This window comes from Halococcus sp. PRR34 (assembly GCF_028617175.1).
Classification (GTDB): Archaea; Halobacteriota; Halobacteria; order Halobacteriales; family Halococcaceae; genus Halococcus; species Halococcus salifodinae.
This window is the reverse complement of record NZ_JAQJDA010000006.1, coordinates 1-55,720: the sequence shown is the minus strand read 5'-3', so window position 1 is coordinate 55,720 and position 55,720 is coordinate 1. Positions and strand designations below refer to the sequence as shown.

General features: G+C 63.6%; 54 protein-coding genes and 1 tRNA gene. 30 read left to right on the top strand and 25 right to left on the bottom strand.

The genetic code is table 11. From position 1 onward, the window contains the following. The first annotated feature begins 30 nt into the window (after positions 1-30). From larB to PHA81_RS09345, 3 genes are all read left to right on the top strand, one after another. Complete coding sequence (gene larB / locus PHA81_RS09355) at positions 31-807, top strand: nickel pincer cofactor biosynthesis protein LarB (RefSeq protein ID WP_005040129.1); 777 nt, start codon at positions 31-33, stop codon at positions 805-807. A gap of 134 nt (positions 808-941) precedes the next feature. Next, positions 942-1,091 (top strand): hypothetical protein, encoded by a 150-nt coding sequence (locus PHA81_RS09350; protein WP_005040127.1) that lies wholly within the window; start codon positions 942-944, stop codon positions 1,089-1,091. A 23-nt stretch (positions 1,092-1,114) separates the two neighbouring features. Beyond that, positions 1,115-1,357, top strand: coding sequence for a GIY-YIG nuclease family protein (locus PHA81_RS09345; RefSeq protein WP_005040125.1), 243 nt, complete (start codon positions 1,115-1,117; stop codon positions 1,355-1,357). On the opposite strand, the gene PHA81_RS09340 is transcribed toward PHA81_RS09345, so the two are convergent. Then, entirely contained in the window at positions 1,311-2,690 is a 1,380-nt protein-coding gene (locus tag PHA81_RS09340; protein ID WP_005040123.1) for a TIGR00341 family protein, read from the bottom strand. The genes PHA81_RS09345 and PHA81_RS09340 overlap by 47 nt on opposite strands. A gap of 126 nt (positions 2,691-2,816) precedes the next feature. On the opposite strand from PHA81_RS09340, the gene PHA81_RS09335 reads away from it, so the two are divergent. Beyond that, positions 2,817-4,226 carry a phosphoglucomutase/phosphomannomutase alpha/beta/alpha domain I gene (locus tag PHA81_RS09335; protein WP_005040121.1) on the top strand — a complete coding sequence of 470 codons (1,410 nt, stop codon included), beginning with the start codon at positions 2,817-2,819 and terminating at the stop codon, positions 4,224-4,226. A 284-nt stretch (positions 4,227-4,510) separates the two neighbouring features. Here PHA81_RS09335 and PHA81_RS09330 read toward each other — a convergent pair whose 3' ends face one another. Next, the gene (locus tag PHA81_RS09330) at positions 4,511-5,278 is read right to left on the bottom strand and encodes an IclR family transcriptional regulator (RefSeq protein ID WP_005040120.1); all 768 of its coding nucleotides are present in this window, start codon (positions 5,276-5,278) and stop codon (positions 4,511-4,513) included. Here PHA81_RS09330 and PHA81_RS09325 point away from each other — a divergent pair. The 7 genes from PHA81_RS09325 to PHA81_RS09295 all read left to right on the top strand — a co-directional run bounded on the left by PHA81_RS09325 (position 5,277) and on the right by PHA81_RS09295 (position 10,853). Continuing rightward, positions 5,277-5,528, top strand: a complete 252-nt coding sequence (locus tag PHA81_RS09325; protein ID WP_273836574.1) for a hypothetical protein — start codon at positions 5,277-5,279, stop codon at positions 5,526-5,528. The genes PHA81_RS09330 and PHA81_RS09325 overlap by 2 nt on opposite strands. 200 nt (positions 5,529-5,728) lie before the next feature. Beyond that, positions 5,729-7,096 (top strand): gluconate:H+ symporter, encoded by a 1,368-nt coding sequence (locus tag PHA81_RS09320; protein WP_273836572.1) that lies wholly within the window; start codon positions 5,729-5,731, stop codon positions 7,094-7,096. Positions 7,097-7,208: 112 nt separating this feature from the next. Then, entirely contained in the window at positions 7,209-8,372 is a 1,164-nt protein-coding gene (locus PHA81_RS09315; RefSeq protein WP_005040114.1) for a mandelate racemase/muconate lactonizing enzyme family protein, read from the top strand. A 14-nt stretch (positions 8,373-8,386) separates the two neighbouring features. Continuing rightward, the gene (locus tag PHA81_RS09310; RefSeq protein WP_273836571.1) at positions 8,387-9,178 is read left to right on the top strand and encodes a creatininase family protein; all 792 of its coding nucleotides are present in this window, start codon (positions 8,387-8,389) and stop codon (positions 9,176-9,178) included. Positions 9,179-9,378: 200 nt separating this feature from the next. Further along, the gene (locus PHA81_RS09305) at positions 9,379-10,062 is read left to right on the top strand and encodes a carbonic anhydrase (RefSeq protein ID WP_005040109.1); all 684 of its coding nucleotides are present in this window, start codon (positions 9,379-9,381) and stop codon (positions 10,060-10,062) included. A gap of 95 nt (positions 10,063-10,157) precedes the next feature. Then, positions 10,158-10,502: a hypothetical protein gene (locus PHA81_RS09300; RefSeq protein WP_273836570.1), complete on the top strand. Its 345-nt coding sequence runs from the start codon at positions 10,158-10,160 to the stop codon at positions 10,500-10,502. Positions 10,503-10,505: 3 nt separating this feature from the next. Continuing rightward, on the top strand, positions 10,506-10,853 hold the full coding sequence (locus tag PHA81_RS09295; protein ID WP_273836568.1) for a helix-turn-helix domain-containing protein: 348 nt from the start codon (positions 10,506-10,508) through the stop codon (positions 10,851-10,853). 193 nt (positions 10,854-11,046) lie between these two features. Here the strand turns inward: PHA81_RS09295 and PHA81_RS09290 are convergent, their stop codons facing one another. From PHA81_RS09290 to PHA81_RS09280, 3 genes are read right to left on the bottom strand one after another with little or no spacing between them, the layout of a single operon-like run. Beyond that, positions 11,047-11,382 (bottom strand): GNAT family N-acetyltransferase, encoded by a 336-nt coding sequence (locus tag PHA81_RS09290; protein ID WP_005040102.1) that lies wholly within the window; start codon positions 11,380-11,382, stop codon positions 11,047-11,049. 41 nt (positions 11,383-11,423) lie between these two features. Beyond that, positions 11,424-11,918, bottom strand: coding sequence for a redoxin domain-containing protein (locus PHA81_RS09285; protein WP_273836567.1), 495 nt, complete (start codon positions 11,916-11,918; stop codon positions 11,424-11,426). 36 nt (positions 11,919-11,954) lie between these two features. Further along, positions 11,955-12,146 carry a ubiquitin-like small modifier protein 2 gene (locus PHA81_RS09280; protein ID WP_273836566.1) on the bottom strand — a complete coding sequence of 64 codons (192 nt, stop codon included), beginning with the start codon at positions 12,144-12,146 and terminating at the stop codon, positions 11,955-11,957. Positions 12,147-12,269: 123 nt separating this feature from the next. Here PHA81_RS09280 and PHA81_RS09275 point away from each other — a divergent pair, with 123 nt between their 5' ends. After that, complete coding sequence (locus tag PHA81_RS09275) at positions 12,270-13,247, top strand: replication factor C small subunit (protein ID WP_005040096.1); 978 nt, start codon at positions 12,270-12,272, stop codon at positions 13,245-13,247. 278 nt (positions 13,248-13,525) lie between these two features. Here the strand turns inward: PHA81_RS09275 and PHA81_RS09270 are convergent, their stop codons facing one another. Next, positions 13,526-13,837, bottom strand: coding sequence for a hypothetical protein (locus tag PHA81_RS09270; RefSeq protein ID WP_005040094.1), 312 nt, complete (start codon positions 13,835-13,837; stop codon positions 13,526-13,528). Between the two features lie 58 nt (positions 13,838-13,895). Further along, positions 13,896-14,171, bottom strand: a complete 276-nt coding sequence (locus PHA81_RS09265) for a winged helix-turn-helix domain-containing protein (RefSeq protein WP_005040092.1) — start codon at positions 14,169-14,171, stop codon at positions 13,896-13,898. A 416-nt stretch (positions 14,172-14,587) separates the two neighbouring features. Between PHA81_RS09265 and PHA81_RS09260 the strand changes: the two genes are divergently transcribed. Then, a complete protein-coding gene (locus tag PHA81_RS09260; RefSeq protein ID WP_273836564.1) occupies positions 14,588-16,210 on the top strand; it encodes a DUF4394 domain-containing protein in 1,623 nt (540 codons plus the stop codon). Between the two features lie 167 nt (positions 16,211-16,377). On the opposite strand, the gene PHA81_RS09255 is transcribed toward PHA81_RS09260, so the two are convergent. Continuing rightward, complete coding sequence (locus PHA81_RS09255; RefSeq protein WP_273836563.1) at positions 16,378-16,887, bottom strand: TspO/MBR family protein; 510 nt, start codon at positions 16,885-16,887, stop codon at positions 16,378-16,380. Positions 16,888-17,047: 160 nt separating this feature from the next. Here PHA81_RS09255 and alaS point away from each other — a divergent pair, with 160 nt between their 5' ends. Then, positions 17,048-19,825, top strand: coding sequence for an alanine--tRNA ligase (gene alaS / locus PHA81_RS09250; protein WP_273836561.1), 2,778 nt, complete (start codon positions 17,048-17,050; stop codon positions 19,823-19,825). Between the two features lie 553 nt (positions 19,826-20,378). On the opposite strand, the gene PHA81_RS09245 is transcribed toward alaS, so the two are convergent. Then, positions 20,379-21,161, bottom strand: coding sequence for a sulfite exporter TauE/SafE family protein (locus tag PHA81_RS09245; protein WP_005040084.1), 783 nt, complete (start codon positions 21,159-21,161; stop codon positions 20,379-20,381). A gap of 4 nt (positions 21,162-21,165) precedes the next feature. Then, the gene (locus PHA81_RS09240) at positions 21,166-21,516 is read right to left on the bottom strand and encodes a (4Fe-4S)-binding protein (protein WP_273836559.1); all 351 of its coding nucleotides are present in this window, start codon (positions 21,514-21,516) and stop codon (positions 21,166-21,168) included. A 367-nt stretch (positions 21,517-21,883) separates the two neighbouring features. On the opposite strand from PHA81_RS09240, the gene PHA81_RS09235 reads away from it, so the two are divergent. Then, positions 21,884-23,692, top strand: a complete 1,809-nt coding sequence (locus PHA81_RS09235) for a formate/nitrite transporter family protein (RefSeq protein WP_005040080.1) — start codon at positions 21,884-21,886, stop codon at positions 23,690-23,692. Between the two features lie 120 nt (positions 23,693-23,812). Here PHA81_RS09235 and PHA81_RS09230 read toward each other — a convergent pair whose 3' ends face one another. The 3 genes from PHA81_RS09230 to PHA81_RS09220 all read right to left on the bottom strand — a co-directional run bounded on the left by PHA81_RS09230 (position 23,813) and on the right by PHA81_RS09220 (position 25,722). Further along, a complete protein-coding gene (locus PHA81_RS09230; RefSeq protein WP_273836558.1) occupies positions 23,813-24,784 on the bottom strand; it encodes a nucleoside hydrolase in 972 nt (323 codons plus the stop codon). Between the two features lie 248 nt (positions 24,785-25,032). Then, positions 25,033-25,105, bottom strand: a tRNA-Gln gene (locus tag PHA81_RS09225). Positions 25,106-25,128: 23 nt separating this feature from the next. Beyond that, positions 25,129-25,722 carry an HNH endonuclease gene (locus tag PHA81_RS09220; RefSeq protein ID WP_273836557.1) on the bottom strand — a complete coding sequence of 198 codons (594 nt, stop codon included), beginning with the start codon at positions 25,720-25,722 and terminating at the stop codon, positions 25,129-25,131. A 162-nt stretch (positions 25,723-25,884) separates the two neighbouring features. On the opposite strand from PHA81_RS09220, the gene PHA81_RS09215 reads away from it, so the two are divergent. Together PHA81_RS09215 and PHA81_RS09210 are read left to right on the top strand one after the other, a co-directional pair. Next, complete coding sequence (locus PHA81_RS09215) at positions 25,885-26,541, top strand: IMP cyclohydrolase (protein ID WP_049909807.1); 657 nt, start codon at positions 25,885-25,887, stop codon at positions 26,539-26,541. Between the two features lie 49 nt (positions 26,542-26,590). After that, the gene (locus PHA81_RS09210) at positions 26,591-27,250 is read left to right on the top strand and encodes a metallophosphoesterase family protein (RefSeq protein WP_273836555.1); all 660 of its coding nucleotides are present in this window, start codon (positions 26,591-26,593) and stop codon (positions 27,248-27,250) included. Here PHA81_RS09210 and PHA81_RS09205 read toward each other — a convergent pair. Next, entirely contained in the window at positions 27,234-28,424 is a 1,191-nt protein-coding gene (locus tag PHA81_RS09205) for an aspartate kinase (RefSeq protein WP_005040070.1), read from the bottom strand. The genes PHA81_RS09210 and PHA81_RS09205 overlap by 17 nt on opposite strands. A gap of 167 nt (positions 28,425-28,591) precedes the next feature. Between PHA81_RS09205 and PHA81_RS09200 the strand changes: the two genes are divergently transcribed. The 3 genes from PHA81_RS09200 (at position 28,592) to PHA81_RS09190 (ending at position 30,933) form a co-directional block, all read left to right on the top strand. After that, entirely contained in the window at positions 28,592-28,975 is a 384-nt protein-coding gene (locus tag PHA81_RS09200; protein ID WP_005040067.1) for a hypothetical protein, read from the top strand. A gap of 205 nt (positions 28,976-29,180) precedes the next feature. After that, the gene (locus tag PHA81_RS09195) at positions 29,181-29,480 is read left to right on the top strand and encodes a hypothetical protein (RefSeq protein WP_273836553.1); all 300 of its coding nucleotides are present in this window, start codon (positions 29,181-29,183) and stop codon (positions 29,478-29,480) included. 184 nt (positions 29,481-29,664) lie between these two features. Further along, on the top strand, positions 29,665-30,933 hold the full coding sequence (locus PHA81_RS09190; protein WP_273836552.1) for a dicarboxylate/amino acid:cation symporter: 1,269 nt from the start codon (positions 29,665-29,667) through the stop codon (positions 30,931-30,933). A 159-nt stretch (positions 30,934-31,092) separates the two neighbouring features. On the opposite strand, the gene PHA81_RS09185 is transcribed toward PHA81_RS09190, so the two are convergent. Beyond that, positions 31,093-32,676, bottom strand: coding sequence for a DNA-directed DNA polymerase II small subunit (locus PHA81_RS09185; RefSeq protein ID WP_273836551.1), 1,584 nt, complete (start codon positions 32,674-32,676; stop codon positions 31,093-31,095). A 152-nt stretch (positions 32,677-32,828) separates the two neighbouring features. Here PHA81_RS09185 and PHA81_RS09180 point away from each other — a divergent pair, with 152 nt between their 5' ends. Continuing rightward, complete coding sequence (locus PHA81_RS09180; RefSeq protein ID WP_273836550.1) at positions 32,829-33,743, top strand: S26 family signal peptidase; 915 nt, start codon at positions 32,829-32,831, stop codon at positions 33,741-33,743. Between the two features lie 30 nt (positions 33,744-33,773). Here the strand turns inward: PHA81_RS09180 and PHA81_RS09175 are convergent, their stop codons facing one another. Continuing rightward, positions 33,774-35,552: an orc1/cdc6 family replication initiation protein gene (locus PHA81_RS09175; protein WP_273836549.1), complete on the bottom strand. Its 1,779-nt coding sequence runs from the start codon at positions 35,550-35,552 to the stop codon at positions 33,774-33,776. Positions 35,553-36,550: 998 nt separating this feature from the next. Between PHA81_RS09175 and PHA81_RS09170 the strand changes: the two genes are divergently transcribed. The 3 genes from PHA81_RS09170 (at position 36,551) to PHA81_RS09160 (ending at position 38,346) form a co-directional block, all read left to right on the top strand. Beyond that, positions 36,551-37,195 carry an Era-like GTP-binding protein gene (locus PHA81_RS09170; protein WP_005040055.1) on the top strand — a complete coding sequence of 215 codons (645 nt, stop codon included), beginning with the start codon at positions 36,551-36,553 and terminating at the stop codon, positions 37,193-37,195. Between the two features lie 122 nt (positions 37,196-37,317). Continuing rightward, entirely contained in the window at positions 37,318-37,662 is a 345-nt protein-coding gene (locus PHA81_RS09165; protein ID WP_206536825.1) for a DUF2073 domain-containing protein, read from the top strand. 27 nt (positions 37,663-37,689) lie between these two features. Then, the gene (locus tag PHA81_RS09160; RefSeq protein ID WP_005040051.1) at positions 37,690-38,346 is read left to right on the top strand and encodes a Zn-ribbon containing protein; all 657 of its coding nucleotides are present in this window, start codon (positions 37,690-37,692) and stop codon (positions 38,344-38,346) included. A 48-nt stretch (positions 38,347-38,394) separates the two neighbouring features. Here the strand turns inward: PHA81_RS09160 and PHA81_RS09155 are convergent, their stop codons facing one another. The 3 genes from PHA81_RS09155 to mdh all read right to left on the bottom strand — a co-directional run bounded on the left by PHA81_RS09155 (position 38,395) and on the right by mdh (position 40,100). Continuing rightward, positions 38,395-38,544: a 50S ribosomal protein L40e gene (locus tag PHA81_RS09155; protein ID WP_005040050.1), complete on the bottom strand. Its 150-nt coding sequence runs from the start codon at positions 38,542-38,544 to the stop codon at positions 38,395-38,397. A gap of 73 nt (positions 38,545-38,617) precedes the next feature. Continuing rightward, positions 38,618-39,109 (bottom strand): DUF367 family protein, encoded by a 492-nt coding sequence (locus PHA81_RS09150; protein WP_273836548.1) that lies wholly within the window; start codon positions 39,107-39,109, stop codon positions 38,618-38,620. Between the two features lie 79 nt (positions 39,110-39,188). Then, entirely contained in the window at positions 39,189-40,100 is a 912-nt protein-coding gene (mdh, locus tag PHA81_RS09145) for a malate dehydrogenase (RefSeq protein WP_005040044.1), read from the bottom strand. A 556-nt stretch (positions 40,101-40,656) separates the two neighbouring features. Between mdh and uvrB the strand changes: the two genes are divergently transcribed. Further along, positions 40,657-42,726 carry an excinuclease ABC subunit UvrB gene (uvrB, locus tag PHA81_RS09140; RefSeq protein WP_273836546.1) on the top strand — a complete coding sequence of 690 codons (2,070 nt, stop codon included), beginning with the start codon at positions 40,657-40,659 and terminating at the stop codon, positions 42,724-42,726. 1 nt (position 42,727) lies between these two features. Here uvrB and PHA81_RS09135 read toward each other — a convergent pair whose 3' ends face one another. The 5 genes from PHA81_RS09135 to ligA all read right to left on the bottom strand — a co-directional run bounded on the left by PHA81_RS09135 (position 42,728) and on the right by ligA (position 49,512). Continuing rightward, a complete protein-coding gene (locus PHA81_RS09135) occupies positions 42,728-43,174 on the bottom strand; it encodes a hypothetical protein (protein ID WP_005040039.1) in 447 nt (148 codons plus the stop codon). Positions 43,175-43,310: 136 nt separating this feature from the next. Beyond that, entirely contained in the window at positions 43,311-45,047 is a 1,737-nt protein-coding gene (locus PHA81_RS09130; RefSeq protein ID WP_273836545.1) for an excinuclease ABC subunit C, read from the bottom strand. 27 nt (positions 45,048-45,074) lie between these two features. Next, positions 45,075-46,268 (bottom strand): helix-turn-helix domain-containing protein, encoded by a 1,194-nt coding sequence (locus PHA81_RS09125; protein WP_005040034.1) that lies wholly within the window; start codon positions 46,266-46,268, stop codon positions 45,075-45,077. Between the two features lie 165 nt (positions 46,269-46,433). After that, on the bottom strand, positions 46,434-46,859 hold the full coding sequence (locus PHA81_RS09120) for a hypothetical protein (protein WP_005040032.1): 426 nt from the start codon (positions 46,857-46,859) through the stop codon (positions 46,434-46,436). Positions 46,860-47,352: 493 nt separating this feature from the next. Beyond that, a complete protein-coding gene (gene ligA, locus PHA81_RS09115) occupies positions 47,353-49,512 on the bottom strand; it encodes an NAD-dependent DNA ligase LigA (RefSeq protein ID WP_005040030.1) in 2,160 nt (719 codons plus the stop codon). Between the two features lie 215 nt (positions 49,513-49,727). Here ligA and PHA81_RS09110 point away from each other — a divergent pair, with 215 nt between their 5' ends. Further along, a complete protein-coding gene (locus PHA81_RS09110) occupies positions 49,728-50,480 on the top strand; it encodes a class I SAM-dependent methyltransferase (protein WP_005040028.1) in 753 nt (250 codons plus the stop codon). Positions 50,481-50,827: 347 nt separating this feature from the next. Then, positions 50,828-52,000: an alanine--glyoxylate aminotransferase family protein gene (locus tag PHA81_RS09105; RefSeq protein ID WP_005040026.1), complete on the top strand. Its 1,173-nt coding sequence runs from the start codon at positions 50,828-50,830 to the stop codon at positions 51,998-52,000. A 44-nt stretch (positions 52,001-52,044) separates the two neighbouring features. Here PHA81_RS09105 and PHA81_RS09100 read toward each other — a convergent pair whose 3' ends face one another. Next, the gene (locus PHA81_RS09100; protein WP_005040024.1) at positions 52,045-52,521 is read right to left on the bottom strand and encodes a hypothetical protein; all 477 of its coding nucleotides are present in this window, start codon (positions 52,519-52,521) and stop codon (positions 52,045-52,047) included. 158 nt (positions 52,522-52,679) lie between these two features. On the opposite strand from PHA81_RS09100, the gene PHA81_RS09095 reads away from it, so the two are divergent. From PHA81_RS09095 to PHA81_RS09085, 3 genes are all read left to right on the top strand, one after another. After that, on the top strand, positions 52,680-53,963 hold the full coding sequence (locus PHA81_RS09095; RefSeq protein ID WP_005040021.1) for an O-acetylhomoserine aminocarboxypropyltransferase/cysteine synthase family protein: 1,284 nt from the start codon (positions 52,680-52,682) through the stop codon (positions 53,961-53,963). Continuing rightward, positions 53,960-55,210, top strand: coding sequence for a homoserine O-acetyltransferase (gene metX, locus PHA81_RS09090; protein WP_005040018.1), 1,251 nt, complete (start codon positions 53,960-53,962; stop codon positions 55,208-55,210). Before PHA81_RS09095 ends, metX begins: the two co-directional genes overlap by 4 nt. A 90-nt stretch (positions 55,211-55,300) precedes the next feature. Then, positions 55,301-55,651 (top strand): hypothetical protein, encoded by a 351-nt coding sequence (locus tag PHA81_RS09085; RefSeq protein WP_273836542.1) that lies wholly within the window; start codon positions 55,301-55,303, stop codon positions 55,649-55,651. Positions 55,652-55,720 lie beyond the last annotated feature (69 nt).

Sequence of the window (55,720 nt, the reverse complement as noted above, 5' to 3'; positions counted from 1 at the left end):
GGAGTAGTAGTTCGGGCACCGACCGGTGGTATGCGCGAGACGCTCGAAGCGCTCGCAGCGGGCGAGATCTCGGTGACGGCAGCGGAATCGCGGCTTGCAGGCTACGCGACCGGCGAGGCGGGACGGTTCGACGCCGCCCGCGAGCAGCGCCGCGGCGTCCCCGAGGCGGTGCTCGGTGATGGGAAGACATCTGCCGAAGTCGCCGAACTCGTCTCCCTCGCCGTCGAGACGACCGGCCGCGGGCTCGCAACGCGAGTCGATCCGACGACCGCCGACACGGTCGTCAACCACCTCGCCGACGAACACCCCGACGCGACCACGACGTTCGACGAGCGGACGGGCGTCCTCCGGGCGCACGCGGCCGAGTACGAAGCAGCCGACCTCGATGCGATCGTCGGCGTCGTGACGGCGGGGACTGCTGACACCAGACCAGCGGGCGAAGCCGCCGCCGTGGCGCGGGAGATGGGGGCGACGATCGAGCGGGTCGACGACGTCGGCGTGGCCGGGCTCCACCGGGCGCTCGATCGGCTCGACGATATCAGACGCGCCGACGCCCTCGTGGTCGCTGCCGGCCGCGAGGGTGCGTTGCCGACGGTGTTGGCGGGGCTAGTCGACGCGCCGGTGATCGGGCTGCCGGTGGCCTCTGGCTACGGCCACGGCGGCGACGGCGAAGCCGCACTCGCCGGCCTCCTCCAGTCGTGTACAGTCCTGACTGTGGTGAACGTCGATGCAGGGTTCGTCGCGGGCGCACAGGCGGGCCTGATCGCACGGGCGATCGACGCGGCGCGCGATCGAGAGCCCCAGTAGGACGGCGAGTGGTCCGGAGCGACGGCCGATCGGAATCACCGAAAATGCACGCCCAGCGGCCGCTCGGGGAGGATATTTACCGTTCGAGAGCGTATAGTGGATCGTTGACAGCCGCCGCTGTCGACGAGTCCCCCATGCCAGAGTGTGACTACTGCGGCGCGCACGTCTCGGATCGGTTCGAGCGCGTCTTCGCCGACGAACACGGCCGGATCTTCGCGTGCCCCGGCTGTGCGGCGAACGCGGGCATCGCCGAGGCGGCCAAGGAACGAGCGAAAAACGCCTGAGGATAGCCCCCCAAGCGGATCGCGTGTCCCATCACGTCTACGTGATCGAGTGTAGCGACGGGAGTCTCTACACCGGCTATACCACCGACGTCGACCGACGGGTACGCGAACACAACGCGGGCGAGGGCGCGAAGTACACCCGCGGACGGACGCCGGTCGAACTCCGCTACGTCGAGACGTTCGCGGACAAGGGAGCGGCGCTCTCCCGGGAGCACGCGATCAAGCGCCTCTCGCGGGCGGCGAAGGAATCGCTGCTCGGCGAGTGAGCGGCGCTCGCTCGGAAGCCAGTTGTGGATTGGGTCGAAGAGCCGACGCATCGGGGTCGAACGCTCGGCGATCCCGCATGATGATCTCGACCGCCACCGACGTTCCGGTTCGATCCTCGATCGTGTTCGCGAGCGCTCGTGGGAGATCCGGGTACGACCGGTCGGCGGGTTTGCTCACGGTGACGACGACCGAGCGCTGGCCGCCGAGCACGTCCGCACCGACCACCTCGACCGAGAGGTCTTCGAGTTCGACCGCTCCGTACCGCTCCTCGGTGAGCGTGTCGTCGGCGGCGTCGTTGACCGCGCGATCGAACTGGACCTGTGCGACGAGGCCGAGCCCCGAGACGGCGAGCACGGCGATCAGAACCGCGAGCGCGATCGCCACCGGGGCGAACCGTCGGCGACCCCCGTCGTCGCCCCAGGTCCCCGGCCGGTAGCCGAGGTAGCCGAGCGCGAGAAAACCCGAGAGGTTGACCGTGACGGTGTTGACCACGAGCAGCGCAAGTGCGCCGAGCGCGACCGCAGGCAGCCCCCACGCGACCCCGATCCCGACCGCCGCGGCGGCCGGGATGAGCGCGGCCGCGATCATCACGCCGACGAGCGCCTCCGAGAGCCCGGTCGAGAGCCCGAACGCGCCAGCAGTCCCCGCACAGATCGCCACCGCGAACGCCAGGAGACCGGGCGAGGTGCGCTGGGCGACCTGGGCGACGTTCGCGACGTCGAGACCCGTCGGAACGACCCCCGTGGTTTCGAGCGCGAACCCGAGGACGATCGCGGCGACGATCGCCGCCGCCAGCCCGCCGGTCTGCGAGCGGAGTCCGAGCCCGATCAGTTTCCGGTCGTTGAGCGCCATCCCGACGCTGGTCATCATCGCCGAGCCGACCTGTGGCGCGATCACCATCGCGCCGACCACGATCGCCGCGGAGTTGAGGAGGAGGCCGGCGGCCGCGACGACCGCGCTGAACACCGTCATCGCGTAGTAGGTCACGGGGTTGCGGTGCATGTCGAGCGCCTTCGCCCGGATCTCCTCGTGAGCGACGCTGTCGTCCTCTTCGACGCCCGCAACGAAGCGATCCTCGAGTTCGGTGTAAGTGGCCGTCTTCGCGGTCTCCGCGTCGGCGATCACGGTGTAACGCCCGTCGTCGAACCCCGCGTCACGGAGTTCGCGGAGGACGTACTCGACAGCCTGCGTGGGCAAGGGAAACTCCACCAGCGTCGACGAGTCGCGCTCGCTCGCCTCCCGGGTGACGACGCGATCGATGTTCTCCTCGCGGAGCACGTCGAGGACCGTCTCGCGCTCGTCGTCGGGGACGATGAGCTTGATGAGCCGCATCGATAGGGAGAGTGTGATCCGCCGCCGAATAGTCGTTGGCAATGGCGACTGCGACCATCCCGAGCGCTCACCGCCAGCAGCCGCGTCTGACGAGGGACTTTTGTTCGCGGGGCTGACAGCCAGCATATGGATGCGATCTCGTTCGGCACCGACGGCTGGCGCGCGACTCTCGATACCTTCACCGCGCCGCGGGTACGGATGGTCGGCCAGGCGGTCGCCACCCATCTCGACGAGGCGGGCCACGACGCGCCGGTGGCAGTGAGCTACGATGCCCGCGAAAGTTCGCGAGGATTCGCCGAGGAGCTCGCGCGGGCCCTCGCAGCCAACGGTTTCGACGTCCTCCTTCCCGAGCGCGATCGTCCAACCCCGCTGCTCGCGTGGGCGATCGTCGATCGCGATCTCGCGGGCGGACTGATGGTCACCGCCTCCCACAACCCCCCCGAGTACAACGGCGTGAAGTTCATTCCCGACGACGGCGCGCCCGCGCTTCCCGACGTGACCGAGCGAATCGAGGCCAACCTCGCCGAGCCCGACCCGCTCCCCGAGGACGAGTGGGGCACAGTACAGGAAGTCGATTTCGTCGACTCACACGCAGACCACGCGCTCGACCTCGTGGCCGACCGGACGGGCGGCGACCGCGACAGCCTCCTCGACGGCGTGACGGTGGCCTACGACGCGATGTACGGCAGCGGGCGGGGCGTGACCGACGCGCTGCTCGAACGTGCGGGCGCGGACATCGATCGACTCCACTGCGAGCAGCGCGACGACTTCGGCGGGACGCCACCGGAGCCGAGCGCCGAGCACCTCGACGAGCTCGCCGAGCGCGTCCGGACGGGCGACGCCGCCCTCGGGATCGCGAACGACGGCGACGCCGACCGGCTCGCCGTGGTGACGCCAGAGCGAGGCTACCTCGACGAGAACCTGTTTTTCGCCGCGATCTACGACTACCTCCTCGAATCGGACACTGGCCCGGCCGTCCGTACGGTCTCGACCACGTTCCTGATCGACCGGATCGCCGAGGCCGGTGGGGAAGACGTGATCGAGACGCCGGTCGGGTTCAAGTGGGTCGCGGAGGCGATGGGCGAGGCCGAGGCCCTGATGGGCGGCGAGGAGTCGGGTGGGTTCTCGATCCGCGGCCACGTCCGCGAGAAGGACGGCGTGTTGCTCGCGCTGCTCGCGGCGGCCGCCGCACAGGAAACACCGCTCGACGATCGGGTAGACCGACTGTTCGACGAGCACGGCGCGATCCACCAGGCGAAGATCAGCGTCGACTGCCCCGACGACGAGAAGGCGCGCGTCCTCGACGATCTGGAGGGCGAGCTGCCAGAGCGGGTCGCGGGCGAGTCGGTCGCCGAGGTCGTCACGAAAGACGGGTTCAAGATCCTCCTGGAGAGCGGCGCGTGGCTCCTTGCCCGGCCGAGCGGAACTGAACCCGTCCTTCGGGTGTACGCTGAAGCCGATAGTGAAGAACGGGTCGACGAACTGCTCGATGCCGGCCACGACCTCGTCGCACCGCTCGTATCTGCTGTCCGTTGATCTTCACGCAGGACACAGCCAGATACGGGTGTTAGGGCACTATCTCGTGTAAAAGGAGCGGTCACCGATGTCCGTCGAGCACGACGAACGTCCCGTTGCTCGGAGACGATCGGTTCGATTTCTTCTGGACGATAGGGAGGCTGTGAGCGCTCTTTCATTCGCTGAGACCACTTCGAGGTCGTTCATCGTGGCAAGCGGCTGTCCGTCTCGGGCGTCAAGCGGCAGCGGATTCTTCTCGTCAGCGTCACTTCGCGCGTTCGGCCTGCATGTAGTTACAGTACGAGTCATTCGTAGTACTGGTTCCGAACTTCGATTTCGTTTTTCACGTACTCCAGAGAGCTGAGGAGTTCGGTAAGGTACGACGACTGAAACCGATTTCGCGGTCCTGTCAGTCCCACCGAGGCGATGACATCGTCCTCAGTGTTGAAGACCGGTACTGCAACCCCTCGCACACCTCGCAGATGTTCTTCGTCATCGACTGCGTATCCCTGCTGACGGATCCGTTCGAGTTCATCGCCGAGCGCGTCCCGGGTCGTAAACGTCCGCTCAGTACCACGAGGGAGGTCATGGCGGTCGACGATCTCGGAACGTCTTGCGGCTGGGAGATGAGCAAGGAGTGCTTTGCCAAGCGATGTCCAGTGCAGATAGCTGTGTTCGCCGATAGGGATCTTATCGCCAGCAGCCATCTCACCGGCACTACGGAAGAGCATGACCCTTTGACCCCGCTCTTCAGTTGCGGCTCCCGCGATTTCACCCGTCATCGAAGCGAGTTCGTCGACTTTCTCGTCCAATAGCTGTGCAGCCTCACAGCGCTGTCTGATAGCACCAGCATCCGCTAAGAACCGAAGCGAACGCCGATATGTCGTGTCGTTCTTCACTAGATATCCCTGCTGAAGGAGTGTGTTCAGGTGTGCGAAAACGGTACTCGTAGACATATCAAGCTCCTCGGTAATCTCCGAGACGCCCGCAGGCTCTATATCGCTGAGAACGCCTAAAATGTCGAACGAGGTTTCGACTGCGCCGATCGTCTTTTGCTTGGGATCATCTGACATGGATTCGTCTGCGTTCTATTCTGCAAAAAGAGTTCTCTTTCCTGTCGATTCTTCTTTCGATCATATCGAAAGATTCCTGCCCGCCACCAGCCACCAGCTATATGAGTTCCAGTTGTTACTTCTGTACGAAACGAGGGAGTCGTTCTCGAAGTACGCTCTCTACGGGTTTATTGGAGGGATGGAGATGGCCCCCAAAGACGATTTACCGACAGTGAACAGCCTTGTGTTGACCAACTGTATCCACAACTGAGCCATCATTTCTCCATGTCGAATGGGGAAACGGCCTCGATGGAATGAATTTTCCATCATATCCGGCACCGTCTTTCGATTGTCGAATATCTCGTTCGGATCTGCTTTTCCCCATTATCAAAACGAAAATCCCCATGATTAGACGAAATAAACCCAATATGGAAGAATAACTTTATAATTGTCCAGTATAGTTGTGAGGGCATGGCATATCCCCCTGGTCCACTGATAGCGTTCGCAGTTGGCTTAGCAACGACGGTGTTACTTCTCGTCCGGCTCAAAGTACCCGCGTTCCTTGGGCTCATCATCTCGACGTTCATCGTTGGGTTGGTAGCGCCCGAGGTTCCGCTCGGAGATGTAGCATCGGAAACCGCAACTGCGTTCGGAGATACGCTCGCGAGCGTCGGGATCCCCATTCTGATGGCTGCGGTCATTGGAAAGACGATGCTGGAAAGCGGTGCTGCAGAACGCATTATCCGTGCGTTCACGTCCCTCACGGGTGAAGAGAACGGTGAGTACGCCTTGTTCGGCAGCGGATTCGTGTTGGCAGTCCCCGTCTTCTTCGGTAACGTGTTCTACTTGCTTGCCCCGCTTGCCCGCTCGATGCGTGCTCGAGTCGGACATAGCTACTCACTGTTCATCGTCGTCATCTGTGCCGCAGCCGCGACGACACACGTCTTCGTGCCACCGACACCGGGCCCACTCGCAGTCGCGGGTGAGATCAACGCGAACCTTGGGACGACGATCCTCATCGGGTTGATGATTGGCATCCCGACAGCAGTCCTCTCGGGGCTCGTCTATGGCAAATTCATCTCGAAACGCCTCGATATTCCCCTCCGTGACACGATGGGGACAACGACCGAAGAGTTGAAAGACATCTCGGAGCAGTCGACTTCCAAACTGCCTGGTGTGCTAGAGGCCTCCCTCCCCATCGTGCTTGCTATCGTGCTAGTCGGTGCTCAGACCGTCACAAGCACGTTTCTCTCGTCCAATGCGTGGTTCGTTTCTGTTTTTTCCTTCATTGGAGACCCGAACTTCGCGCTGACTGTCGCAGCGATGGCCTCGGCCGTCACGTTCTATCGAATGAAGTCCCTCGACAGAGAAACGTGGGCCGACCAGCTGACAGAGGCGCTGAAAGAAGGAGGTAACATCGCTGCGATCGTTGCTGCTGGCGGAGCATTCGGTGGAATGCTCGCCGCGGCTGGTGTTGGCAGTTATATCTCCGACGTACTGCAGGAAGTCGGACTGGGACTCCTCGTCACTGCGTGGATCATCGCCGCTGCGGTCCGCATCGCACAGGGCTCCGCAACTGTCGCTATGTTGACTACTGCTGGGATCGTCGCTCCGCTGGTGGGACAGCTAACGGTCAATCCAGCGTACCTCGTCATGGCTATCGGTGCCGGTGGAAACATCTTCTCGTGGTACAACGATGGAGGGTTTTGGATCATCACCGAGATCGGCGGACTCAAGCAGTCAGAGGCGTTAAAGACGTGGACTGTCGTTACAACGCTGATCGCTGTATTCGGGCTGATCTTCACTCTCGGCCTCTCGACGGTGATGCCTCTCGCATGATGGACAGCTACTCGGGTTCAGGGAGAGTCCACCCCCACTGCTGTCAGCGTTCGTCACCTCTGTCCCGAACACCAAACCAAACGTCAACCGACCCAGACAAACCCAAACGATCATGAAAATCACAGACATCGAAGCGTTCGCAGTCAATGTTCCGCTCGTTCCGTTCGAAGACGGTGGCATCGGTCCGTATGTAACCAATCACAACTCGCTAACGGACATGGACCGAATCCTCGTCAGAGTCGATACTGACGAGGGTATCTCCGGCTGGGGAGAAGTTCGCGTGTTCCTCACGCCAGAAGCAACCGTCTCTATCATCGAAGAGGGGATTCGTCCGCTCGTCGTCGGTCAGTCACCGTTCGAGCTGGAAAAGCTTCGACGGCAGGTGTTCATCGAATACGCCAACGCGGACATGTTCTTCGCACCAGTCGAAGTCGCATGCTGGGATATCGTCGGCAAATCGCTCGAAAAGCCGATCTACGAACTACTCGGGGGCTGGACGGCACCCAGTCAGACCGATATGAAACATCGTGGTCACCAGGACGATTACGCAGACGCCCACGAGATCGAGGTTGCGTACTGTCTGGGGATCCTCTCGCCCGAACAGTCCCGACAGCGGGCCGCCGAGGTACTCGATCAAGGATTCTCCGTGTTGAAGACGAAAGCCGGTCGTGATTGGAAGGAAGACGTTGCCCGGATCAAGGCGATGCACGACGAAGTCGATGGTGAGCTAGAGTTCCGTCTCGATCCGAATCAGGGCTGGACCATCGACCAAGCGATCCGTGTCGGTTCGAAACTGGCCGACGCTGGCATCTATCTCCAGTACATGGAACAGCCGATTCGAGTCGATGCCCACACGTCCTTGGCTAGCTTGAAGAACCAGACGGGGCAGCCACTGGGACCGAACGAGGACACGTACATCCCGCACAATCTGCGCCGACTTATCGACGCAGGAGCCATCGATGTCGCTGTGTTGGACCTGACGCCCGCTGGTGGACTCGCGGGACTGCGCCAGCAGGCAGCCATCGCAGAAGATGCAGGTATCCCGATAGCACACCATTGCGCGTTCGACCTTGGTGTGAGAACGGCAGCCATCCTGCATGCCGTCCACGGGATTCCAGGCTTTTCGCTCCCCCCAGATTCGGTTTACTACGGCTGGGAGGACGACATCACGGTTGATCCCTTCGACAGTACCAACGGAACGCTTCGAGTGCCACAGAGTCCGGGCCTCGGTGTCGAAGTCGACCGCAGCACCATCGAGGAGTATCGTATCGCATGATCCATTCGACCCCCATGCTGGACCGAGAGGTTTCGTTCGGCGCGCAGACTGCGAGTGCTATCTCGGCTATCGGAGCTACGGACGGGTCAGTGCTCGTCGTTCCGGTCGGAAGCACCGAACAACATGGGAAGCATCTCCCAGTCATGACCGACACGCTGCTCGCAAACAGCGTGGCGATAGAAGGGACGAAACGTGTCGTCGACGAAATCCCGGTCTTGGTCGCGCCACCGGTCTGGACCGGCTACTCGCCCCACCATCTGTCGCTGGGTGGAACCCTCACTGCTGACTTCGAGACCCTTCTCGACGTGCTTCGTGATGTGGCCGACGCAGGACTTGCAAACGGCTTCGACGCACTGGTTCTGGTGAACGGTCACGGTGGTAATACGCCGCTTATCGATGCTGCAGTCTCAGAAATCGGGCACGAGCACCCCGAAGCCGAAGTTCTCGGTCTCACGTACTTCGAGCTCGTGACAGAGCTTGTCGACGAGGTGCGTGAAAGCGACAGCGGTGGAATGGCTCACGGCGGTGAGTTCGAAACGTCGGTGATGTTGCATCGCTATCCGGAGCTGGTCGATACCGACGAGATGCCCGCAGCGTACTTGGAGGAGTGCTACGATCTCGGCGACGATGATCTCGTTGCTGGTGGCCCCCTCTCTGTGTATCGGCCGTTTGAGCAGTATTCCGACAGCGGTGCGATTGGCGATCCGAGCGTGGCAGAAGAGGACACTGGAAAACGACTCTTCGACGCTACTACCGAAGCGCTTGCAGAGTTTCTCGTGGAGGTACACGAAAAGAACAGTGACTGAGTCGACAGGACGGCAGAGACACGGTGGTTCGGTAGTCGAATGATTCCTGCGTTCGAAGTGGATCGTTCATGCACGACGATAGCAAAAACGACCTCGGTAGCCCGGATTCCATCGTTGGCCATACATGACGGATGTATCTGGCTGATCGTTGTTCGTAGAGGATCGAAGGGATATAGCCGAGAGGGCGATTCTGAACGGGCATGGACCAGACGATCGTCGACCTCCTGAAACGAAACGCCGATCACGCCGAAGAGTTCAGGGACCGATTCGACGACATGCAGGATTCCCAGCGGCCGGCAGTCGTCACGGTCTGCTGTTCCGACTCTCGGGTGCTTCAGGACCACATGTGGGAAAACGACGAGCCGGGACACGTCTTCACCTGTGCCAACATCGGGAATCGAGTGTCCCAGCGGACCGACGCCGGGGCGGTCGTTTCGGGCGATGTCCTGTACCCGATCGTCCACACCGACACCGAGACCGCCATCGTGGTCGGCCACACCGGCTGTGGAGCTGTCACGGCGGCGTACGACGCCATCACCGGCGACGGGGCCAGCGAGCCAGCGGGGATCGAGCACTGCATCGGACTGCTGACACCCCATCTCGAAGCGGGCGTCGAGGCACTCCCTACGGACGTGAGTCGCACCGAGGCCATCAACCGACTCGTCGAGTACAACGTCGACCGCCAGGTCGCGGCGCTGGTCGAGATCGAGGAGGTTCCCGACAGCGTCGACGTCGTCGGCGTCGTCTACGACTTCCAGGACGTCTACTCCGAGCGTCGGGGTGAGGTTCACGTCGTCAACGTCGACGGTGAGACCGAGGTCGATGTGCTGCGTGACACTCACTCCGAGATCGCCGCGCGGATCGAGCGGCGGTGGACGTACTGAGAGGGACTGTCGTGAATCGGCACGTGAGTCCGGCGGTCGGATCGGCGAAAGCGTTTTGCGGGTGAACGAAAGATCGTGAGTGATAGGTTCGGGCCATGATCGATCTCACCCTCGATATCGAGCAGTACGACTGTCCGTACATCGCCACGACCGACGATCACGACCTGGCGTTCTCGACGCTCAACTGGGAGTTCGACCGGACGGCGGCGAAGCTCGAAACCAGGATGGTGGTCGACGGCGGCGACCGCGCGACCCTCGACCGAGGACTGGGGACGCTCCGCGAGCACGATCAGATCCACGAGTACGACCTGGTGGCCAAGCGCGACGGCGTCGCACGGATCCGCTCGACGATTCCGACGACGAACGTGATGGGGGTGATCCGCGACCACGACGGTTACGTCATGGGCCCGTTCCACATCGAGTCGGGGAGCGAGCGCTGACAGGTGGGGTTCGACGGCGAGGGGGCCGCCGGAGCCGCGCTGTCGGCACTGGAGGCCGACAACGAGTTCACCGTCGAGACGCGCGAGGAGGTCGGCCTTCCCGAGATGGGCGGCTACGTCCAGTCGGTCGGTGCAGCGATGGCGCTCGTCGATGGCTATCGCGATCTCTCCGAAACCGAGCGTGAGACCCTCGAAGCCGCCGTCGACAGTGGCTACTTCGACCGGCCACGGAGTGCCGATCTCGGGGCGCTCGCCGTGCGGACGCAACGGCGTCGGGAGGACCACACGCTGCGCCCGATCTTCCAGCTCACGCCGTCGAGGACCCGATTCGATATCGCGACATGGAATTGATCGGACGGCGGGCCCACGAGGTCGCGGGAAGGGGGATCGGCTGGATTCCCGAGGAACGCGGGTGTTCACCGATCTCACCGTCGCGGAGAAGGCCGGATCGCCGCGCTGGCCGACGAGATGGAGAGTGCTCAGACCACCACCTTCGAGACGTTCCCGGATCTCGAACGGTTCGCGGACCGGAAGGCGGACGTTCTCAATCGAGCTGGCCTCGGAACCGTCCGGGTTCGTCGGCCGGTTCGATCGCGAACCCGAGCGATGTGTAGAACGGACGAACGGGCGCGTCGAACCACGCAATGAGTGGGGCATCGTTCGCCGTGTGGTGCTCTGCGGCCGTCTCGACGAGGCGCGTCCCGATCCCCTGATCGCGCCGCGCGCGACGGACCGCGATCGTCGTGATCTCCTGATCGTCGAGAACGCACGCACCGAGCACCCGATCGTCGACGACCGCGACCAGCACTGCCTCGCGATCGATCGCCCCGCGGACCGCGTCCGCCTCGACCGCGAGCGCCGCCCCATCCAGCACGCCCATCACTGCCGGGAGTTCGTCGGAGTGGGCCGGACGAACCCTCGTCACGCCGCGAGCAGATCGTCGAGTTCGCCGAGCATCGCGTCGATCGAGGGACGATCGGACGGCGTATCGCCTTCGTGAATCGAGTGGGTGTCGAGCGCGTCGTTGCGGGTGTCGAGGATCACGGTCTGGGGCATCCGACCGACGAGGTCGTGGAGCTCACCGAGCGCGCCGAATCGGGTCGGCTGGTCGTACTGCTCGCCGACATCGGCGTCGGGGTCCGCGAGCAGCGGGAAGGGAAGCTCGAATGAATCCTGCCAATCGCGGGCACGGGCCTTCGGCTCGGGAAGGATCGAGACGACGGCGACGTTGCGCTCGGTGAACTCGTCGTAGCGCTCGGCAACGTCCTGGAGTTGGTCCTTGCAGTTGCCACAGTGATAATCGCGCTGGAAGAGGAGCACGCTTGCCTCGTAATCGGCGGCGAACGCGTCGAGCGAGAGCGGGTCTGGCCCCGCACCGACGTTCGGGAGCTCGAAATCGAGTCGCGCGATGGACATGGGAGGGATTGGAGGGCGAGCAGCAAAGCCGTTTGGTCACCCGCCCTTGATGAGCCGGAGCACTCGAACGTGGTCGGCGTCGATTGCACGGTCCTCGGGAACGGGCCGACCGTCGACCAGTACTGTTGCCTCGTGGGGCCCCAGCCCGACGGCGTCGAGCAGGTCGGCGTACGTTCCTTCGACGTCGAGTTCGTGCGTTTCGTCGCCAGCGACGTCGACCGTGATCATACCCGAGCCAGCCCGCGAGCGGTCTTGAGCGTGTCGCCGCCGCGGTCGATCGGTACCGCTTCGCCGTCCGTTCCCGCGTCGATGTCTCGGGTGGCTTAAGAGCGGGCCGGCCATCCGGTCGGTATGAGCGAGAGCGCGACCGGGGCGGCCGGCCGGGACGAGATCTGGATCGAGAAGTACCGCCCCGAGACGCTCGCGAACGTCGTCGGCCACGAGAACATCGTTGGTCGGCTCGAAAGCTACGTCGCCCAGAACGATCTGCCCCATCTCCTGTTTTCGGGGCCGGCCGGCGTCGGCAAGACCACGAGCGCGATGGCGATCGCACGGGAGGTGTACGGCGACGACTGGCGCGAGAACTTCCTCGAACTCAACGCGAGCGACGAGCGCGGGATCGACGTCGTGCGGGATCGGATCAAGGACTTCGCCCGCACCAGTTTCGGGGGGTACGACTACCGGATCATCTTCCTCGACGAGGCCGACGCACTCACGAGCGACGCCCAGTCGGCGCTCCGGCGGACGATGGAGCAGTTCGCGAACAACACCCGCTTCATCCTCTCGTGTAACTACTCCAGTCAGATCATCGATCCGATCCAGTCGCGGTGTGCGGTGTTCCGGTTCGGCCCGCTCGCCGAGGAGGCGGTGGGCGAGTACGTCAGACAGGTCGCGGAGCGAGAGGGGATCGAGGTGACCGACGACGGCGTCGACGCGCTGGTGTACGCCGCCGACGGTGACATGCGGAAGGCGTTGAACGGACTCCAGGCTGCGGCCACGACGGAGGGCGCGGTCGACGACGAGGCGGTGTACGGGATCACCGCAACCGCACGGCCCGAAGAGATCGAAGCGATGGTCGAGCGCGCGCTCGACGGCGATTTCACCGCCGCGCGGGCGAAGCTCGACGACCTCCTGACCGACGCCGGATTGGGTGGCGGCGACGTCATCGACCAGCTCCACCGCTCGGCGTGGTCGTTCGACCTCGACGACGCGGCCACGGTTCGACTGCTGGAGCGCGTCGGCGAGACCGACTACCGGATCACCCAGGGCGCGAACGAGCGCCTCCAGTTGGAAGCGCTGCTCGCGTCGCTCGCACTCGAAGCGGAGTAAGCCACTGACCCGAGTTCAGTTTGGTTCGAGGGGGCGTGGCTTACCACAGTAGTGGTATATTTCTCGGTTACACTATTTTCAGGGCCGGACGGCCCCGAGATACTGATCGAATGGGTGTAGTTTCCGGGCTGAACGTCACCAGAAACAGAGAATGGTATTTCGACGGTCACCTGTGGCTGCGTCGAGAACCACCGCCAGTTGGGGGGCAAGGATTCTTCTACGATATTGGGCCGAGAGGAGAAGTTCGCTGTTCTCTTGATCTCGATTCCACTGTCGGGCTAATCCCACGAAACCCAAGTGATGAAGACGATGCCGCCGAGCTGAAGAACCTGTGCCGACGACATCACGAATAGGGGGAGCGGATGCACGAGTTCTGAGTTCGCCACCCAACCCGATACCGCTGGGTGGAACGTATAGAAATACGTCGTGATGGTGGTCTGGAGCAGGAGGATGCCGGCGAAGACGAGGAGCCCGACCGCGTGCTTCGAGCGGAAGATGAGGTAGTTCCGCCCCCAAACGTAGATGAGACCCACCAAGAGCACTACGCTGAGTGCGGCCGAAAGGCGCAGAAGCGTCACTAATACGTCCATCTACTCACCCGAGTCCAGTTTTCTGTCGGTTTATGGGTTGTCCTAATTTCTACCATACTCACTCCACCTGCTCGATGATTTCCTCGACCATTTCCCAGTTGGTTCGTGCCCGGTCCGTCGGGAGATAGATCGCACCATGCTCGTCGCCGCTGTTTCTGAGAACGTCGTTTTCCACGAGCACGTCCAAGTGGTGTCTGACCGTCGTGTAATCGAGATTCAGGTCGTCTGCCAACTGGTTCGGGTTGCGTGGCTGGTCGTCGAGTGCCCGGAGGAGACGTGCCCTGTTCTCACCGCCGCGGGTGCCAACGAATACGTACCACAGGACGGCCTCCATTGCCAAGCTAGAATCTACCCAAGTATGGTAAGCGTACCGATCGGAACAGTCGTTCAGTAACGTGCTATGAAACACGGAGTTGTGTCCGCCGAAGCAGTACTGAGAACCGAGAACAGTCGATCACGGTGCTCCGATTCAATCATTCATCATACTACTATCCCCCAGTGATTTTTAATGTACAGCCTTGGATCTGGATTTCAACAATGTTCAGACATCGAACGTGCAATCACTTACTCGGGACCAGTCTGTTTCCGACCATTATCGTGCTAAATGAGCGAGTGTCATTATCCGGCGAATGTCATATCGGATCGTCCTCATTTGGGTCGGATTTGGGTATAGTTTCGGAGCGATATGGGGAGATGTTCGGAATAGCCATTAGATCCCCCCGCTCGATTGGATGAGCGGTGGAACCACCAATGACTTCCGAAGAAACCATCGCGGAACGCATCGAAGCGGGCGAGAGCTTCGCCGACCTCGGTGAGTTCGAGTTCGACAACACAACCCACGAACAGGACGATATCGATCGCGAGAACGAGACGACACAGGGCCTGCTTACTCGTGTTGGCAGCGCCTTGGATCGGCGATCGTTCATGAGTAACACGGCAAAAGCGGGTGTCACGGCGGTTGCCCTCGGGTCGCTCGGGACCGGTATCGCCGCCGCGGATCACGAACCGCCCGTCTATGGTCTCACGCTCGTCCCCTCCAAGCAGGACAAAAACAAGAAGGACGCGAACATGGAACACGCGGTCGCGTTGGTCGCCGTCGAGGACGGCACCGCGAACGCGCTCGTCCCGGTCGATCTCGACTCGGGTGCGATTCACACCGATAAGAGTAGCCGAATCGACGGTGTGAGCGGCGACACCCTACTCGTCGGGATCGATTACCGTCCGTCCGACGGCAAACTCTACGCGCTCGGTGAGGACGGCACCCTCTACACCGTCGGGATGCCGAGCGAGTACGGAAGCTCCGCCTCGGCCAATACTGTGGGGTCGGCGGACTACCCCGATACGGATCTCATCGACGGCATCGGGTTCGACTTCAACCCGGTCGCGGACGCGATCCGGATCGTGACGACCGACAGCGACAGTTTCGTCACGAGTGCCGACGACGGCTCGATCGTCCGCCAGGACCCCGATACGTTCTACATGGACGGCGACGACAACGCCGGCACCGCCCCACAGCTCAGTGCCTCGGGGTACACCAACAGCGTCGCGGACCCGAGCGATACGACGCTGTACGACATCGACAGCAACCTCGACGTGCTCGTCCGACAGGATGCGAGCCCGGACTCCGACACCACCAGTGGACTGACCACCATCGGCGACCTCGGTATCGACGCCAACGCCGTCAACGGCTTCGATATTTCGGGTACTGACGGAGCCGCCTACGCGCTGATCGCCGTCGACGGTGAGACGAAACTCTACCGCATCGACCTCGAAGTCGGCTCGGCGATGCCCGTCGCCAAGGAGGACGACAAAGGCGACACGAATGGCATGGGTGACATGGGCGACGTCACCGACGTCGACATCCTGAACTTCGCGCTGGCGCTCGAACACCTCGAGGCGGCCTACTACAACGAGTTCCTCGACGAGTACTCCGAGAGCGATATCGAGAATGCCGACGCCATCGGCAAGCAGTTCGCGAATCCGAAACTCCGGTACGCGACCTTCCAGGAGATCAGTTCGGTCCGAGACCACGAGGAGGCCCACGTCGAGGCGCTCACCCAGACGATCAACGATCTCGGCGGCACCCCAGTTGAGGCCGCCGAGTACGAGTTCCCGTACTCGAACCTCGAAGAGTTCGTCAAGTTCTCCGCCCGCGTCGAGGCGGTCGGCACCTCGGCGTACGCCGGTGCGGGACCGCTCATCGAAAACAACGACGTGGTCGCGGCGGCGCTGTCGATCCACTCGGTCGAGGCGCGCCACACCAGCTACTTCAGGGCGCTCATTCCCGGCAGTTCGATGCCGAACGCCTTCGACATGGCGCGGAACATGGACCAGGTGCTCGGCATCGTCCAGCCGCTGATCGTCTCAGAGTAGTCACTTGCTCTCTGCGGATTTTATAGTGGTGCTCACACCTTCCGACGAACGCTGCAGGGCGATTTTCCGCCTGACGCGGCCGTCGTTCGTCGCTCGGCGGTCCAGTGGCGAGACGAAGGAGGGTGCCAGCTAATGCTCGTCGCCCCCACAAAACGAGCCTGACGGAGTCAGTTCAGCGTCCAGATCGCGTAGTTCAGCGCCGTGGCGAAGGTGACCCACGCGAGATATGGCACCAGCAGGGCGGCAGCGCGGCGATCGACGCGCGAGAACGCGGCCATGGTGGCGACGATCACGAACCAGAGCGGGACGATCACGGCGAGTCCAAGAATCGGCGATTCGAGCCCGAAGAAGGCGGGCGACCACGAGAGATTGAGCACGAACTGAACGGTGAACAGTCCGAGCGCGATTCGAACGATACGGCGGTCGAGACCAGCGCGCCAAATCAGCCACGCGGCGACGCCCTGGAGGGCGTAGAGCAGCGTCCAGACCGGCCCAAAAACCCAACTCGGCGGGGTGAAACCCGGCTTGTCGAGGGTCGTATACCACGTCTCGATCTGCGGGGCCGTAATGAGTCCGCCCGCCGCACCGAGCACGACGCAGGCCCCGACGACGCCCGTAATCGTGACGAGTGGTCGACGTTCGGGGAGCGCGAGCCGCCCGTCGTGGGTGGTCGACATGGGTCGTCTACGCGGGCCGAGCAGTTAGTGCTACCGTCGGGCTGGGGTCCCGTCCGCGCTCGCGAAACCACATCTCGCCGAGTGGTCGGCGAGACGACGAATCGACGCTCCGTGAACGGTACGCAACTGTTTTAGGCGAACGCGGGTATGACGGGATACCATGAGTACGCTCGAAGCCGAGTACCGCCTGAAGTATTTCGAGGAAGAGGGGTTCACCAGAATGGAGTGTCCCGAGTGCGGCGATTTCTTCTGGACGCGCGATGAGGATCGCGAGACCTGCGGCGAGCCACCCTGTGCGGAGTACGCGTTCATCGGGAATCCGAGCCTCGACGAGGAACGGAGTCTGGAGGAGATGCGCGAGGCGTTTCTCTCCTTTTTCGAAGACCACGATCACGAGCGGATCGAGCCCTACCCTGTGGCCGCGAACCGGTGGCGTGACGACGTTCTCCTGACGCAGGCCTCGATCTACGACTTCCAGCCGCTGGTGACGAGCGGCGAAACCCCGCCGCCGGCGAACCCGCTGACGATCAGCCAGCCCTGCATCCGGATGCAGGACATCGACAACGTCGGCAAAACAGGGAGACACACGATGGCGTTCGAGATGATGGCCCACCACGCGTTCAACGCGCGCGAGGACCTCGACGATCCCGACCAGTACGCCTACGAGGGCGAGGTTTACTGGAAGGATCAGACAGTCAGATACTGCGACGAGTTCTTCGAGTCGATGGGCGTGGACATCGAGGAGATCACCTACATCGAGGATCCGTGGGTCGGCGGCGGCAACGCCGGACCCGCGATCGAGGTCATCTATCGTGGCGTCGAACTCGCCACGCTCGTCTTCATGTCGATGGAGCAAGATCCCGACGGCGAGTACGAGCTGAAGGACGGCAACACCTACTCGCCGATGGACACCTACATCGTCGACACCGGCTACGGCCTCGAACGCTGGACGTGGGTCTCCCAGGGCACCCCCACCGTGTACGAGGCGATCTACCCCGACATGATCGAGTTCCTGAAGGAAAACGCCGGGATCGATCACACCGACGATCAGGAGGAGATCGTCACGCGGGCGGCGACGCTCGCAGGGCACATGGACATCGACGAGGCCGAAGACGCCGAACGCGCCCGCGGAACGATCGCCGAGCAGATCGGGGTCGACGTGGACGAGCTCCGCGAGCTGCTCGAACCGCTCGAAGCCATCTACGCCATCGCGGATCACTGCCGGACCTTAGCCTATATGCTCGGCGACGAGATCGTACCTTCCAACGTCGGCACAGGCTATCTCGCACGGATGGTGCTCCGACGAACCAAGCGACTGACCGATACTGTCGGGGTCGACGCACCGCTCGACGAGCTGGTCGACATGCAGGCCGAGCGGTTGGGCTATGAGAACCGCGACACGATCCGGGACATCGTCCGGACCGAGGTCGAGAAGTACCGCGAGACGCTCGAACGCGGCGGGCGACGGGTTCGCCAGCTCGCCGAGGAGTACGCCGAGCGCGACGAGTCGATCCCCACTGAAGAGCTGATCGAGCTGTACGATTCGCATGGAATCCAGCCCGACATGGTCGCCGAGATCGCCCGCGAGAAGGGTGCCGCAGTATCGGTGCCCGACGACTTCTACAGCCTCGTGGCCGCACGTCACGGGGAGGAAGGCGTGGACGAGGCCATCGAAGCGGGAGTCGACGAGCGGATCGCCGACCTCCCCGAGACCGAACAGCTCTACTACGACGATCAGGAGCGCACGGAGTTCGAGGCGATGGTGCTCGACACCTTCGAACGCGACGACGGCTACGACGTGGTGCTCGATCGGACCCTCTTCTACCCGGAGGGTGGCGGTCAGCCCGCCGACACCGGGTCACTGTCGACCGACGATGTGACGGTGGAAGTCGAGGACGTCCAGCGTGAGGGCGACGTGATCGTCCACCATGCCGACGCGAACCCCGGCACCGGCGAGTTCGTCCGCGGCCGCATCGATGGCGGGCGACGGCGACAGTTGATGCGCAACCACACCGCGACCCACATCGTGATCCACGCCGCGCGCCAGATACTCGGCGAGCACATCCGTCAGGCCGGCGCGCAGAAGGGTGTCGAGCGCTCGCGGATCGATGTCCGCCATTACGACCGGATCGACCGCGAGCAGGCGAAGGCGATCGAACACCGTGCCAACGCGCTCGTCCGCGAGAACGTCTCGGTCACAGCGGAGTGGCCCGACCGCCACGACGCCGAGGACGAGCACGGGTTCGACCTCTACCAGGGCGGGATCCCGCCGGGCGAGCGCATCCGGTTGATCCACGTCGCCGACGACGTCCAAGCCTGCGGGGGGACCCACGTCGCTCGGACGGGCGACATCGGCACGATCAAGCTTCTGAATACTGAACGGGTTCAGGACGGCGTCGAGCGGCTCGCGTTCGCGGCGGGCGAAGCGGCGATCGAAGCGACTCAGGACACCGAGGACGCACTCTCGGGAGCAGCCGAGGCCTTCGACGTCACGCCGAGTGAGGTGCCCGAGACCGCCGACCGCTTCTTCACGGAGTGGAAGGAGCGCGGCAAGCGCATCGAGGACCTCGAAGCCCAGCTCGCGGAGGCGCGCGCAGCTGGCGGTGTCGGCGAAGAGGTCGACCTCGGGGACGCGACGGCCGTGATTCAACGAATGGACGCCTCGCCCGACGAACTCCAGGCGACCGCGACCGCGATCGTCGAGGGCGGCGATGTCGCCGTCGTCGGGAGTGCGGCCGACGGCGCACAGTTCGTCGTCGCCGTTCCGGACGGGGTCGGGATCGATGCTGGCGACGTCGTCGGCGAGCTGGCTGCACGGGTCGGCGGCGGCGGTGGCGGCCCGCCGGATTTCGCCCAGGGCGGCGGGCCACAGGCCGAGGAGTTGGACGCGACGCTCGAGGCGGCTCCCGACGTGCTTCGCCAGGTGCTGAACGCCTGAGCGGTTGAAATCGAGTTTCTCTGTGATCGAGCACGCGTCCAGTGGTGACACCGTCTCGGCCGCTCGTCGATCTCAGTATCGCTCTTCCAGGGGCGCTGCTCAGCGATATCGGGGCCGGAGGAAGGCCACAGATCGGCCGATAAATCGTTTATCGCGATAGAAAATCTCTGCGACGGCCGTCCTGAGGTTCGGCACTCGTATTTCTGGGGAACACCCAGCCGAACAGGTCAGATGATCGAATACACTGAATCGGTCGGTGTGGCCGCTCCATTCGGCAGATCGTTCTACTGTTATGGGCCGAGGACGCTCTGTTCACCGGTATGTCGAAGTCAGAATGGGGAATCGGCGGCGAAACGGCCGTGAAAGTCGCCGCGTAACGCGCTTTTCGTTCTCACTGTGCTGTTCGTGGCTCGCGCATACGAGACGGTTCAATCCGAACGTCAGAGCAGGCTTCGTGCGGGCTGGCCGAGGGATTGCTACGAGCGATCACCGTCGTATTCCGGAAAAATTCAGCAGAACCGCCACACATCCGTTGCTCGCTCGAAGTTCACCCTCAGACGCCGATACCGGTAGCGATGAGTCGGATTCCGATGACGACCAGCAACACCAACACGAATCCGTCGACGTATCGCTCCGGCAGCAGGTGGCGGATCCGTTGGCCGCTCGCCACGCCAACGAGGCCGACGAGTGCCACACCGACCGACAGCCACACGAGCGCTCCCGAGCCGTAGAGGTCGAGCAGCCATGCCGCGCCGACGCGAATCGACGAAATCCCGAGGAAGATCAGGGCGAGCACACCCACGAAGATCGATCGCCTGAGGTCGAGGCTATCGAGATAGGCAACCATCGAGACGCCGACGTTACTCGCCCCGAAGATCAGTCCGCTACCGAAGCCGATTCCGATCTGGGCGTTCGGGTACTGTTCGAAGGCGTTCGATGTGACGTATCCCTTGCCCGGAATCGGGACCGCGTCCTGCGTGAACACGACGTAGCCCACCGTGAACACGCCGAGCGCAAGCGTGAGCAGCGCGGTCGGAATCCACTGGAGGATGGCCATCCCGACGACGGTTCCAACGGCGGCCGCCACGATGAACGGCGTAAATCGACGCCCGCAGGTCCGCAACTGTTCGCGGCTGAGCTCACGCACGAGAGGGATGTTCGAAACGAACACGGGGATGATCATGAGAACGACGGCCTGCTGTGGTTCGAGGACGGCTGCCGATCCGACCGTTCCGATGAGCGCATAGCCGAACCCGGTCACGCCGGTAACGGCGCCGGCGAAGAACACGACGATCGCGATGAGAACGAGGACGTCCGTCGAAAAGCCGAGCACCATGTCGCTACAGCGTTCCTGCTCGGTCGTTCACCGATCGATCACGGAGAGAAACAGCAGAACGCTCGTGAATCATCGGCTGTAGTGTGATGTCACTGATTGGACCGTGTTTCGGTCGAAAACCCGGACGCTGCGTGTGTTCCGTCACAGAACGGTTGGTCTGTGAACCGCCACAGCGACACGGAACGGTGTCGGTGTCCCGAACCGTCGAGTCGGCGTCCGCGGCGATCCACGGCGACTCGTCGGGGGCGAACACCGCGAGTAACCCACGGACGCACTCTCCAGCGAGAATCCATTGCTGCACGTCGTAGCTGCCCTCGGTTGCCTCGCCGGAGTACTGGTGGCTGGCTTCGTTCATCGTGGATTCGCCTCGATTGGTAACTTTACTCATGGTGTCGAGATGTCTTAACACTACGGACGGTTTGCCCGCCATACCGCTGCAAACAGCGCCCTATCGCTGCAAGTAGCGCCACATCGCGCGTTTGTCCGTGTGAAGGACAACGGAAACCGAACGCAATGGGGGTCGAGTCTCGCCTTTCGTCGTCCGAGAGAGAGCCCATCGAACGGGCTACTGACGACGGGTCGTCCGCTTCGTGTCTACCGAAGCCGAAAATCACACCAACGGAAGGATACGCAGCGCAGTGCGGCCGCAGTGAGAGCAGTGTTCCACGAGAACACGTCCTCGAACACCAAACGCTTAGTTCCACTGTGAACATCGTCCGGCAATGGCCGACACAGACGACCCTGATCCGGAGGCAGTTCGAGATGCCATCGAACGGTCCAGAAGCGGTGCCCCGGCCGCCGGGGCGGTCGTTCGCGATCGGTTTTCCACGGACGAAGTCTTCCAGCGAATCATCGCCGAAGCCGACGAGGAGGTCACTTCCGGCAGGCGTGAACTCTTCTTCAGCGCGCTCGCCGCCGGCTTCGCCATCACCATCACGTTCTTGCTCTATTCGTCGATGACGGCGTCCACCGACAATGACCCGGTGTTGAGCGCTCTACTGTATCCTCTCGGATTCGTCTACATCATCATCGGCGGCTACCAACTCTACACCGAGAACACGCTTCCTCCTGTTGCGTTAACCCTCGAGCGGCTGGCCAGTGTTCCGACACTGCTGCGCCACTGGCTCATCGTCCTCGCCGGCAACTTCACCGGGGGTGCGCTCGGTGCGGCCGCACTCACGTGGGGCGGCGTGTTCTCGCCCGAAGCGGCGCAGGCGGCCTTCGACCACGCCCAGCACGGCATCGAGACGCCAGTGTGGGCGCTGTTTTTCAAAGCCGTCTTCGCCGGGTTGATCGTCGCCGGCGTCGTCTGGATCGTGTACGCCTCGCGCGATACGATCTCACGGCTCGTGGTCGTGTACATGGCCTTTCTCGCGATCCCGTTGGGCGACCTCTTTCACGTGGTCGTCTCGTTCACCGAGATGCTGTATCTGGTGTTTGCGGGTGATCTCGGTCTCGTCGTCGGAATGACACAGTTCGTCATTCCAGTGCTGCTCGGCAACACCCTCGGCGGCATCGTGTTGGTGACCGTCGTCAACTACTTCCAGACGACCGAACACCGCCTCGAATCCGCCCGGTTCGAGGGCGCGGGCCGCCAGCTCTCGATACGGGAGTGGGCGCTCGGCGGTTTCGCCGGTCGTTCGTACGTCCCGATCCTCGATACCGCGGAAGGGACCGTGCCCGATGACGCCTCCTACCGTGTACTGGTCCCGATCGGCAACCCGCGCACCGAGTCCGGAACCGTCGAGCTCGCGTGCAGCCTCGCCAGCGAGCGCGCGCCCGCAACCGTTCACGCCGTTCACATCGTCCAGACGCCACAGGCGTCGATGAGCTACGATCGCGACCAGCACGAACGCATCGTCGCCGACTCCGACGAACGAATGGAATACGTGCGCGAGACCGCGGAGTCGTACGACGTCCCCTGTGAGACCTCGACGATCGTCTCCCACCGCTCGTACGAGGAGATCTTCGACACCGCGGCGCGCGACCACGCGAACCTCGTGGTGATGGGCTGGGGGACCGACCGGCCGTGGGGAGCCGCTCGCACGGAGCGCCCGCTCGACGAACTGACCGGCCAGCTCTCCAGTGATGTCCTCGTTCTCAAGGATCGGGGCCACGACGCCTCACGGGTTCTCCTGCCGACCGCGGGCGGGCCGCCGTCCGATCTGAGCGCCGAGGTCGCGCGAGCGCTCCGCTCGGCCGTCGGTTCGGAGATCACGCTGCTCCACGTCGTCGACGGTCCTGACGAGCGCGAGGCGGGCGAGGAGTTCCTGGAGGACTGGGCCGCCGACCACGACCTCACCGACGCCGTGCTCACGGTCGATGATTCCGGCGACGTCGAGGGGGCAATCGGCCGTGCGGCCGTGGACCACTCGCTCGTACTCATAGGGGCGACCGAGGAAGGGCTGCTCTCGCGGCTCGTGACCGACTCGTTGTACTTCGACGTCATCGACGAGGTCGACTGCTCGGTGTTGCTCACCGAGCGGCCGGGCGGGCGAACCGTTCTCGAACGGCTGCTCGGGCGGACGTGACTGGTGTCCCAAACGCCGTCGAAATCGGTCCGAAAGTCACTATTTGCTGCTGGATCGGTGGCTACGTCCGCGCTGGGTACGAGCGGAGGTAACGAACGTCGGACACCGCAGTCGCTGGAGTCAGTCGAGTGCGGACTCCGGCGATCGCCCGCGGAGCATGGCTCGGAACATCGCTTCGAAGCGAGCGTTGTCGAAGGACTCCACGACGGTCGTCCGCGGTTCGCCGTCCGTCACGTCGTTCTCGTCGACCACCGAGTACCCGCGCGTGAGGCCGTCGCGATCGTCGACCTCGACGTGATACCTGCCGGCCTCCACAACGAGCGACGGCTCGATGACGGCTGCCATCATCCCGGAGTCGGGCTGTGTAGTCGTGTCCTCGCCGAACGATTCCCGGTTGAACGCTCGTACCGACGTCGCTACTTCGCCGAAGAACTCACCGAGGTCGGTGTCGATCCCCGCCGTGAACTCGTCGAGTGTGTCGCCGTCGAAGGCGGTGTCCCGAACGGTGACACCCCAGTCGAACAGCGTCATATCCAGTTCGTCGACGACCATCTTTGCGGCGTGAGGATCCACCCAGAAGTTGTACTCGGCAGCCGGCGTGACGTTCCCACAACAGTTCGCGTTACCACCCATCACCCAGACATCGTCGAGGAGATCACCGAGCTTGGGTTCCTTCTGGAGCGCCAAGGCGACGTTCGTCAGCGGCGCAATACAGACGAGCGTCAGTTCCCCGGGATTCGCGCGGGCCTGTTCGACGATGAAGTCGGGACCATACTGGTCACCCGATGGAATCCCGGTGTCCGGGAAGCGCTCGCCGCCGAGACCGCCTTCGCCGTGAATGTAGTCCGCGTAGTCGTGGGTGGCGAGCAGGGGTTCGGTGGCCCCCTCGTAGACGGTAACGTCGTCAGCGACTCCCGCGAGATCGAGCGTGTATTTGGCGTTCTCGACTTGATGTTCGAATTCGACGTTTCCCGCACAGATGGTGATACCCTCGACATCGAGGCGTTCGGAGGCAGCGGCGAGCAACAACGCTTGCGTGTCGTCACCAGCAGTGTCGGTGTCGACGATGACGCGACGCGTCTGTTCGGTCATGCGTCCACTACCGACGAACTCGGCAAATAGATGACGACGAGTGGTTCTCAGATCACCCGAGAATAGCGATCTCTTGTGCCTGCCGATATTTTTCAATTCTCCCGTCGCTCTGGACACCGATAGCTGGAGTTTTGATACGGACTTTCCGTGGATCGATAAACAAAAGAGATCATCCGGAGCCAGCAGGGCCCACCACGTGGTAGATCGTGGAACCGATGCTATCCGGTTGGATCATGCGAAAAGTGTGATAGTCCTGGGAGGATTCGAACCTCCGTCGTGAGCCCCAGAAGCTCACATGATTGGCCACTACACCACAGGACTGCAATCACCCGTTGGAATCGTCTCTACTTATCCCTGTTGGAAGCGTCTCGTGCTGAAACCGGATCGGGGATCGTGTAGTGCCGTTTGCGGTGGCAGTTCGCACAGAGTATCTCGCACTTTTCGATCTCCGCCAAGAGTCGTTCCTTCGAGTAGCCGTACGATATCATGCTGCTGATCGTCATTTCCTTTCGTTCCGTGTCGGTGTGATGGAAGTCGAGACACGCGGGATCGTCCTCGACGCAGCGGACACACCCGCCGTCTGCTCGTTTGTACTCGTGGGCCCACGCACGGAGTTCGGCTCGTCTGTCGAGCGTCCGCTCCGTGTTCCAGTCGACGTTCCGATAGTGCCATCGTTGATCGACGGAGAGACTCTCCCACGTGACGTTCTTCGGCAGCGTCACGTCGTCGGGTTTCGGTCCGGCTCGTGATCCCGTGGAAACGTACGTTTCGAGCCCGGCTGCTGCTTTCGCCGTGTTCCATCCGTTCATGACCCGGATGATCGTTGCCGAAGCGGGCGTCAGTCCGAGCTCCTCGTACGCCGCTTTCGTCGGCGACTCACCGAGTCGTTCGGCCGCACGCTGCAGTGCGTCGAGGCATTCGTTCTCGGTCGTTCGCATGGATCGTCTGCTTCGTGATCGGCAATGAACGTGCGGCCATATCGAGAACAGCGAGAACTGGACTCACCGGAGCGCCCGGTTCGCAAGGCCCGCCCGGTCTCGGCCGAGTCATCGATCCTCATGGACCGATGTGTACTTCCGGGCGAGGCGTGGAGGGCGGGTATGTACGTCGGACGGTTCGTCGTCGTCGGTCCCGACATCGGCGCGTATCGGGTCTCCTCGCGGTCGTTCCCCGACCGGAAGATCGTCGACCGCGACGGCAGCCTCACCGTGGTTCCGACCGCCGCGGCCGACGAGACCGACAACCCCTACGTCTCGTACAACTGCGTGCGCTCGACCGACCGCGGAGCCGTGCTCGGCAACGGCTCGCACGTCGATCCGATCGCCGAGAAACTCGCCCGGGGCTACCCACCGCGCGACGCGCTCTGTCTCGCCTTGCTCGCGCTCGACTTCGAGAAAGACGACTACGACACCCCACGGATCGCCGGGATCGTCGGTGGGTCGGCGGACGGACGGGCATCCAGCGGGGCGGTCGACGGCGGGAGCTACATCGGGATCGTCCGCCGAGACGGGATCACCGTCGAAGAAGTCACCGAGCCGACGCTGGTGGCGACCTACGAGAAGGATCGGCCGGAGGCGGTGGCGTTCGATGCTGCGGATGCCGGCGGAACCGAGGACGATGCGGAGGCTGCGACGGCGCGCGCCACAGCGGCGGCGCGAGCGGTCTACGAGTGCGAGTTCGAACACCGGGTCTGTGCGGCCGGCGTCGCACGCGCTGAAGCGGGGTTCGCGACCGCCATCGAGAACGGCGACGGGTGATCGGTACCGAGAGCCGCGTTTGAAGTCGCTGGGGGTCAACGGTCGCAGTATGCAGGTCGGTGTCGTCTCCGATATCCACGCGAACCGGGTGGCGCTCGACGCGGTGTTCGAGGACATGCCGCCGGTCGATGGGCTGGTCTGTGCGGGCGACGTGGTCGGGTACAACCCGTGGCCCGGCGACTGCGTCGATCGGGTGCGCGAGCGCGAGATCCCCACCGTGATGGGCAACCACGACCGCGCGGTGGCGAGCGGAACCGCGTTCGCGTTCAACGGAATGGCCCGCGCGGGCGTCGAATACGCGCGCGAAGCGCTCATCGACGACCAGCAGGACTGGCTCGACTCGCTGCCCGACGAGCGCACCGTGTTCGATGGCCAGGTGAAGATCGTCCACGGCCATCCCGACGATCCCGACCGCTACACGTATCCCGATCTGTTCGGGGCTGAGCTACTCGACGACGAGGACGTGCTCGTGCTGGGCCATACACACGTCCAACACCACGAAACCTACGACGCGGGGATCGTCATGAACCCGGGCAGCGTCGGCCAGCCCCGCGACGGCGATCCGCGGGCGGCCTACGCGATTCTCGATCTCGACGAACTGACTGTGGAGGAACGCCGGGTCGGGTACGAAATCGAGCGCGTCGAGCGCGCGGTGACGGAAGCAGGGTTGCCCGAGGAGATCGGGACGCGGCTCAGGAAGGGACGCTGAACGTCTCCTGGATGGCCGACAGCGTGTCCTCGCGGTCGTCCCAGTCGACGAACACCGCGACCGAGGTCGCGCTCGTGATCACGTCGTTGGCCGTGATGTGTCGATCGGCGAGCGACGCGGTCATCTCGTGGACGATGCCGGTATGGGTCGGGAGGTCGCCACCGGTGACGCGGATCGCCGCACTCTCCTCGCCGACGGTCACGCTCGACAGCGCGCCCTCCTCGATCACGGTCTCGTGGAGGACAGTCTCGGCCGTGGCGGCGTCGTCGGTGTAGACGTAGAAGGTGATCGAATCGAGCCCGCTCGCCACCGCGTCGATGTTGATGTCGGCCTCGGCGAGCGCGCCCGAGAGCTGGGTCATGATCCCCTGCCGATTGCGGATCGCGCGGCCCGCGACCGTGAGACACGCGAGCGGCGTCTCCTGGAGGTCGATCAGGGTCTCGAAAGTGCCCTCGATGTTCGTCCCGCCCTGGAGGAGATCGCCGTGCTGGTAGTGGACCACCCGGACACCCAGTTCGGCGTCCTTGTAGTTGAGCGCGCTCGGCGCGATCACCTCCGCGCCGCGGAAGGAGAGGTTTCTGAGTTCGTCGACGCTGATCTTCCCGACGTTTCTCGCCCCCTCGACGACACGGGGATCGCCGGTCATCACGCCCTCCACATCAGTAACGATCACGACCTCGTCGGCGTCCATGTAGTTGCCGAGCATCACCGCGGAGGTGTCACTCCCGCCGCGGCCGAGGGTGGTGACCGAGCCCGCGCGGTCTTCCGCGAGGAAGCCAGCGATGACCGGAACGACGCCGCCCAGTTGGTCCGCGAGAGCCTGGGCGCGACGGGTGGTCTCCTCGACGTCGACCTCGCCGCGCGAGTCGGTGACCACCGGCCAGTCGTCGCTGCCTGGTTCGAGGAACACCGCGTCGACCCCGCGGGCGGCGAGGGCGGCCTTCACCATCCGGGCGGAGGTGCGCTCGCCCATGCTCACGATCTCGGCCCTGTCGGCCTCGTCGGCGTCGAACTGGATCTCCCGGAGGAGGAAATCCGTCGTAGAGCCCATCGCGCTGACCACGACCGCGATCTCGTGGCCGGCTTCGACCGCGGCGGCCACCGAGTCGGCCGCACGGTTCACCCGATCGCCGCTGCCGAGGCTCGTCCCCCCGAACTTGGCTACGACGCGCATCGACATCCCTCGTGGCAGTCAGTCGGCTTCGTGCGAGATTGGCACATGATCGGCGGGTAGTTCTGGCTGGGGATAACTGCTTCCATCCCACGCGTTGGCGCGGGCGGGAGTCCGGAATCGACCAACACGGGCGAGTGAGGTTTACGTCTCCCAGCCCAGGGCGGAGTATGGAGGTGCGCGAGGCCGTCGAGGCCGACGCCGGACGCCTGGCCACGCTGGCGGATGCGCCGGCCGATACGATGCGGAACCTCGTCCACGACCGGACGGTTCGGGTCGCCGACGAAGGCAGCGAGATCGTCGGGTTCGTCAGTTTCGACGCCCGCCGCGACACCGTTCACGTGACCCAGCTCGACGGCACCACCGAAGTGGCGGCACGACTGCTCGACGAGCCGGCGCGGTTTGCACGTGTCGAAGGGATGGCCGCCGAGCTCCTGGTCGAGGAGTCGCGGGACGAACTCCAGCGCGCCGCGGCGGCCGCTGGCTTCGAGCGCGCCGGCTCCGGACCACGGTTCGAGGGCGCGCCGACCGTCCGATTTCGACTCGAACCGTAGTTCGCCGGGCTCGATATCACGAGGGCGAGGCGGACGGCAGTCGGATCGACAAAAGGAACGACGGTCGGATCAACCAAGCGAACGACGGCCGGATCAACCAAGTGCCCGTGAGCGCTACGGGTCGGCACTGAAGCGACTCATCATGAACGAAGGACGACCCATCACGAACGAAGGCGAATTTCCAGGTCATTGGGGATGGATCGGTTTGGAACAGAGCGACCTACAGACGCCGGAGGAGATGGTGTGGAGCGACGAAGAAGTGTTGGAGCCAACTCAGCAACTGGACGGGTTCGAGAACCCCCAAGGAACACAGATCATCCAGAAAAAGCGCCGCCATCGGTCGGCCAGCGGCTCGGTGTTGGACCAGCACTGGATCGACATCGTCGACGCTGCCACCGCCGATCGGGAACTACTGTTCACTACGGCCGAGATCGATCCCCGAGAGTTGAACAGGCTCACTCGGGAGTACATGACGCTCGTCGACGGGCTTCGTCGGAGCGACTGAAAGGGTTTCTCAGAATGTCTCCCATATCCTGAATTTGTTGCAAGAAATCACGTATGCATTTCAGAGTCATGGGAGTTGTCGTGCAACACACTCGATCGAAGTATTTTTGTTATATTTAGGAGTATGATTCGGGGTGACGAACCATCTGCAGCGAGCGTGGCGACGATATCGGTCGATACCGATCGTGTATCGCATCGCCGTTGTGTTCGTCCTCGGTTCGATCGTCGGACTTGCGGTCGGGCCACCGGCCCAGCGCCTCCAGCCGCTCGGTGACCTGTTCGTTCGACTTCTCGAAATGATAATCATTCCGATTATCATTTTCACACTGCTGATGGCAGCCCGAGAGCTGTCCCCAGCGAATCTCGGAAAGATCGGCGGACAGGTCGTGCTCCTCTATTTCGCCACGACAGCTATCGCCATCGCTCTCGGATTGGGCGTGAGCAACCTCATCGAACCCGGGTCGAGCGTGACGCTCACGAGCGGTAGCGTGAACACACAGCAAGCGCCGCCGCTCGGCGAACAGCTGTTCAGTATCGTCCCGTCGAATCCGATCTCCGCGATGGCGGAGGGGAACATCCTCGCCATCATCTTCTTTACCTTGGTGTTCGGTCTCGGGATGACGATGGTGAGAGCGGAGGCCGAACCGGATTCCTCCGTTCGGAACGGCATCGACACGCTGTTCGAGACGGCCGAAGCGGGCGCGGAAGTGATGTTCAAGGTCGTCTGGGGCATCATGGAGTACGGTGTGATCGGCGTGTTCGCCTTGATGGCGTCGCTGTTCGGCGAAATCGGACTGGAGGCCCTCAGAGCGTACGCTCTGCTGGCGTTCAGCCTCGCCCTCGCCATCGGCCTCCAGATATCGATCGTCTACCTCCTCGTCATCATCCGCGGGTTGGTCGGTGCGTCGCCGCTCGCATTTCTCCGCGGTATCAAGGAAGCAATGGTGACGGCGCTCAGCATCCGTTCATCCAGCGGAACACTCCCCGTCTCGATGTCCAACGCCGACGAGAACCTCCGTGTCGACGACGGTGTGTACAGCTTTTCGTTGCCGCTCGGTGCCACCATCAACATGGACGGAACGGCGATGTATCTCGGTATCGTCGCCGTCTTCGCGGCGAACATCGCCGGCGTGTCGCTGACGCTCGGCCAGCAGTTTTCGATTCTGGCCACCGCCCTCCTCGCCAGTATCGGCACTGCGGGCGTTCCGAGCGCGAGCCTCGTGATGATGACCGCCGTGTTGACGCAGGTCGGCCTCCCGCTCGAAGTCATTGCGATGATCGCAGGGATCGATCCCCTGCTCGACCGTCTCCGCACGATGAACAACGTCGTCGGGGATCTGGCAGTGAGCACGGTCGTCGGAAAATGGAACGATGCTCTCGACCTCACGTCCGGCGTCTGGGTCGATGACCCCGGCGAGGGCGGTAGCGTTCCGAGCGAAACGCCGACCGACTGATACGGAATCGTTACTCTGACGCAGAATCGTCACTCAGACACGGAACCGTCACTCGGCTCGTCCGTCGAACACAGCACGCAGAAGAGGCCATCGTCGCCGCATCTGTCGCACTGAAAGCTGGGAACGGGACTGCGGTGGCGTCTCGGTACTGGCCACGGCTCAGAACTTCTGGATCGTCAGGTCGAGCGTATCGAGATCGAGGATCGGCGCGTAGCCCACGTCGGGGTCGATGTTGACGCTTTTCTGGAAGCTGGTCTGTTCCTGCCAGCAGCCCGAGTTGATCGCGAGCACGTTGTGGTACTTGCCGTAGCCGAGTTTGTGGACGTGGCCGGTGTGGAAGACGTCGGGGATCTCCTCGATCACGAGGTAGTCGCGTTCTTCGGGGGCAAGCCGGGTGTGACCGCCGTACTGGGGGGCGATGTGGCGCTTTTTCAGGAGTTGGTACATCGCCTTGTGGGGTTCGTCGTAGTTGGCCTTCTCCTCGGGGAGTTCGGCGATCACTTCGTCGAGGCTGACGCCGTGGTACATCAGGATCGTGACGCCTTCGATCGTGACCGTCGAGGGATTGCCCGAAAAGCGCGCGTCGTGGACACTCATGATCTCCCGGAGCTCCTCGTCGAAGCCTGGCTGGGGCTCGGCGAGCCGGACGGCGTCGTGGTTGCCCGGGGTGAGGAGGATCTCCATGTCACCGGGCACCTCCTTCAGCCGTTCGGAGAAGGCCTCGTACTGCTCGTAGATGTCAACGATGTCGAGCTCCTCGTCCTGGTTCGGGTAGACGCCGACGCCCTCGACCATGTCGCCCGCGACGAGGAGGTACTCGACCGCCGCCGCGTCCTCGGTGTGGAGCCAGTCGGCGAACGCCGACCACGCGTCGGCCGCGAACTCCTGGCTGCCGACGTGGACGTCCGAAATGAGGGCCGCACGGACGTGGCGGTCGGCGGTCGAGGGGCGATAGGTCCGGGGAACGTCGGGGAAGTGGAGTTCGTCGACGAACAGGATGCCGCCGTCGCCCGCGAGTGTGCCCTCGACTGCGACGAGCTCGTCGAGCAGGAGTTCGTCGACGACGCTCGCGATCTCGCGGTCTTTGAGAACGAGACAGGGAAACGTTCCGGTGGTGTCTTCGAGCTCGACTAGCCAGTGGCCGTTCGCGGTCGAGCGGATGTCGGCGATCATCCCCACGATCGCGGCGTCGCTCCCGCCGGCCATCGCGTCGACCGCCTCGGTCGGCCGGTGGTTGACCCGCGAGCGCAGGAGACCCGAGAGGCGCTCGTACCGATCCCGGAAGGTCGCGACGAAGTCGGCGTACTCGCCTGTTCCGGTGCTCCGACCGGTGATGTCTCCCTGCACGTCGAGCGAGCGCAGTTCCGGGTCGGCCGAGCGCTCGATCGTTTCCTTTTCTTCCTCTACTGCCCCACCAGTCGACCCCTTCGTTTCGACTGGAGAGTCGGTCGTTCCGTCAGTTCCATGTGAGAGAGTTCCACTCGAAACAGAGGGGTTGGCAGTCGACGTATCGGGTGTATTATCCGGATCAGCGGGAGGATCCGAGGATTCGAGGGCTGCGACAGCGGTCTCGACGTCCTCGGCCGAGAGGGTGAGCGTGTCGTCCGAGACGGTCTCGGTCGCCCGCTCGATCGCGCGGTCGGGATCGTCCGCGCGCGCAAGGAGCGTCACGGCCTCGCGCTCGGCGTTGTAGCCCCGGCTGGCGAGTTCGCTCACGACCCGGACCGGCGTCGGACGCGGCACGGGGAAGGGTTTCGCCGGACGGAGCAAAAGCGTAGCGGACGGAAACGGTCGTCGGCGAAACCGCCGTGGACGGTTCGCGACCGGACGGGATGGTCCATGATGGATGAGTATGGAAGACAAAGTTGAAGCGACCGCCGGGAATACAGAGGGCAATGGGTTCCGGCGACGGCTCCGATTCGTGGTCAGATCAAGACGGTTGGGAGACCGCCGCCGACGACGGTGAAACAGAACGCGGAGCGGACGGTAAACGCGATCACGGAGGCGAACGAAGACACGGAGGGAATGGTGAGGAAGGGGACGGGAGTGGAGACGAAGGAGAGGTGATCGCGCGTGCGCGGTGGCTCGCGACGACCGACCACGAGGCGGTGGCGTTCGTCCGGGAGGTGGCGTCGAGCCTCGCGATCGTGGCGGCCATCGGTCTCCTCCTGTTCGCCGTCAGCGGGCTGTGGCCGCCGATGGTCGCGATCGAGAGCGAGAGCATGTCGCCGAACCTCAAAACCGGCGATCTCGTGTTCGTGATGGAAGAGCACCGCTTCGCCGGCGGGGCGGCACAGGCCGGGACGGGCGTGGTCGGCTACCGTGCCGGGGAGCAGGCGGGCTACAAGGAGTTCCACAAGTACGGCGACGTCATCGTGTACGAGCCGGACGGCAACGGGCGCGAGACGCCGATCATCCATCGCGCTCGCTTCTGGGTGAACGACGGCGAGAACTGGTACGATAAGGCGAACCAGGAGTATCTCGGCGGTGCAGGAAGCTGTGAGGCGTTGACCAACTGTCCGGCACCACACGATGGCTTCATCACGAAGGGCGACAACAACGGACAGTACGATCAGGTGGGTGGTGGGTTCATGGGACCGATCAGCGCGCCGGTCAAGCCGTCGTGGATCACCGGCACTGCGGAGTTCCGCATCCCGTGGCTCGGCGAGATCCGACTGCTGTTCGGGATGGTGAGCACGGGCGCGAGTGCGCTCGCAGAAACGGCAACGACAGCAACGACGGCAGCGGCGGCCGGTTTCCCGATCGTCGGTGCGCTCGCTGGCGTCGGAATATTCCAGGCTGCGCGATGATCGTTTGATCGGGACTGCCGCGTAGGCGAACTAGCTGTCGAAGCGCGCCTGGACGAACGGCTGGACGTCCTCGATGTCGCCGAGTCGTGAGTCGCTGGTGAGAACGGCTTCCGTTTCGTCGATCGGCACTGAGAGGTTCATCTCTTTGGTGCGACCGTATCGACCCTTCGAGACGACCACCGCGTTGACGATCCCGAGCATGTCGAGTTCGGAGATGAGGTCGGTGACGCGGCGCTGAGTGAGGACGTCGGCGTCGATCTCGTCGCAGAGTCGGCGGTAGATGTTGTACACCTCGCCGGTGTTGATGTTCTGTGCGCCGTTGCGTTCGAGGAGGATCACCGCGAACAGGACGACTTTCGACTGTGTGGGGAGCGTGCGGACGACTTCGACGACACGATCGATCTCGATTTTCTCCTGGGCCTGCCTGACGTGATCCTCGCCGACGCGCTCGGTCTGGCCCCGTTCTGCGAGTTCGCCCGCCGTTCGGAGGAGGTCGAGCGCGCGCCGGGCATCGCCGTGTTCCTGGGCGGCGAACGCCGCACAGAGCGGGATGACGTCCTCAGTGAGGGAGTCGGGTTCGAAGGCGATGTCCGCGCGCGCAGCGAGGATGTCTCGAAGCTGTGTCGCGTCGTAGGGCGGGAAGACGATCTCCTCCTCGCCGAGACTCGATTTGACGCGAGGATCGAGAAACTCGGTGAACTTGAGATCGTTCGAGATCCCCATGATCGACACCCGTGAGTTGTCGAGTTCGGAGTTCATCCGCGAGAGATTGTAGAGGGTGTCGTCGCCGGATTTCTCGACGAGCTTGTCGATCTCGTCGAGCATGATGACCACGACCCGTTCGTGGTAATCGACCGCGTCGAAGAAGGTCGAGTAGACGCGATCGGTCGGCCAGCCCGTCATCGGGACGGGTTCGAACGCGTCGAGATCGGCTTCGAGTTCCTCGATTCGGTTCTCGACCGCGGCGATCGAGTCGAAGTCAGCTTCGTCGGCGAAATGAGCGCTTTCGTCGCCGTCGGCGTTCGCTGCATCCTCGATTTCCCCGGTTTCCCCGGTTTCCTCGACGTTCCCGGCAGTGTCAGTGCTCTCGACAGCGTCAGTACCTTCGGGGATGTCGGTACTCTCAGTGGTGTCGGTACTCTCGTCGGTGGTGTCATCGAGGGTTGCCTGGCCGCCGGTCGCGCGCTCTTTCAGCCCACGGAGGCTGGCGAGGCGTGATTCGATGTAGCGCTCGTTGGCTTCGATGAACGTGTTCGCGAGCTGGGCGAGCACGCGGTACTGGGTGTCAGTGACCTCACAGTTGATGTACTCGACCTCGCAGGGCACGTCGTACTTCTGGGAGGTGGTTTCGAGCTCGTTGCTCACGAACTTCGCGCTCGCGGTCTTCCCGGTCCCAGTCTTGCCGTAGATCAGGATGTTCGAGGGAGTCTCCCCACGGAGCGCGCCGACGAGGATGGTCGCCATATCGTTGATCTGATCCTGGCGATGGGGGAGCTGATCGGGCGTGTACGAAGGCCGAAGCACGTCCTTGTTCTCGAAGATAGGCTCGCCGCTGAGGAGGTCGTCGAACAGCCCCCCTTGAGGAGTGTCGGACTCCGAGGGATCGACCGCCGCGGACTCGTCTGCGTTCGCTGTCCGGGTCGAATCAGTCGAGTTCGATGGATCAGCCGAATCGGCTAGATCGGACGGGTCACCGTCGAGATCGTCGATCGAGAGCTCATCGAGATCGATCCCGGTATCGGCGGACGGAGCGCTATCTTCGGCGTCCCCCTCGTCGCGATCGTTCGGCGTGGTGTCGTTTCCTCCCATGTTCGGCCTCGGCTCACCCCCTTCTTTCGGATGGAGGAAACGTCACGCGCCGCCGGAGAGTGACGTTTTCCACCGATAGAAGCCGTTTCGACCGGCCTGAGCAGCCAAAGCACTGCCAGCCCGCACGTGAGTGGTCCAGCGGAACCAGAGGTGGGGAGTACATTAGTCTTTTTGGTTGCTGGAGTTCGGCCGGTCAAAGAGATCAACGTTCCACAAGATGTGCTGTTGCACGAAACGATAGTGGCCGATAGTAGAGATGTTTCTATCGTACCAACCGATTCGTGTTGGATCCACGAACAACGTCGAGAGCGTTTCCGTCACCTGAGGCTGTACGGTTCACCCCACGACTCTATCCCTTTTCACCAAACGGTTGGTCGATTCGTGCGACTTGGTAGATGATCGAGTTGGCCAACACCCCCACCCCTTCGTTTCAGGTGGAGCGCGAGAATAAGGGGTGGAGGGACCCAGCACCCACCTAGAAAGAGGTGGATTTAATACATACGAATACGAATCACACCCGAGGGGTTGAGAGAGATGAAGTTCGTTACAACGACTAGAACACTAGACGTCTAGGCTGTCAGTTCTTCGAACACTCTACCGGTTTCACCCGTCTACCTCTATATAGACACCTGCAGAACTACCTCTTCGATCCTATCGTTCGTTCGTTGTCCGTATCTCCTCAGCGGTGGATCTCATTTCACATCCGGTCCTTTGCCTCTTTCCACCCGAAACCAAGGGGTGGGGGTCGCCCACTTCCAAGACCGATAGAAACCCACTCCGAAAACAAAACCTGTTTTGTCACGACGATCTAGTCAGTAGTTTGACTGCTTAACCGCACGTGGGTTGTAGCAGCACGCTCTGTCCGATCGTCGTGAACGACGAGTCCCTCGATCTCTCGTCGAATAGCAAGTCTGATACGCGTCTGACGTGGTTTTAAGTGTATGCGCCGATGCTGTCCGTTCACGATTCGTCCGGCTCGCGAGGGGTGAGATATCAGGATGGGACTGCTTACGGGACTCAGAAACAGCATTGCACGGATGACATCGAGCCTCTTTGCGGGGGGTGAGCAGCAGCGCCGAATCGGGATCTACGGACCACCGAACGCCGGCAAGACGACGCTCGCGAACCGGATCGCGCGCGACTGGACCGGCGACGCGGTCGGCCCGGAGAGTCACATTCCCCACGAAACCAGGCGCGCCCGCCGGAAGGAGGACATCGAGATCGAGCGCAACGGGAAGTCCGTCTCGATCGATATCGTGGACACTCCCGGGGTAGCGACGAAGGTCGACTACACCGAGTTCCTCGAACACGATATGGAGGAGGACGACGCCGTTCGCCGGTCGCGCGAGGCGACCGAAGGCGTCGCGGAGGCGATGCACTGGCTCCGCGAGGACGTCGACGGCGTGATCTACGTACTCGACGCGGCCGAAGATCCCTTCACCCAAGTTAACACGATGCTGGTGGGGATCATCGAGAGCCAGGATCTTCCTGTACTGATCTTCGCCAACAAGATCGACCTCGACGAGGCGAGCGTCCAGCGCATCAACAACGCTTTCCCCCAGCACGAGACGGTGCCGCTCTCGGCGCTCGAAGGTGACAACATGGACGAGGTGTACGACAAGATCGCGGAGTACTTCGGCTGATGTCCGAAGCACACGACGATCCCGGCACTGACGGCGACGGTGGGGGCAACGATGCCGACACCGACGTCGACGCCGAAAACGATGGCGGCAACACTGGGGACGGGAGCGGCGTCCAGATCGACATGATCAGCGGCGAACGGATGGACGGACTGACGAGCATGGAGAAGATCCGGCTGATCCTCGATGGCGTCCACGAGGGAAACATCGTTATTCTGGAGGAGGGCCTCGATCCCGACGAGGAGTCGAAGCTCATCGAAGTGACGATGACCGAGATCAGTCCCGACGAGTTCACCGGTATCGAGATCGAGACGTATCCAGGCACGGAACAGCAGCAAACCGGTGGGTTCTTCGATCGGCTGTTCGGTCGGGAATCACGCACCAAGCTCACCGTCATCGGACCGGCCAACCGACTCGAAACGCTCCACAAAGACGAAACCCTGATCAGCACGCTCGTCACCCGCCGATGAGAGCATGATCGCACCCCTTCGTTTCTAATGCCCCACCAGTGTACGGAGTGCGGTCACGTCTTTCCCGACGGCTCGAAGGAGATGCTGTCCGGCTGTCCGGACTGTGGCGGGAACAAGTTTCAGTTTCGGCCCGCGAGCGATGCACGCGACACCCGGAGCGATTCGGATCCGTCGACTGAGTCGGATCATTCCAGTGAATCGGACTCCTCCACCGAACCCGGAACAACAGCCAGCGACACGTCAGCAACGCTATCTTCGTCTCCAGATTCATCCGGTTCCGAACCGTCTCCAACTGAGCCCGAGTCATCCGCAACCGACACGGAGTCGTCCCCGCCCGAGGACACGGCTCCATCGGCGTCCACGACCGAAACCAGCGACGGAACCGACGCTGGACCAGCCACCGACTCCTCGTCGGATCACGACGATTCTCCACCTGAAACGATGGGGGATGACGAAGTTCGTTCCGAGCAGACTGATCCGACCGAGTCCGACGACTCGGAGATGGCGTCGCTCCGGCGAGAGCTCAACGATCAGTTCGAGAGCATCAAGATCCTCGAACCGGGCCAGTACGAGCTCAACCTGATGGAGCTCTACAACCGCGAGGAGCGCATCATTGCCCTACAGGAGGACGGCCAGTACGTCATCGACGTGCCCGATACGTGGCTGGGTGACGACGACTCCTGAAGAAACGACGAACTCACCGTAACACCGGAATCGTCGCGAAACCCGATTTCAGGCGCTCCGGCGCTCGCGTGCCTTCCGTCGGAGGTTGCCGTAGCCGCATTTTCGACAGTTCTTGGCTCGGGTAGCGTTGCGCGCGTTACACCGCATGCAGATCTGCTTCGCGAGAATGCGTTCTTCCGCCTGCTCGAATCGTGCCATGGACGAGGCTGGCACGCGGCGGGTTTAACGGTTGTGAGTCACGCTCATTCCACAGCGAGAGTGTGGGCCGCGTTCACTCCGCCGCGAGGTACTCCTCTTGAACCGCGACGACCCCACTCGAATCCTCACAGTCGGCGTACCGCCGGAGCGGTTCGTCGTTGAGTTCGAGGAAGGTGTGCCCCCATCGGAACTTCGCGAGCAGCCGCTCGGCGTGCTCGCGATCGCCGAGGATACAGCATGCGCCCGCGAGCGCCTCGACCGTCGTGAGCTGAAACGCTGTGCCGTAGTTCACGGGGTTCGCCGCGACGAGAAAGGGGAGCGCACGATGCTTCCCCCGGATCGTAAACTGCTCCTCGCGGGCGGTCTCCCACGAGCAATCGAGCGCGATCACCCGCTCCGTGCGATCGGCGGGCGAGAGCGCGCGCTCGGCGTGAGGGTTCAACACCACGCCGGGCGGCGTCGCGCGCGCCGATCGGTGGAGTTCGGCGAGATCGAAGCGCGCGAGCTTCCGGGCGGTGCATTTGTCGGGATCGTCGTCGCCCTCGTACCGAACGTGTACCTCCACGGGAAACGGTAGGCGACGGACGATCAAAAGCGGCCCGCGTTCGGAAGAACGAAAGTACGGATCTGGTTGACTGCCTCGGTTAGCTGATCGTCTCGTACTGGTCGGCGAGCTTGTCGGCCGCCTGACCGAGCTGTTCGCGCTCGTACTCCGAGAGGTCCCAGTCGACGACCTCGGCTCCGTCGCTCGTGAGCTTCAGCGGGACCCCCAGCCCTACGTCGTCGTGACCGTACTCGCCGTCGAGCACGAGCGAGCCCGGAATCACAGCGCCAGTATCCCGAAGAATCGATTCGACCACGTGGCCCACGCCGGTCGCCGGCCCCCACTGGGTCGCGCCCTTGCGCTCGATGACGTTCATCGCGCTCTCCTGGAGACTCTCCAAGATGTCCGTGCGCTCGTCGTCCGAAAAGTCGGGATCACGGCCGTCGACGCGCACCTTCGAGAACACGGGCACCTGGGCGTCGCCGTGCTCGCCGATGATCGACGCCTCGACGTTGCCGACCTGGGTGTCGAAGCGCTCTCCGAGCACGTACCGAAAGCGCGCGGAGTCGAGCCGCCCACCGAATCCGATCACGTGCTCTCTGGGCCGATCGCCGGTCTCGTAGAGGTGGCGATTCAGGAGGTCCACGGGGTTCGAGGTCGTGACCGAAACGAACTCGTCGTTGTGCTCGGCCAGCGACGAGCCGATGTCCTCCATGATCGGCGCGTTGTCCTCACCGAGATCGAGCCGGGTCTGGCCCGGTTGGCGTGGGATTCCCGCGGTGATGACCACCACGTCAGATCCCGCAGTATCCTCGTACGTTCCCTGCCGGACGGTGGTGTTCGTGTCGTAGGCCACGCCGTGATTGACGTCGGCCGCCTGGCCGATCGTGGTGTCCTCCTGATCCGGGATATCGACGAACACGAGTTCGTCGGCAATGCCACGCAGCGCGATGTTGTACCCTGCGGCCGCACCGACCGTTCCCGCCGCGCCGACCACGCTGACTTTCACCATAACACCGTGCATCACCCGCGGCACGGGTTAAAACGCTTCGACCCACCTTTTTACTTCGTCCCCGTTCGCGCGTGGTTCGAGAGAGCAAAGCTCTCTCGTCATCACGAAAGACGCTAAGCGTCTTTCGAACGACTTCGCGCGCTCAGGGTCCTCGCAAAAATCTGGACCAAAAACACCCGCTCACTCGCTGTCTTCTCACGGGCCGAGGGCCCGCTCGAACGGTCAGCGGCGCGTAGCGCCGCTCGACGCTCGCTCGCGGTAGAACTGCTGGCGCTCTCCGCGACCACAACCGCACAGCACCGCCGAAGCCCTCGACCGCTCGTTTCACTCGCGGCCTCGCCCTTCATCCACCAGGACCGCCACCGCCTGCCACCGTCCCACCCCACACCGCTCCGCCCCGCCTCCGCGACCGCCGGCCGGCGGCCGCGGAGCACGCCACCCGTCACGATTCCACCGACAGCGGCTGCACTGGACACGTCGATAGTCGACGACACCGAACGAGGGGCCATTCGCCCCGAGCGAGCGCGTCAAGTGGCTTCGGCCCCTCCATCGTTCAATGAGTGACACCCAGTCCGGTCCGCTCCAGCCCGACCGTCCCGGGGAGGACCGCCCGTTTCGGGTGGACGCGCCGTTCGATCCCGCGGGCGACCAGCCCGACGCCATCGCACAGCTCGCCGAGGGGTTCGAGAACGGGATGGACGAACAGACCTTGCTCGGGGTCACGGGCTCCGGGAAAACGAACACCGTCTCGTGGACGATCGAGGAGATCCAGAAACCCACCCTCGTGATCGCCCACAACAAAACCCTCGCGGCCCAGCTCTACGAGGAGTTTCGGAACCTCTTCCCCGACAACGCCGTCGAGTATTTCGTCTCTTATTACGACTACTACCAGCCCGAAGCGTACGTCGAGCAGACCGACAAGTACATCGAGAAGGACGCCTCGATCAACGACGAGATCGACCGACTCCGCCACTCCGCGACCCGATCCCTCCTGACTCGCGACGACGTGATCGTGGTCGCCTCCGTCTCCGCCATCTACGGCCTCGGTGACCCCGCGAACTACGAGGAGATGAGCCTCCGCCTCGAAGTGGGCCAGACGATCGATCGCGACGAACTCCTCGGCCGACTCGTCGATCTGAACTACGAGCGCAACGACGTCGACTTCACGCAGGGCACCTTCCGAGTACGGGGCGACACCGTCGAGATCTTCCCGATGTACGGCCGGTACGCCGTCCGGGTGGAGTTTTGGGGCGACGAGATCGATCGCCTCACCAAGCTCGACCCCCTCGAAGGCGACGTCAAAGGCGAAGAGCCAGCCTCGCTCGTCCACCCTGCCGAACACTACTCGATCCCCGAGGACCGCCTCGAAAACGCCATCGGCGAGATCGAGGACCTGCTGGACGAACGCGTCTCCTACTTCGAGCGCCAGGGCGACCTCGTGGCGGCCCAGCGCATCGAGGAGCGCACCACCTTCGACCTCGAAATGCTCGAAGAGACCGGCTACTGCTCCGGGATCGAGAATTATTCCGTCCATCTCTCCGACCGCGAGCCCGGCGACGCGCCCTCGACACTCCTCGATTACTTCCCCGAGGACTTCCTCACCGTACTCGACGAGTCCCACCAGACCGTGCCCCAGATCCGGGGCCAGTTCGCGGGCGACAAATCCAGAAAGGACTCCTTAGTCGGCAACGGCTTCCGCCTCCCGACGGCCTACGACAATCGCCCGTTGCGCTATCCCGAGTTCGAAGAACGCACGGGCCAGACCCTCTATGTGAGCGCGACGCCCAGCGAGTACGAGCGCGAACACTCGGACCAGATCGTCGAACAGATCGTCCGCCCCACCCATCTCGTCGACCCCAGCGTCGAGATATCGCCGGTCGACGGCCAGATCGACGACCTCCTCGACCGGATCGACGACCGCGTCGAGCGCGACGAACGCATCCTTGTCACCACGCTCACCAAGCGGATGGCCGAGGACCTCACCGAGTACCTCGAAGAGTCGGGCGTCGCGGTCGAGTACATGCACGACGAGACCGACACCCTCGAACGCCACGAGCTCGTTCGCGGCCTCCGGCTCGGGGAGTTCGACGTGCTCGTGGGGATCAACCTCCTCCGGGAGGGCCTCGACATCCCTGAAGTATCCTTAGTGGCGATCCTCGACGCCGACCAGGAGGGGTTCCTCCGCTCGGAGACCACTCTCGTCCAGACGATGGGGCGGGCCGCCAGAAACGTCGCCGGCGAGGTCGTGCTCTACGCCGACGACGTGACCGATTCGATGCAGTCCGCCATCGACGAAACCCAGCGCCGCCGAGAGATCCAACAGGAGTACAACGACGAGCACGGCTTCGAGCCCCGCACCATCGAGAAGGAGGTCGGTGAGACCAACCTGCCGGGATCGAAGACTGACACTGGCGGGACGGCGGACCTCGAACCCGACGACGCCGACGCGGCTGCGGAACTGATCGAGGACCTCGAAGACCGGATGAACGAGGCGGCCGAGAACCTCGAATTCGAGCTCGCGGCCGACATCCGCGACCGAGTACGGGAAATCCGCACCGAGTTCGATCTCGCGACCGAGGACGGCGTCCCACCCGAAGAGGGCGTGCCGCCGGAACCGGAACTTTAATTCACGCGTTTTCTCCGGCCGTGCCGGCAGCGCCCTCGCGCTCGCTTCCGTTCGGCGGTTCCGTTTCACCCACCAGCTTGCCTGTAGCGGCCTGGTCGCGCGCCATCGCGATTCCGAAGAACAGCCCCGTCCAGCCGACGCCGAGCACGAGCAACTCAAGCGCGAGTCGCAGCCCGCCCGAGACGGGAAGGGACGCACTCACCCCAACGAACGCAGCGATCATCACGAATGCAGTTGCTGCTCCGTTCCAGCGAACTGCCTGCCAATCGTCGCCGTAAATCAGTCCGGGCATGGTGGATCCATACTCGACCAAGAGCCGCGTCCCAACGGTGTAGACGAGTGCGAGCGTGAAAGCGAGAGTCAGATCGCTGACGAGCCACGCGAACGTCCCGCCCCCGACGCCGATCCCGACGACGGCCGCGAGAACCCACGCACGGAACCGATTCATGTCGGCTGTTGTACTGTTCGAGTGATAACTGTTCGGTGTCGGTAGCTATCGCCGGTTTGCACTGATCACAGTCCTCGTGTGCTACTCTCGGCCTGCAGTCGTCTTTCGTCCGCCAGCGCCGGACTCTCTGTCGCCCTCATAGTCGCGCGCGGAGCGTCGTCGCGGTTTTCTCGCCGACGCCGGTGACCGCCTGCAGCTCCTCGGCGGAGGCCGCACGCACCCCGTCGACGCTGCCGAAGCGCCGGAGCAGCCGCCGCCTGGTCTGCGGGCCGATTCCGGGAACGTCGTCGAGCACGGTCGAGACCTCGTCGCGGACGGTTTGATGATACTGAACCGCGAACCGGTGGGCCTCGTCGCGCACCCGCTGGAGCAGGTGGCGTTCGGGCGCGTCGTCGGGCCACTCGAACGAGCCATCCGGAGTGACGACGCGCTCTTCGGCCTTCGCCAGCCCGATCGCCGGCACGTCCCAGCCCACGTCGGAGAGCGCGTCGCGTGCGGCGTTCAACTGCCCCTCGCCGCCGTCGATGAGCAGGAGGTCCGGGTCCGGGCGTTCGTCACGGCCCTCCACCGCTCGGCGGGCGCGCCACGCGACGAGCGCGCACATGTTGGCGTAGTCGTCGTTTGCGTCGTCGAGTTTCTTCCGGCGGTAGTCGGCCTTCTCGGGATCGCCGTCGAGAAAGGTGACGTCGCTCCCCACCGCAGCCCGGCCCTGTGCGTGGCTCACGTCGAACCCCTCGATCCGGTTCGCACTGTCGAGCCCGAGCGCGTCGGCGAGTGCGGCGGTGCCGTCCGCCCGCCCCCGTCCGCGACGGGCGTTCTTGAGCGCGAGTTCCACGAGGGTCGCTTCGCGTCCCGCACCCGGAACCCGCACCGCGACCGCCTCACTGTCGAGCCACGCGTCGAGTTCGTCGTCGTCGAACCGTTCGGGCAGCAGGAGCGCGTCGGGCAGCGACCGCTCGGCGTAGTACTGGACGATGAAGGCCGCGAGCACGCCACCGATCTCGCCGGTGTCGTCGTCGGGCACCGAGAGCGTGTGGCGGTCGCGCTCGACGAGCTGGCCGTCCTCGCTGTGGAGGCGGGCGACGGTCGCACGATCACCCTCGATCACCGCGCCGAGCACGTCGACCCACTGCTCGTCGGCCGCCGCCGCCACCGCCGCACCACCACCGTCGTGAAACGATTCGACGACATCGAGCTTGTCACGACAGTTCGCGGCCCGCTCGAAGTTCTGCTCCTCCGTGGCGCGGTCCATCTCTCGGCGGAGTGGATCGGCGAGGACGCCCGTACTTCCCTCCAAGAACCCTTCGACCGATTCGACGTCTCCGATGTACTCTCCCCTACTGATCTCGCCGGTGCACGGCGCGGTGCAGAGGCCGATGTCGTGGTCGAGACACGGTCGATCCCGTCCCGCGAATTTATGCTCCGAACAGCCACGGACTCCGTAGGTCTCCCGGAGCGCCTTCACGACCGTCTCGACCCGGCCGCGTTCGGTATAGGGACCGAACGCCGTCGCGCCGGGTTCGGGATCGCGGGTGATCTCGATCCGGGGGAACTCGTGGTCGGTGAGCTGCACGAGAGGGTAGGACTTGTCGTCCTTCAGCCGGACGTTGTACCGCGGCTGGTGGCGTTTGATCAGGTTCGCCTCCAGAAGGAGCGCCTGTGTCTCGGTGTCGGTCACCGCCGGCTCGATCTCGACGCTCCGCTCGACCATCCGTTCGATCCGGCGCGAACGCGGGTCGGCGTACGATCGCACCCGAGCACGGAGATCGACCGCCTTCCCCACGTAGAGCGTCGCGTCGTCGTCACGGAACTGGTAGACTCCCGGCTCGCGCGGAAGGTCGTTTGCACGCTCGCGAACGCTCGCCCCGTCCATCGCGTGAACGAAGGGTCGTGACGCGCTTCAGTCTGACGCGTTCTCCTCTGGGGGTTCCTCGTGTGGCGACCGCGCGGCTTCCGGCCCGTGGCCGTCGAGGCTGACGATGTTCTCGCGACCGATCGAGAGCTTCTCGACGGTGCCCTCGTCGTTCATCGAGGAGAGCAGCCGGCTGACCTTCGCCTTCGACCAGTCGGTCTCCTCGACGATCCGTGTCTGCTTCATCCGTCCGCCATGCTCTCGGAGGAGTCCCTGCACCCGATCCTCGTCGGTCAGCGGCTCCGGCGCTGGCTCGGGTGTCGGCTCCGGTTCCGGTTCGTCGGGAGCCACGCCGTCTCCACCGTCCGGGTCCGATGGACCTCCGTTTTCGACGGCCGCCCTCCCGTCACGGTCGCGCCACCACCGCCGAAAGCGCGTCCCGCCGACGACGATCAGCCCGCCGACGAGGACGACGAGCCCCACGAGCCAGATCGGCGTCAGCCCGCTCGTCGGGTTGGTACGAAGGAGATTCAGCTCGGTGCCATCCGAGAGCCAGTCGCCGTCGGTGTCGGTGGCCGAGGGGTCACTGCCGACTTCCAGCTCCTCGCCGTCACGGACGCCATCACCGTCGGTGTCGGGGTTCTGGGGGTTCGTGCCGTACCGGTTCACCTCCGGACCGTCGTTCAGGCCGTCGCTGTCCATGTCGGGGTTCGAGAGGTTGTACCCCTGCTCGACCTCCTGCTGGTTCGACAGCCCGTCCGCGTCGACGTCACCCGTCCGGGTGATGACCGTCACCGGGACCGTCTTCCGATCGAGCAGCGTCGTGTTGTACTGATTCGAGAGGCCCTGGAGTTCGACCACCAGTCCCTGCTCGCCGGTGACGTTCGACGGCCACGTGACGTTGGTAAACTCGCTCGTGCCGTTGGTTTCCGGCGAGAGCGGCTTGCGGTCGCAGTCGACGAGCTCCTGGGGTGGTGCGTCCGCGCGCTCGTAACCGAGACAGACGCGATAGTTCGTGAATTCGGGCGAGTCCTGGAAGGTCGCGCTTACGTCGATGGGGTCGTCCTGCCAGACGTAGTTCGAGTCGTTGCCGGCGGCCGAACCGGTGACGACGCCGCTGCCGGTCACGCTCACGTCACCGATCCCGCCAGCGGACGCCGACTGTCCGCCGACCGGAAGGCCGGTGCCGACGAGCACCACCAGGCAGAGCACACCCACCATCACGCGTGCGCGATCGCTCATCCCTCGTCCGTTGTCGTCACGCGGTCGGTATTACTCTTTGCGTCCGCGATGCGCTCCTCCCACCGGAGCGCGAAGCGAGACGCTGGCGAGTCGTGCTTAATAAAAATTCGCGCGCCACGGCGGCGCGTGTGGGAGTATCCGAGTGGGTGGACGGACGTCGGCCGATTAGGCTTCGGTCGTCGTCATGTTGCCGGACATGTTGCCCGACATGTTGCCGTCCATCTCGGTCGTCATGTTGCCGGACATGTTACCGTCCATCTCGGTCGTCATGTTGCCGGACATGTTACCGTCCATCTCCGTCTCGTTACCCATCATCTCGGTGGTTTCCTCCATTTCGGTCCCCTCCATCTCGGTGGTTTCCTCCATGTCAGTCTCCTCCATCTCGGTCTCCTCTTCCATCGCGGTGGTTTCCTCTTCCATCGCCGCGGTGGTCTCTTCGCCTGCTTCCGTCGCGTTGCTTCCGTTCGTGCCGTTCTCGCCACCGCTGCCGCCCATACAGCCGGCGAACAGCAGCATTGCGGCGACGAGTCCGACCGCCAGAACGCGCTTCGACGGGAGCCGTGTCCCGAGCGCGTCGAGTTTGCTTGTCATGGTTTCGGCACTCGATACGGAGACACGGGGAGAGCATAAATCACCCCAGCCGTTGCGCACTGTTCCGTATCGTTACGGGTCGTTGGCTATTTTCGACCATGAAAAATACGAAAATACACTCCGCAGCGCTTCCTTTCACGCCGACTCGTCCGAGTGTCCGGTGATCCCCTGCGCTGACGACGTCCTTCACACTGGTTCGAGTATCGCGTCACGGTTTGTGTGACGCCCCGTTCGTCGTCGCCGGCGAAACGCCCACACGAATCCGAACACCGCGATTCCCCGCTGTCTGTGCCGCTACGACTTCGTTCCATCGACGTTGCTGTCGTCTACCGATCCACCGGGCGATCGGCGATCGTTCGTCCGCTGTCACCGGTCCCAGGCCCCGTCCAGCCGACTGTTTCAGCGGTGAAACGGTACGTAATACGATAGTAATGGCGTGTTACAGGGCTGAAACCGAGCGAACTCGTCCGAATTTCCCGAACAACGGGCAGTGTCAGCGTTCGACACCCTGCTCGGCGAGAAGCGTCTCGAACTCGGCTTCGGTGAGTTCGGGGACGTCCTCGGCGGCGGCGTCGTCGCGCTTTCGCTGGCCGGGGTCGTCGCCGATCACGAGATAATCCGTATTGGACGAGACGCTACCCGTACTCCGCGCGCCGTGGCGTTCGACGCGCTCGGTTGCCTCCTCCCGGGTCATGGTCGAGAGTCCCCCCGTAAACACGAACGTCAGCCCGTCGAGTTCGTCGCTCGTGTCGGCTTCGATCGGCTGTGGTTCGACACCACGCCTGCGCAGCCCGTCGATGGTCTCCCGGTTCCGTTCGTTATCGAGGAACGCCCGGATCTCGCTTGCGACCCGCGGCCCGACGTCGGGGACTTCGCGGAGGGCGTCCTCGTCCGCACTCAACAGAGCATCGAGATCGCCGAACTCGCGCGCGAGGTTCGACGCCGTCGTCGATCCTACTTCCGGCACTCCGAGCGCGGTAATGAAGTCGGAGAGCGGGGGGTCGGTCGAGGCGTCGAGTTCGTCACGGAGGTTTGCAGCACTCGTCTCACCCCAGCCGTCGAGCTGGCCGAGATCGGCCACCCGTAGGTCGTAGAGGTCCGGGAGCGACGCGACTAGCCCGGCGTCGATGAGCTGTTCGACGCGCTCTGCGCCGAGCCCCTCGATGTCGAGGCCTTCGCGGCTGGCGTAGTGCTCGACCGCGCGCTGGAGCTGGGCGGGACAGGAGACACCCCCCGTGCAGAACGCGAGCGGTCCGTCGCGCTCGATCGCGCTGTCACAGATCGGACAGCGATCCGGAAACGCGAAGGTCCCTTCGCCGCCGTCCTCGACGACCTCCGAGACGTAGGGGATGACGTCGCCCGCGCGCTTGAGGCGCACCTCGTCGCCGACGTTCACGCCGAGCTCCTCGATCTCACCCGGGTTGTGGAGGGTCGCGCGCGAGACTTCCACTCCGCCGACTTCGACGGGTTCGAGCAGTGCGACCGGCGTTGCCCGTCCCGTGCGACCGATCTGCACCGTAATGTCGGCGACTCGTGTGACCTCGGTCCGAGCGGGAAACTTGTAGGCGTAGGCCCATCGTGGCGCGCGCGATGTCGTTCCGAGGCGCTCACAGGCTGCGAGGTCGTTGACCGAGAACACGGCCCCGTCGATCTCGTAGTCGAGCCCCTCACGATCCTCCCCCAGCCGGTCGCGGTACTCGATGGCATCTTCGATCCCGTCGACGACCGCGACTCGTTCGGTGACGCGGAGCCCCCACTCGGGGAGTTTCGCGTACTGTTCTTCGTGGGTGTCGAACGCGTAGCTCGCATCGAGAACCCCGAAAAAGAAACACGCGAGCGGGCGTTCGGCCGTGATCTTCGGGTCGAGCTGGCGGAGCGTCCCGGCGGCGGCGTTTCGGGGGTTCGCGAAGGGGTCGTCGCCGCGTTCGACCCGCTCGCGGTTGTGGGCGGTGAAGGCCTCGCGCGGCATATAGATCTCGCCGCGCACGGCCAGATAGTCGGGAAAATCTCCCCGAAGGCGCTGTGGCACCGACCCGATCGTGCGGACGTTCGCGGTCACGTCGTCGCCCTCGTACCCATCGCCCCGCGTCGCGGCGCGCTCGTACACGCCGTTTTCGTACACGATTTCGATCGAGAGCCCGTCGAACTTCGGTTCGCAGACGTACTCGACCGTGATGTCGGCGGGATCGTTCTCCCCGTCGCTTTCGTCGCCCTCGCTGTCGAAATCAGCGAGCGAGCGCTGGCCCCCGCCGCTACTGGCGAGTTCACGTCGAACCCGCTCGTCGAACTCCCGGACGTCGTCGGGGTCACCGCTGGAGTCGATCGAGAGCATCGGCGCGACGTGGTCCACAGTATGGAGTTCGTCGAGCGGCTCGCCACCGACCCGTCGTGTGGGACTGTTCTCGGTCGGGAGGTCGAAGGCGTCTTCGAGGGCCTCCAACCGGGAAAACAGCGCGTCGTAGGTCCGATCGCCGATCACGGGATCGCTCTCGACGTAGTAGCGGTGGTCGTGATACCGGAGCGCGGCGCGGAGCTGTCCGGCCTGCTCGCGCGCCGTCTCTTCGTTCAACTCCTCGACCGGTGCAAACTCCGCGTCGGGATCCTCGATGTAGGGGTTGTCGGCGTCCGCAGCCGTGGCGTCCGGGGCTGCCATTGGTTCGGCTACCCCCGCACTCCGCTTATGCTGTTCGTCTCGCTGTGACCTCGTTACGTGAAAACCGGCGCTGACCGTTGGATCGCACAGTTGGCGATCTGTGGTCGCGGTTCATACTTATCCTTCCAGCCCTCCGGCTCCGCAAGGACTGTACGAGAACCTGAAATTATTGCCAAATGGGAAACCATATGCGACGATGGCTCTCGAACGATTCTATGGCCGGTGTAGATCCTGATGAGGAACAGGCACGAGCATGGTGGAACGCTTGGTCAGAGTCGTTCCAGAGCGAAGGCGGTCACTCGATTGCAATAGCGTTTGGTCCGGGTGCCTCAGAGGAAGACGACTTGGGGCTGCTCGGAAACGTATCGGGTACTGACACAGTTGAACTTGGGTGTGGTGGTGCTCAGTTCGGTATTGCTCTTGCTCAGCAGGGAGCGAATGTTACGGGTGTAGACATCTCTGAAGAACAACTCAGCTATGCTCAGGGACTCGCCGAGGAGCACGATGTTGACGTCAACTTCATCCACAATAGTGTAACAGACTTATCGGACATCTCTGGTGGGACGTTTGACCTTGCAGTCTCAGCTTTCGCATTTCAATGGGTTGAGGATCTGGGAGCCTGCTTCTCTGAAGCAGCACGAGTCCTAAGAGACGGAGGAACGCTGGTTTTTAGCGTGGATCATCCGTACTACAAGATCATTGACCCAGAATCCCATGAGTTCAAGAAGAGTTACTTTGATGACTCTCCTCGTCGAGCATACAGCGACTCATTCGACGCTGAAATGGTGGTTTACTCGCGGGGGGTTGGAGAAACGGTTCAATTACTGAATGACGCTGGGTTCAGTGTCGAAGCAATCCGAGAACCGGGGTACGAGAATCCCGAGGAATATGAAGCAGAGTATGGAAGTTTCAAGCCAGAACTCATGGCCAAGGTTCCACCGACAATCGTCTATTCCGCTCGAATATGACTCACCACTGTGACCTCATTTGGTGTGTGATAGAACTGTCTGGGTTCGGAAACAACCCCGACACCCAACCCTGTCAGTAGGCACTTGGTTTCTGACAGGGTGTCAGCAACGTCGGTTCCCTTTGTAACCGAGGAGGCGTCAGCAAGAGGGCTCATCGCGGGTCAATAATCAGGTGGGTTTCGTCGGTGTTGATATGCGATCGGTCGTCGTCGGTTTTCTGGGCTGGTCCCCAGATATTCGTCGTCCGGCTGCGAAATTTTCCGATGCACAGGTCCCGAAACGGAACGGTGATGGCAAGATAGCGTGATACCGGCGAGGTTTATGTGAGCCGAGACGGACACTCGGGTATGACCGACGACGAGTTCCTGCTGCTCAATCCCGGGCCAGTGCCCGTGACCGATGCAGTCCGCGAGGCGATGGACGCGCCGATGGTCTCACACCGCTCGGCCGACTTCGAGGCGGTGTACGAGCGCGCACAGGACGGCCTCGATTACGTCTTCGAACACTCGACGCCACAGGAACAGTCGACCAGTGCCGGCGGGACCAGTCTCGTGCTCAACGGAACGGCGACGATGGGGATGGAGGCCGCCGTCGCCAATCTCGCTGGCGAGGACTGCGAGGTCGTCGCGCTCGTCAACGGCAAGTTCGGCCGACGTTTCGCACGGATCGCCGAGCGGTACGCGTCAGTCACGCGAGTCGAGGTCGAGTGGGGCGACTCGCTCGATCCCGATTCGGTCGCCGAGGCCGTCACCGACGACACCGACCTCGTGACGATGGTCCATAACGAGACCAGCACCGGCATCCTGAACCCCGTTCCCGAGGTGGGCGAGATCGCCGCCGCCCACGACGCCCGGTTCGTCGTCGACGGCGTGACCTCGATCGGGGGCGACGTCTTCCGGATCGACGACTGGAACGTCGACATGGCCATCACCGACTCCCAGAAAGCACTCGCCGCACCGCCCGGCGTCAGCGCGATGTACGTGACCGATCGCGTCGTCGAGCATATCGACGGCGAGCGCGCCCCCTTCTACGCCGATCTCGACTGGCATCTCCGGAAGGCCGAGAGCCATCAGACTCCCTTCACGAGCGCCGTCCCGCTCTTTCGGGCGCTCGCGGTGGCGGTCGAGGAAATCGAGTCAGAGGGGATGGAGGCCCGTATCGAACGCCATCGCCAGCAGGCAGCCGCCTTCCGATCGGGATTCGCCGCGATGGGCCTGGAGGGGTTCCCTACGCTCGACGACGCAAGCACTCACTCGAACACCGTGACAGCGATCTCGCTGCCCGCAGCGGTTCGCGATCACCCCGAAGAGTTCTTCGCTGCGGTCGACGAGCGCAACGTCTCGATCAGCGGCGGCCAGGCTCACCTCGGTGGCGACATCTTCCGAGTGAGCAATATGGGCCATCTCACGGACGAACAGGTGCTTCGCGGGGTTCGAACTGTGGGCGAGGCGTTCACCGATGTCGGCGTCGATGTCGATCTCGAAGCGGGGCTCGACGACGCCCGCACACAGCTCGACTGACTGCCGGCTGCCGATCGGTCGATGAGCGGCCCGACGATCGTCGATTACTCCTCGGAGTGCTCCTCGACCTCGATCTCGGTCCAGTCGGCGTCCGCCGACGGCCCTGCGTTGGCTCCATCGAGACCAGCGTCCTCGACCATCGCACCGATCTCGTCGGCGAGCCCGGCGACGTTGCCGGTGGCAATCAGTCCTCGAACCCGTTCGACGGCTGCGTCGGCGTCGCCGTGTTCGACCAGCGCTACCGCGGCCGCCTCACCCGCTCGGCCGCCGACTTCGGTGCCGGCGGTCTCGGTCATGATCCGGCCGAGCAGTCCGGAGTTGTTCACGCCCTTTGCGGCCGCACGACCGATGAGTTTACCGAGCGTTCGACCGAGCCGCTCGTACTCGACGGCGTCGTCGAGCGCTGCTCCCTCGGCGAGTGCGTCGATATCGAGCGCCTCCATGATGTCTTCGAGCACGTCGCTCGCGAAATACGCCGCGAGACCACGCTCGATCGCTTCCTCGGGTGTGTCGTCGGACATGCTGATCGTCCTTTTTCCAGGGCTCCTGCCGAATAGGGTTGTGGTTGGCAGGAGCAAGGCCGCCGCGAACAGCCGACCGACGACTCGACGGATCGGGGACCGGCGACACTTGCCGTAACTCGTGGTTATAGATACCCGTAGATATATGCACCACATACATGACCGACGACGAGCAGCGAGGCTTCGGGACACGATGTGTCCATGCTGGGCAAGCGTCGGATCCGGCGACGGGATCGCGCGCGCCGCCGCTGTACCAGACCACCTCCTACACCTTCGACGACGCCGACCGCGCCGCCGATCTCTATGCGCTCGAAGCGGAGGGCGACGTCTACTCCCGGATCTCGAATCCCACGGTCGCCACGCTCGAACGCCGCCTCGCCGACCTCGAAGGCGGCGTGGGCGCGCTCTGCACCGCGTCGGGGATGGCCGCGCTCGACGCCGCGACCTTCCTGCTCTGCGAGGCGGGCGACAACGTCGTGAGCGCCGCCTCGATCTACGGCGGCACCCACGCCTACCTCAGCCACACCGCTGCGCGCCGTGGGATCGAGGCCCGGTTCGTCGACACGCTCGATCCCGCGGCGTACGACGAGGCGATCGACGAAAACACCGCCTACGTCCACTGCGAGACCATCGGCAACCCCTCGCTAGTGACGCCCGACCTCGAAGCTGTCGCCGCCGTCGCCCACGACAACGACGTTCCCTTCTTCGTCGACAACACCTTCGCCACGCCTGCACTCTGCCGCCCCCTCGAACACGGCGCGGACCTCGTCTGGGAGTCGACCACGAAGTGGCTCCACGGCTCCGGCACGACGATCGGCGGCGCGCTGATCGACGGCGGGTCGTTCCCGTGGGGCGAGCACTCCGAGAAGTACCCCGAAATCGCTGGCGACAACCCCGCATTCCACGGCCTGAACTTCGCCGAGGAGTTCGGCGACCGCGCGTTCACCGCGGCCGCCCGCCAGCGTGCGATCCGGAGCCTCGGCGACCAGCAGTCACCGTTCGATGCGTGGGTCACGCTTCAGGGGCTCGAAACCCTCGATCTCCGGATGGAACGCCACTCTGCGAACGCCCACGGAGTCGCCGAGTTTCTCACAAGCCACGACGAGGTCTCGTGGGTCGCCTACCCCGGCCTCGACGATCACGAGACTCACGACACCGCCAGCGAATACTTGGAGGGAGGATTCGGCGGCATGATCGCGTTCGGACTGGAGGGCGGGTACGAGGCCGGCAAGCGCCTCTGTGAGGACACCGACCTCGCGAGCTTCCTTGCGAACGTCGGCGACGCGAAGACGCTGGTGATCCATCCCGCGAGCACCACCCACGCCCAGCTCTCGGCCGAACAGCAGCGCGCCTCGGGCGTGACGCCCGATCTCGTCCGGCTCTCGGTGGGTATCGAGGACGAGGCGGACATCGTGGCGGATCTCGACGGGGCGATACCATGACTCAAGCGACGCGCGACACCCGGTCGATCGGCGCGTTCGAGTTCGAGTGCGGCGAGTCGCTTTCGGACCTCGAACTCGCCTACGAGACCTACGGCGAGTTCACCGGCGACAACGCGGTGCTCGTCTGTCACGCGCTCACCGGCAGCGCCCACGTCGCCAGCGGCCCGCGCGGGGAGAAATCGAGCCCCCGATCGGGGCCCGATGGCCAGCACGGGGACGCGGCGGGCCAGGCCCGCGCGTGGTGGGACGCGATCGTCGGACCTGGAAAAGCGATCGACACGACTGAGTACTTCGCCGTCTGCGTGAACGTCCCCGGTTCGTGTTACGGCTCGACGGGACCGGCCTCGACCGACCCCGAAACCGGCGAGCCCTACGGAACCGACTTCCCGCCGGTCACCGTGACCGACTGGACCCGCGCCCAGCGCCGGCTGCTCGACGAACTCGGCGTTTCCCGGCTCCACGCCGTCGTCGGCGGCTCCGTGGGTGGGATGAACGTCCTCGAATGGGTGAAACGCTACCCCGAGCGCGTCGAGCGCGCGATCCCGGTGGCGACTGCCGCGCGGCTCGATTCCCAGTGCGTCGCCATCGACGGGATCGCCCGGCGGGCGATCACCACCGATCCGAACTGGGCGGGCGGCGACTACTACGGCGGCCCCGAGCCCGACGACGGCCTCGCAATCGCGCGCCAACTCGGCCACGTGATGTACCTCTCGAAGGAGTCGATGGAAGCGAAGTTCGGCCGGCGCGCCGCGGGCCGGGACGCCGCCCGCGACGCCTTCCCTGCCGATCCGGCCGCTGGCTTCTTCCCCTACCGCGACGTCGAGTCGTACCTCGATTACAACGCCGACACGTTCGTCGATCGCTTCGACGCCAACAGCTACCTGTATCTCACACGCGCGATGGACGAGTACGACCTCGCGGCGGGCCACGCGTCCGACGCCGACGCACTCGCGGGCTTCGACGGCGAAGTACTCTGTCTCTCCTTTACCGGTGACTGGCATTTCACCACGGACCAGGCCGCAGCCCTCGCCGACGCGTTCCGGACTACGGGCGTCGAGACCGCCCACCACGTGATCGACTCCGACCACGGCCACGACGCCTTCCTCGTCGAACCCGAGAACGTCGGCCCGCCGATCGCCGACTTCCTCGCCGATGGTGTCGCCGGCCGAGCGGTGACCGACGCGCGCGCCGACACCGACGGCGACACCGAGTTCGCACCCGTCCACGCCAGCCTGTTCGGCGACTGAATCCGGTTCGACCCCCCCACCGACCTCCATCCGATCAGTCATCAGGCGCGGGGAACAAACCTAAATATGATCTGTGAGAACACTTCACCGATGAGAACTGAGGTCGGCGGGTTCTGTGATATGCTCCTCGCCGTTTCATCGCTTTCTATTGTTGGTGTAGGACTTCTCAGCTACGCGACTATCGGTGGGCCAGAATACATCAGTTCTGCAGAGATGGTTTTCTATGCGGTAATCGGAACACTTCTCTTATCGACTCGATTTTCGGAGCGGGTGCAACGCCACGTTCGCTCGGTTCGTCAAAACCGATACATACAGACCGCTATGGCAATCTTCCTGTTCGCAATTGCGGGATTCTTGTTCGTGATCGGTGGTCATCTGATCGTATTGCTCTTCGGAGTTGCCTTTGCCGTAGCAGGAATCGAAGCGGTCTATAATCGCTAGTTGTCCACTCTACCAGTCACGGTACGAGCAAGTGCGTAGAAATCGGCCAGACGTGAGGCGGAGTCCCAA

Excerpts from the sequence above, each read along its gene's own strand:
- larB (WP_005040129.1), top strand. The coding sequence starts at position 31 with ATGCGCGAGACGCTCGAAGCGCTCGCAGCGGGCGAGATCTCGGTGACG.
- PHA81_RS09350 (WP_005040127.1), top strand. The coding sequence starts at position 942 with ATGCCAGAGTGTGACTACTGCGGCGCGCACGTCTCGGATCGGTTCGAG.
- PHA81_RS09340 (WP_005040123.1), bottom strand. The coding sequence starts at position 2,690 with ATGCGGCTCATCAAGCTCATCGTCCCCGACGACGAGCGCGAGACGGTC.
- PHA81_RS09335 (WP_005040121.1), top strand. The coding sequence starts at position 2,817 with ATGGATGCGATCTCGTTCGGCACCGACGGCTGGCGCGCGACTCTCGAT.
- PHA81_RS09325 (WP_273836574.1), top strand. The coding sequence starts at position 5,277 with ATGGATTCGTCTGCGTTCTATTCTGCAAAAAGAGTTCTCTTTCCTGTC.
- PHA81_RS09330 (WP_005040120.1), bottom strand. The coding sequence starts at position 5,278 with ATGTCAGATGATCCCAAGCAAAAGACGATCGGCGCAGTCGAAACCTCG.
- PHA81_RS09320 (WP_273836572.1), top strand. The coding sequence starts at position 5,729 with ATGGCATATCCCCCTGGTCCACTGATAGCGTTCGCAGTTGGCTTAGCA.
- PHA81_RS09315 (WP_005040114.1), top strand. The coding sequence starts at position 7,209 with ATGAAAATCACAGACATCGAAGCGTTCGCAGTCAATGTTCCGCTCGTT.
- PHA81_RS09310 (WP_273836571.1), top strand. The coding sequence starts at position 8,387 with ATGCTGGACCGAGAGGTTTCGTTCGGCGCGCAGACTGCGAGTGCTATC.
- PHA81_RS09305 (WP_005040109.1), top strand. The coding sequence starts at position 9,379 with ATGGACCAGACGATCGTCGACCTCCTGAAACGAAACGCCGATCACGCC.
- PHA81_RS09300 (WP_273836570.1), top strand. The coding sequence starts at position 10,158 with ATGATCGATCTCACCCTCGATATCGAGCAGTACGACTGTCCGTACATC.
- PHA81_RS09290 (WP_005040102.1), bottom strand. The coding sequence starts at position 11,382 with ATGGGCGTGCTGGATGGGGCGGCGCTCGCGGTCGAGGCGGACGCGGTC.
- PHA81_RS09285 (WP_273836567.1), bottom strand. The coding sequence starts at position 11,918 with ATGTCCATCGCGCGACTCGATTTCGAGCTCCCGAACGTCGGTGCGGGG.
- PHA81_RS09280 (WP_273836566.1), bottom strand. The coding sequence starts at position 12,146 with ATGATCACGGTCGACGTCGCTGGCGACGAAACGCACGAACTCGACGTC.
- PHA81_RS09275 (WP_005040096.1), top strand. The coding sequence starts at position 12,270 with ATGAGCGAGAGCGCGACCGGGGCGGCCGGCCGGGACGAGATCTGGATC.
- PHA81_RS09270 (WP_005040094.1), bottom strand. The coding sequence starts at position 13,837 with ATGGACGTATTAGTGACGCTTCTGCGCCTTTCGGCCGCACTCAGCGTA.
- PHA81_RS09265 (WP_005040092.1), bottom strand. The coding sequence starts at position 14,171 with ATGGAGGCCGTCCTGTGGTACGTATTCGTTGGCACCCGCGGCGGTGAG.
- PHA81_RS09260 (WP_273836564.1), top strand. The coding sequence starts at position 14,588 with ATGACTTCCGAAGAAACCATCGCGGAACGCATCGAAGCGGGCGAGAGC.
- PHA81_RS09255 (WP_273836563.1), bottom strand. The coding sequence starts at position 16,887 with ATGTCGACCACCCACGACGGGCGGCTCGCGCTCCCCGAACGTCGACCA.
- alaS (WP_273836561.1), top strand. The coding sequence starts at position 17,048 with ATGAGTACGCTCGAAGCCGAGTACCGCCTGAAGTATTTCGAGGAAGAG.
- PHA81_RS09245 (WP_005040084.1), bottom strand. The coding sequence starts at position 21,161 with ATGGTGCTCGGCTTTTCGACGGACGTCCTCGTTCTCATCGCGATCGTC.
- PHA81_RS09240 (WP_273836559.1), bottom strand. The coding sequence starts at position 21,516 with ATGAACGAAGCCAGCCACCAGTACTCCGGCGAGGCAACCGAGGGCAGC.
- PHA81_RS09235 (WP_005040080.1), top strand. The coding sequence starts at position 21,884 with ATGGCCGACACAGACGACCCTGATCCGGAGGCAGTTCGAGATGCCATC.
- PHA81_RS09230 (WP_273836558.1), bottom strand. The coding sequence starts at position 24,784 with ATGACCGAACAGACGCGTCGCGTCATCGTCGACACCGACACTGCTGGT.
- PHA81_RS09220 (WP_273836557.1), bottom strand. The coding sequence starts at position 25,722 with ATGCGAACGACCGAGAACGAATGCCTCGACGCACTGCAGCGTGCGGCC.
- PHA81_RS09215 (WP_049909807.1), top strand. The coding sequence starts at position 25,885 with ATGTACGTCGGACGGTTCGTCGTCGTCGGTCCCGACATCGGCGCGTAT.
- PHA81_RS09210 (WP_273836555.1), top strand. The coding sequence starts at position 26,591 with ATGCAGGTCGGTGTCGTCTCCGATATCCACGCGAACCGGGTGGCGCTC.
- PHA81_RS09205 (WP_005040070.1), bottom strand. The coding sequence starts at position 28,424 with ATGCGCGTCGTAGCCAAGTTCGGGGGGACGAGCCTCGGCAGCGGCGAT.
- PHA81_RS09200 (WP_005040067.1), top strand. The coding sequence starts at position 28,592 with ATGGAGGTGCGCGAGGCCGTCGAGGCCGACGCCGGACGCCTGGCCACG.
- PHA81_RS09180 (WP_273836550.1), top strand. The coding sequence starts at position 32,829 with ATGGGTTCCGGCGACGGCTCCGATTCGTGGTCAGATCAAGACGGTTGG.
- PHA81_RS09175 (WP_273836549.1), bottom strand. The coding sequence starts at position 35,552 with ATGGGAGGAAACGACACCACGCCGAACGATCGCGACGAGGGGGACGCC.
- PHA81_RS09170 (WP_005040055.1), top strand. The coding sequence starts at position 36,551 with ATGGGACTGCTTACGGGACTCAGAAACAGCATTGCACGGATGACATCG.
- PHA81_RS09165 (WP_206536825.1), top strand. The coding sequence starts at position 37,318 with ATGATCAGCGGCGAACGGATGGACGGACTGACGAGCATGGAGAAGATC.
- PHA81_RS09160 (WP_005040051.1), top strand. The coding sequence starts at position 37,690 with ATGCCCCACCAGTGTACGGAGTGCGGTCACGTCTTTCCCGACGGCTCG.
- PHA81_RS09155 (WP_005040050.1), bottom strand. The coding sequence starts at position 38,544 with ATGGCACGATTCGAGCAGGCGGAAGAACGCATTCTCGCGAAGCAGATC.
- mdh (WP_005040044.1), bottom strand. The coding sequence starts at position 40,100 with ATGGTGAAAGTCAGCGTGGTCGGCGCGGCGGGAACGGTCGGTGCGGCC.
- uvrB (WP_273836546.1), top strand. The coding sequence starts at position 40,657 with ATGAGTGACACCCAGTCCGGTCCGCTCCAGCCCGACCGTCCCGGGGAG.
- PHA81_RS09135 (WP_005040039.1), bottom strand. The coding sequence starts at position 43,174 with ATGAATCGGTTCCGTGCGTGGGTTCTCGCGGCCGTCGTCGGGATCGGC.
- PHA81_RS09130 (WP_273836545.1), bottom strand. The coding sequence starts at position 45,047 with ATGGACGGGGCGAGCGTTCGCGAGCGTGCAAACGACCTTCCGCGCGAG.
- PHA81_RS09125 (WP_005040034.1), bottom strand. The coding sequence starts at position 46,268 with ATGAGCGATCGCGCACGCGTGATGGTGGGTGTGCTCTGCCTGGTGGTG.
- PHA81_RS09120 (WP_005040032.1), bottom strand. The coding sequence starts at position 46,859 with ATGACAAGCAAACTCGACGCGCTCGGGACACGGCTCCCGTCGAAGCGC.
- ligA (WP_005040030.1), bottom strand. The coding sequence starts at position 49,512 with ATGGCAGCCCCGGACGCCACGGCTGCGGACGCCGACAACCCCTACATC.
- PHA81_RS09110 (WP_005040028.1), top strand. The coding sequence starts at position 49,728 with ATGGCCGGTGTAGATCCTGATGAGGAACAGGCACGAGCATGGTGGAAC.
- PHA81_RS09105 (WP_005040026.1), top strand. The coding sequence starts at position 50,828 with ATGACCGACGACGAGTTCCTGCTGCTCAATCCCGGGCCAGTGCCCGTG.
- PHA81_RS09100 (WP_005040024.1), bottom strand. The coding sequence starts at position 52,521 with ATGTCCGACGACACACCCGAGGAAGCGATCGAGCGTGGTCTCGCGGCG.
- PHA81_RS09095 (WP_005040021.1), top strand. The coding sequence starts at position 52,680 with ATGACCGACGACGAGCAGCGAGGCTTCGGGACACGATGTGTCCATGCT.
- metX (WP_005040018.1), top strand. The coding sequence starts at position 53,960 with ATGACTCAAGCGACGCGCGACACCCGGTCGATCGGCGCGTTCGAGTTC.
- PHA81_RS09085 (WP_273836542.1), top strand. The coding sequence starts at position 55,301 with ATGAGAACTGAGGTCGGCGGGTTCTGTGATATGCTCCTCGCCGTTTCA.